General features: G+C 71.6%; 54 protein-coding genes and 4 pseudogenes (2 of these 58 running past the window's edge). 24 read left to right on the forward strand and 34 right to left on the reverse strand.

Annotated features, from left to right (window positions below; translation table 11 throughout):
* A protein-coding gene (locus tag ASC99_RS22495; protein ID WP_057234895.1) for an FAD-dependent monooxygenase crosses the window boundary here: on the forward strand, positions 1-318 show its final stretch. It extends 822 nt beyond the left edge of the window; only the last 318 of its 1,140 coding nucleotides appear in the window; its start codon lies beyond the left edge, outside the window; its stop codon occupies positions 316-318.
* Positions 319-342: 24 nt separating this feature from the next.
* Here the strand turns inward: ASC99_RS22495 and ASC99_RS22500 are convergent, their stop codons facing one another.
* Positions 343-789 carry a hypothetical protein gene (locus tag ASC99_RS22500; RefSeq protein WP_057234897.1) on the reverse strand — a complete coding sequence of 149 codons (447 nt, stop codon included), beginning with the start codon at positions 787-789 and terminating at the stop codon, positions 343-345.
* A 78-nt stretch (positions 790-867) separates the two neighbouring features.
* Between ASC99_RS22500 and ASC99_RS22505 the strand changes: the two genes are divergently transcribed.
* A complete protein-coding gene (locus ASC99_RS22505) occupies positions 868-1,239 on the forward strand; it encodes a hypothetical protein (RefSeq protein ID WP_057234899.1) in 372 nt (123 codons plus the stop codon).
* 30 nt (positions 1,240-1,269) lie between these two features.
* Here ASC99_RS22505 and ASC99_RS22510 read toward each other — a convergent pair whose 3' ends face one another.
* The 3 genes and pseudogenes from ASC99_RS22510 to ASC99_RS42175 form a co-directional block, all read right to left on the reverse strand.
* A complete protein-coding gene (locus ASC99_RS22510) occupies positions 1,270-2,055 on the reverse strand; it encodes a class I SAM-dependent methyltransferase (RefSeq protein WP_057234901.1) in 786 nt (261 codons plus the stop codon).
* Positions 2,056-2,113: 58 nt separating this feature from the next.
* Positions 2,114-3,329, reverse strand: a 1,216-nt coding sequence (locus tag ASC99_RS22515; protein WP_157531696.1) for a transposase, incomplete at its 5' end; no start/stop codon positions are given.
* A gap of 1 nt (position 3,330) precedes the next feature.
* A pseudogene (locus ASC99_RS42175) lies at positions 3,331-3,930 on the reverse strand (IS200/IS605 family accessory protein TnpB-related protein); the annotation flags it as partial.
* Positions 3,931-4,074: 144 nt separating this feature from the next.
* On the opposite strand from ASC99_RS42175, the gene ASC99_RS22525 reads away from it, so the two are divergent.
* The 3 genes from ASC99_RS22525 (at position 4,075) to ASC99_RS22535 (ending at position 5,991) form a co-directional block, all read left to right on the forward strand.
* On the forward strand, positions 4,075-4,737 hold the full coding sequence (locus ASC99_RS22525) for a class I SAM-dependent methyltransferase (RefSeq protein ID WP_057234903.1): 663 nt from the start codon (positions 4,075-4,077) through the stop codon (positions 4,735-4,737).
* A gap of 113 nt (positions 4,738-4,850) precedes the next feature.
* Positions 4,851-5,507 carry a hypothetical protein gene (locus ASC99_RS22530; protein ID WP_157531689.1) on the forward strand — a complete coding sequence of 219 codons (657 nt, stop codon included), beginning with the start codon at positions 4,851-4,853 and terminating at the stop codon, positions 5,505-5,507.
* Between the two features lies 1 nt (position 5,508).
* Complete coding sequence (locus ASC99_RS22535) at positions 5,509-5,991, forward strand: hypothetical protein (protein ID WP_057234906.1); 483 nt, start codon at positions 5,509-5,511, stop codon at positions 5,989-5,991.
* Between the two features lie 38 nt (positions 5,992-6,029).
* Here ASC99_RS22535 and ASC99_RS22540 read toward each other — a convergent pair whose 3' ends face one another.
* The 3 genes from ASC99_RS22540 to ASC99_RS22550 form a co-directional block, all read right to left on the reverse strand.
* Positions 6,030-6,593 (reverse strand): Uma2 family endonuclease, encoded by a 564-nt coding sequence (locus ASC99_RS22540; protein ID WP_057234908.1) that lies wholly within the window; start codon positions 6,591-6,593, stop codon positions 6,030-6,032.
* A 91-nt stretch (positions 6,594-6,684) separates the two neighbouring features.
* Entirely contained in the window at positions 6,685-7,074 is a 390-nt protein-coding gene (locus ASC99_RS22545; protein WP_057234910.1) for a VOC family protein, read from the reverse strand.
* A gap of 68 nt (positions 7,075-7,142) precedes the next feature.
* Entirely contained in the window at positions 7,143-7,952 is an 810-nt protein-coding gene (locus ASC99_RS22550; protein ID WP_057234912.1) for a spermidine synthase, read from the reverse strand.
* 166 nt (positions 7,953-8,118) lie between these two features.
* On the opposite strand from ASC99_RS22550, the gene ASC99_RS22555 reads away from it, so the two are divergent.
* Entirely contained in the window at positions 8,119-9,078 is a 960-nt protein-coding gene (locus tag ASC99_RS22555; RefSeq protein WP_235502704.1) for an alpha/beta hydrolase, read from the forward strand.
* Here ASC99_RS22555 and ASC99_RS22560 read toward each other — a convergent pair.
* The 5 genes from ASC99_RS22560 to ASC99_RS22580 all read right to left on the reverse strand — a co-directional run bounded on the left by ASC99_RS22560 (position 9,054) and on the right by ASC99_RS22580 (position 14,262).
* The gene (locus ASC99_RS22560) at positions 9,054-9,671 is read right to left on the reverse strand and encodes a TetR/AcrR family transcriptional regulator (protein WP_057234917.1); all 618 of its coding nucleotides are present in this window, start codon (positions 9,669-9,671) and stop codon (positions 9,054-9,056) included. The genes ASC99_RS22555 and ASC99_RS22560 overlap by 25 nt on opposite strands.
* 76 nt (positions 9,672-9,747) lie before the next feature.
* Positions 9,748-11,736, reverse strand: a complete 1,989-nt coding sequence (locus ASC99_RS22565) for a discoidin domain-containing protein (protein WP_369824260.1) — start codon at positions 11,734-11,736, stop codon at positions 9,748-9,750.
* A 210-nt stretch (positions 11,737-11,946) separates the two neighbouring features.
* Positions 11,947-13,065 (reverse strand): AI-2E family transporter, encoded by a 1,119-nt coding sequence (locus ASC99_RS22570; RefSeq protein WP_057234919.1) that lies wholly within the window; start codon positions 13,063-13,065, stop codon positions 11,947-11,949.
* 64 nt (positions 13,066-13,129) lie between these two features.
* Positions 13,130-13,843, reverse strand: a complete 714-nt coding sequence (locus tag ASC99_RS22575) for a glycerophosphodiester phosphodiesterase (RefSeq protein WP_057234921.1) — start codon at positions 13,841-13,843, stop codon at positions 13,130-13,132.
* 2 nt (positions 13,844-13,845) lie between these two features.
* A complete protein-coding gene (locus tag ASC99_RS22580; RefSeq protein ID WP_200948377.1) occupies positions 13,846-14,262 on the reverse strand; it encodes a molybdopterin-binding protein in 417 nt (138 codons plus the stop codon).
* 164 nt (positions 14,263-14,426) lie between these two features.
* On the opposite strand from ASC99_RS22580, the gene ASC99_RS22585 reads away from it, so the two are divergent.
* Positions 14,427-14,624, forward strand: coding sequence for a hypothetical protein (locus ASC99_RS22585; protein WP_057235161.1), 198 nt, complete (start codon positions 14,427-14,429; stop codon positions 14,622-14,624).
* 28 nt (positions 14,625-14,652) lie between these two features.
* Here the strand turns inward: ASC99_RS22585 and ASC99_RS22590 are convergent, their stop codons facing one another.
* Entirely contained in the window at positions 14,653-15,831 is a 1,179-nt protein-coding gene (locus ASC99_RS22590; RefSeq protein ID WP_057234923.1) for an ROK family transcriptional regulator, read from the reverse strand.
* Positions 15,832-15,916: 85 nt separating this feature from the next.
* Between ASC99_RS22590 and ASC99_RS22595 the strand changes: the two are divergent.
* Positions 15,917-17,104 (forward strand): annotated as a pseudogene (locus ASC99_RS22595) (MFS transporter); the annotation flags it as partial.
* A gap of 70 nt (positions 17,105-17,174) precedes the next feature.
* On the opposite strand, the gene ASC99_RS37550 reads toward ASC99_RS22595, so the two are convergent.
* Together ASC99_RS37550 and ASC99_RS22610 are read right to left on the reverse strand one after the other, a co-directional pair.
* On the reverse strand, positions 17,175-18,287 hold the full coding sequence (locus ASC99_RS37550) for an ABC transporter substrate-binding protein (protein WP_057241117.1): 1,113 nt from the start codon (positions 18,285-18,287) through the stop codon (positions 17,175-17,177).
* A 67-nt stretch (positions 18,288-18,354) separates the two neighbouring features.
* Positions 18,355-18,549, reverse strand: coding sequence for a hypothetical protein (locus tag ASC99_RS22610; protein WP_057234929.1), 195 nt, complete (start codon positions 18,547-18,549; stop codon positions 18,355-18,357).
* Positions 18,550-18,731: 182 nt separating this feature from the next.
* Between ASC99_RS22610 and ASC99_RS22615 the strand changes: the two genes are divergently transcribed.
* The 3 genes from ASC99_RS22615 (at position 18,732) to ASC99_RS22625 (ending at position 20,811) form a co-directional block, all read left to right on the forward strand.
* Positions 18,732-19,592, forward strand: coding sequence for a helix-turn-helix transcriptional regulator (locus ASC99_RS22615; protein ID WP_057234931.1), 861 nt, complete (start codon positions 18,732-18,734; stop codon positions 19,590-19,592).
* Positions 19,561-19,776 carry a DUF397 domain-containing protein gene (locus ASC99_RS22620; protein ID WP_057234938.1) on the forward strand — a complete coding sequence of 72 codons (216 nt, stop codon included), beginning with the start codon at positions 19,561-19,563 and terminating at the stop codon, positions 19,774-19,776. Before ASC99_RS22615 ends, ASC99_RS22620 begins: the two co-directional genes overlap by 32 nt.
* Positions 19,777-19,839: 63 nt before the next feature.
* Entirely contained in the window at positions 19,840-20,811 is a 972-nt protein-coding gene (locus tag ASC99_RS22625) for a deoxyribonuclease IV (RefSeq protein ID WP_057234939.1), read from the forward strand.
* Here the strand turns inward: ASC99_RS22625 and ASC99_RS22630 are convergent.
* Positions 20,768-21,130, reverse strand: coding sequence for a hypothetical protein (locus ASC99_RS22630; protein WP_200948378.1), 363 nt, complete (start codon positions 21,128-21,130; stop codon positions 20,768-20,770). The genes ASC99_RS22625 and ASC99_RS22630 overlap by 44 nt on opposite strands.
* A 35-nt stretch (positions 21,131-21,165) precedes the next feature.
* The gene (locus ASC99_RS22635; RefSeq protein ID WP_057234940.1) at positions 21,166-21,924 is read right to left on the reverse strand and encodes an SDR family NAD(P)-dependent oxidoreductase; all 759 of its coding nucleotides are present in this window, start codon (positions 21,922-21,924) and stop codon (positions 21,166-21,168) included.
* A gap of 164 nt (positions 21,925-22,088) precedes the next feature.
* Here ASC99_RS22635 and ASC99_RS22640 point away from each other — a divergent pair, with 164 nt between their 5' ends.
* The 4 genes from ASC99_RS22640 (at position 22,089) to ASC99_RS22655 (ending at position 24,937) form a co-directional block, all read left to right on the forward strand.
* Positions 22,089-22,598 (forward strand): DinB family protein, encoded by a 510-nt coding sequence (locus ASC99_RS22640; protein WP_057234941.1) that lies wholly within the window; start codon positions 22,089-22,091, stop codon positions 22,596-22,598.
* A gap of 59 nt (positions 22,599-22,657) precedes the next feature.
* On the forward strand, positions 22,658-23,446 hold the full coding sequence (locus ASC99_RS22645) for an alpha/beta fold hydrolase (protein ID WP_057234942.1): 789 nt from the start codon (positions 22,658-22,660) through the stop codon (positions 23,444-23,446).
* Positions 23,447-23,478: 32 nt separating this feature from the next.
* Entirely contained in the window at positions 23,479-24,198 is a 720-nt protein-coding gene (locus ASC99_RS22650) for a TVP38/TMEM64 family protein (RefSeq protein ID WP_082598541.1), read from the forward strand.
* Positions 24,199-24,544: 346 nt separating this feature from the next.
* A complete protein-coding gene (locus ASC99_RS22655; RefSeq protein ID WP_057234943.1) occupies positions 24,545-24,937 on the forward strand; it encodes a cell division protein SepF in 393 nt (130 codons plus the stop codon).
* Between the two features lie 73 nt (positions 24,938-25,010).
* Here the strand turns inward: ASC99_RS22655 and ASC99_RS22660 are convergent, their stop codons facing one another.
* Positions 25,011-25,637, reverse strand: coding sequence for a class I SAM-dependent methyltransferase (locus tag ASC99_RS22660; RefSeq protein ID WP_057234945.1), 627 nt, complete (start codon positions 25,635-25,637; stop codon positions 25,011-25,013).
* 99 nt (positions 25,638-25,736) lie between these two features.
* Between ASC99_RS22660 and ASC99_RS22665 the strand changes: the two genes are divergently transcribed.
* Both ASC99_RS22665 and ASC99_RS22670 read left to right on the forward strand, forming a co-directional pair.
* Positions 25,737-26,291 (forward strand): TetR/AcrR family transcriptional regulator, encoded by a 555-nt coding sequence (locus tag ASC99_RS22665; protein ID WP_057234947.1) that lies wholly within the window; start codon positions 25,737-25,739, stop codon positions 26,289-26,291.
* The gene (locus ASC99_RS22670) at positions 26,288-27,838 is read left to right on the forward strand and encodes an MFS transporter (RefSeq protein WP_057234948.1); all 1,551 of its coding nucleotides are present in this window, start codon (positions 26,288-26,290) and stop codon (positions 27,836-27,838) included. The genes ASC99_RS22665 and ASC99_RS22670 overlap by 4 nt, the downstream gene beginning before the upstream one ends.
* 18 nt (positions 27,839-27,856) lie before the next feature.
* Here ASC99_RS22670 and ASC99_RS22675 read toward each other — a convergent pair whose 3' ends face one another.
* The gene (locus tag ASC99_RS22675) at positions 27,857-29,071 is read right to left on the reverse strand and encodes a glycosyltransferase (protein ID WP_057234950.1); all 1,215 of its coding nucleotides are present in this window, start codon (positions 29,069-29,071) and stop codon (positions 27,857-27,859) included.
* A gap of 239 nt (positions 29,072-29,310) precedes the next feature.
* Here ASC99_RS22675 and ASC99_RS22680 point away from each other — a divergent pair, with 239 nt between their 5' ends.
* Together ASC99_RS22680 and ASC99_RS22685 are read left to right on the forward strand one after the other, a co-directional pair.
* Positions 29,311-30,150, forward strand: a complete 840-nt coding sequence (locus tag ASC99_RS22680) for an alpha/beta fold hydrolase (RefSeq protein WP_057234952.1) — start codon at positions 29,311-29,313, stop codon at positions 30,148-30,150.
* Positions 30,151-30,223: 73 nt separating this feature from the next.
* Positions 30,224-30,565 (forward strand): hypothetical protein, encoded by a 342-nt coding sequence (locus ASC99_RS22685; RefSeq protein WP_235502706.1) that lies wholly within the window; start codon positions 30,224-30,226, stop codon positions 30,563-30,565.
* Between the two features lie 56 nt (positions 30,566-30,621).
* On the opposite strand, the gene ASC99_RS22690 is transcribed toward ASC99_RS22685, so the two are convergent.
* The 6 genes and pseudogenes from ASC99_RS22690 to ASC99_RS22710 form a co-directional block, all read right to left on the reverse strand.
* Positions 30,622-31,194 (reverse strand): hypothetical protein, encoded by a 573-nt coding sequence (locus ASC99_RS22690; RefSeq protein ID WP_057234957.1) that lies wholly within the window; start codon positions 31,192-31,194, stop codon positions 30,622-30,624.
* A 79-nt stretch (positions 31,195-31,273) separates the two neighbouring features.
* Positions 31,274-31,702 (reverse strand): ATP-binding protein, encoded by a 429-nt coding sequence (locus tag ASC99_RS40920; RefSeq protein ID WP_235583102.1) that lies wholly within the window; start codon positions 31,700-31,702, stop codon positions 31,274-31,276.
* Positions 31,693-33,729 (reverse strand): annotated as a pseudogene (locus tag ASC99_RS22695) (SpoIIE family protein phosphatase); the annotation flags it as partial. The gene ASC99_RS40920 and the pseudogene ASC99_RS22695, both read right to left, overlap by 10 nt.
* 136 nt (positions 33,730-33,865) lie before the next feature.
* Complete coding sequence (locus tag ASC99_RS22700; RefSeq protein ID WP_057234961.1) at positions 33,866-34,474, reverse strand: TetR/AcrR family transcriptional regulator; 609 nt, start codon at positions 34,472-34,474, stop codon at positions 33,866-33,868.
* A gap of 123 nt (positions 34,475-34,597) precedes the next feature.
* Complete coding sequence (locus ASC99_RS22705; protein WP_057234963.1) at positions 34,598-36,175, reverse strand: AMP-binding protein; 1,578 nt, start codon at positions 36,173-36,175, stop codon at positions 34,598-34,600.
* An 81-nt stretch (positions 36,176-36,256) separates the two neighbouring features.
* On the reverse strand, positions 36,257-36,448 hold the full coding sequence (locus ASC99_RS22710; protein ID WP_057234964.1) for a hypothetical protein: 192 nt from the start codon (positions 36,446-36,448) through the stop codon (positions 36,257-36,259).
* 297 nt (positions 36,449-36,745) lie between these two features.
* Between ASC99_RS22710 and ASC99_RS22715 the strand changes: the two genes are divergently transcribed.
* The 3 genes and pseudogenes from ASC99_RS22715 to ASC99_RS22725 all read left to right on the forward strand — a co-directional run bounded on the left by ASC99_RS22715 (position 36,746) and on the right by ASC99_RS22725 (position 38,480).
* Positions 36,746-37,207 carry a hypothetical protein gene (locus ASC99_RS22715; RefSeq protein WP_057234966.1) on the forward strand — a complete coding sequence of 154 codons (462 nt, stop codon included), beginning with the start codon at positions 36,746-36,748 and terminating at the stop codon, positions 37,205-37,207.
* Between the two features lie 198 nt (positions 37,208-37,405).
* Positions 37,406-37,561: pseudogene (locus tag ASC99_RS22720) on the forward strand (transposase); the annotation flags it as partial.
* 49 nt (positions 37,562-37,610) lie between these two features.
* Positions 37,611-38,480: an SseB family protein gene (locus ASC99_RS22725; protein ID WP_057234970.1), complete on the forward strand. Its 870-nt coding sequence runs from the start codon at positions 37,611-37,613 to the stop codon at positions 38,478-38,480.
* Between the two features lie 7 nt (positions 38,481-38,487).
* On the opposite strand, the gene ASC99_RS22730 is transcribed toward ASC99_RS22725, so the two are convergent.
* The 7 genes from ASC99_RS22730 to ASC99_RS22760 all read right to left on the reverse strand — a co-directional run bounded on the left by ASC99_RS22730 (position 38,488) and on the right by ASC99_RS22760 (position 49,035).
* On the reverse strand, positions 38,488-39,660 hold the full coding sequence (locus ASC99_RS22730) for an acyl-CoA dehydrogenase family protein (RefSeq protein WP_057234972.1): 1,173 nt from the start codon (positions 39,658-39,660) through the stop codon (positions 38,488-38,490).
* Between the two features lie 33 nt (positions 39,661-39,693).
* Positions 39,694-41,616, reverse strand: coding sequence for a biotin carboxylase N-terminal domain-containing protein (locus ASC99_RS22735; protein WP_057234973.1), 1,923 nt, complete (start codon positions 41,614-41,616; stop codon positions 39,694-39,696).
* Between the two features lie 12 nt (positions 41,617-41,628).
* Positions 41,629-43,227, reverse strand: coding sequence for an acyl-CoA carboxylase subunit beta (locus ASC99_RS22740; protein WP_057234975.1), 1,599 nt, complete (start codon positions 43,225-43,227; stop codon positions 41,629-41,631).
* Positions 43,224-44,927: an acyclic terpene utilization AtuA family protein gene (locus ASC99_RS22745; RefSeq protein ID WP_057234977.1), complete on the reverse strand. Its 1,704-nt coding sequence runs from the start codon at positions 44,925-44,927 to the stop codon at positions 43,224-43,226. The genes ASC99_RS22740 and ASC99_RS22745 overlap by 4 nt, the downstream gene beginning before the upstream one ends.
* A gap of 321 nt (positions 44,928-45,248) precedes the next feature.
* Complete coding sequence (locus tag ASC99_RS22750; protein WP_157531690.1) at positions 45,249-46,694, reverse strand: non-reducing end alpha-L-arabinofuranosidase family hydrolase; 1,446 nt, start codon at positions 46,692-46,694, stop codon at positions 45,249-45,251.
* A 467-nt stretch (positions 46,695-47,161) separates the two neighbouring features.
* Positions 47,162-48,067, reverse strand: a complete 906-nt coding sequence (locus tag ASC99_RS22755) for an expansin EXLX1 family cellulose-binding protein (protein ID WP_057234981.1) — start codon at positions 48,065-48,067, stop codon at positions 47,162-47,164.
* A 185-nt stretch (positions 48,068-48,252) separates the two neighbouring features.
* The gene (locus ASC99_RS22760; RefSeq protein WP_057234983.1) at positions 48,253-49,035 is read right to left on the reverse strand and encodes a helix-turn-helix transcriptional regulator; all 783 of its coding nucleotides are present in this window, start codon (positions 49,033-49,035) and stop codon (positions 48,253-48,255) included.
* Positions 49,036-49,179: 144 nt separating this feature from the next.
* Here ASC99_RS22760 and ASC99_RS22765 point away from each other — a divergent pair, with 144 nt between their 5' ends.
* Positions 49,180-49,995, forward strand: a complete 816-nt coding sequence (locus ASC99_RS22765) for a phytanoyl-CoA dioxygenase family protein (RefSeq protein ID WP_200948381.1) — start codon at positions 49,180-49,182, stop codon at positions 49,993-49,995.
* On the forward strand, positions 49,992-50,288 hold the full coding sequence (locus ASC99_RS22770; RefSeq protein WP_057234985.1) for a hypothetical protein: 297 nt from the start codon (positions 49,992-49,994) through the stop codon (positions 50,286-50,288). The genes ASC99_RS22765 and ASC99_RS22770 overlap by 4 nt, the downstream gene beginning before the upstream one ends.
* Here the strand turns inward: ASC99_RS22770 and ASC99_RS22775 are convergent.
* Positions 50,277-52,706, reverse strand: coding sequence for a SpoIIE family protein phosphatase (locus ASC99_RS22775; RefSeq protein ID WP_057234987.1), 2,430 nt, complete (start codon positions 52,704-52,706; stop codon positions 50,277-50,279). The genes ASC99_RS22770 and ASC99_RS22775 overlap by 12 nt on opposite strands.
* Before the next feature lie 160 nt (positions 52,707-52,866).
* Positions 52,867-55,134 carry the 3' portion of a glycoside hydrolase family 9 protein gene (locus tag ASC99_RS22780; protein WP_057234989.1) on the reverse strand. It continues 207 nt past the right edge of the window, so only the last 2,268 of its 2,475 coding nucleotides appear in the window; its start codon lies off the right edge, out of view; it ends in the stop codon at positions 52,867-52,869.

Raw genomic sequence — 55,134 nt, forward strand, 5'->3', positions numbered from 1 at the left:
TGGCACGGCCGCCGGACCGTCCTGGTCGGCGACGCCGCCCACCCGGTCGGCGCGGGCCAGGGCGCCTCGATGGCCCTGGAGGACGCGGTGGTACTGGCCCAGGTGCTGAGCCGGGGCGGCTCACTCGCCGAGTACGAGCAGCTCCGCCGGGACCGGATCGGCCGGATGCTCAAGGCCGCGGCCGCCAACCGGGACGCCAAGACGGCGGGCCCGGTCGGACGCCGGGTCAACGACCTGGTGATGCCGCTGGTGTTCCGGCACTTCTACGGCCGGTCCACCTCCTGGCTCTACACCCACGAACTGGGCGCCCTGGCCTGACAGTTCGACGATCGGGCCCGAAAGTCAGAGGGTCTTTCGCCCTGCGGACGGGGTCGGGACTCCTCGGACAGACCCCAGGGCAGCGGTGAGCAGCGGCAGGTACTCGGGGGCGCAGGCGAAGAGCACGGTGTCCTCGCCGTCCCGGCATTCGGCCACCTTCGACCAGCGGCGGACGACGGCCGGATCGGTGCCTTCCCGGTCGCGGACGCGGACGAGTTCCACCTGCGGCAGCGGGATCGGCCGGCCGTTCAGCCCGGGCGCCTCGGTGGGCGAACTGGCCAGTGTGGTCCGGGAAGCGGTCAGGTAGCCGGGCACCGGGCGGCAGTACGGGGGACTGCCGACAACGCACCCCTCGAACGTCACCGTCTCCCCCGCCTCGAACGCCCGGCTCAGCTTTCGGGCCTTGCGCTTGCCTCCCCCGCCCCCCGGTACCAGCACGATGGCCAGGACCTCCAGCAGCACGTCCAGCATTCCGCCCCCATCACGTCGCTTCCCTTCCGCAGGGACGACGACCCACCCCGCTCCTTGGTTCCGGGCCATCATGTCCGGATGACCGAGGAACTGACAGCGGAACCCGACCCGGCACTTCTGGGGATCGGCATCACGGCCAACATCGTCCAGGTGACCGTGCAAGGCCACGACGGGCTGGAAGTCCGCCGTGGGACGAAGCACTTCACCCCGGGCGCCAAGGTGTGGGTGGTACCCCCGCACTGGGACTGGCACGACCGGCTGTACGTGGTGGGGCGTCACCGCGGCCGCTTCAACCGCTACATCGCGGTCGTGATGCGCCGGGACTTCCTGGAGAACCCGCGGGTGAAGGGCGTCTACAGCCCGGCCCTGGCACGAGCGCTCGCCGAGGTCGTCGGCCGCCCGTTCTGGGACAGTGCCGAGGACGCCCAGCTCATGCTGGACCGGTGGTGACGCGGATCCATCGGATCGTCCTCACTCCTCTCAGCCCCGCCGCAGTGCCTCCGCCAGGCCGACCGTGCCGACGATCCTGGCCCGCTGGTCCGGCAGATCCAGCGCCAGCACCCGGAACAGCCACCCGTGCCGGGCCGTCAGCGGCACGGTCCGGGCGTCCCGCAGCAGCTCGTGCGAGCGGACACCCCAGGGCATCGGCGGCACCTGGTAACCGCGCCGGGCGGCCCGGCCGGACTTGGTCATGCTGCTGAACCAGCGCGGTACGACATCGAAGAGCAGCGTTCCGCCCGGGAACCTCTCGCCGCAGCGGGTGAACAGCTCGCGCACCTCGGCGGGCTGAAGGTACATCAGCAGACCCTGCGCGACGATCAGCACGCCGAGCGCCGGGTCCACCTCGTCCAGCCAGGCCGGATCGGTCGCCGAGCAGGCCAGCAGGCGCTGGCGCGGCTCGGGCGGCAGCAGCCGTTCGCGCAGCGCGACGGCCTCCGGCAGATCGACGGTCAGCCAGCGGGCCCGGCCGTTGTCCACCCGCCAGTACTGGGTCTCCAGGCCGTCGCCGAGCGAGACCACGGTGCCGCGCGGGCAGCGCAACAGGAAGTCCGCCACCTCCTGGTCGAACAGGCCGCAGCGCGCGCCCTGCAACCGGCTCGCGAAGCCCTGCCCGCTGCCGAACCGCTCGGTGAACGGGTAGTCCAGCCGCTCGACCAGCTCCACCGCCTTCGGGTCGGGGTACGGCGTCCCGGGCCGCCTGGCCTCCGCCGCCCGGTGGTAGAGCGTCCACAGCGCCGTCTCGGGAATCGCCGACAGCTCCTCCACACCAGGTCCCTTCACCGAGCTGGCCCCCACCGCATTCTGACACCGCGTCGGACCGTTCCTAGTCAGTGGGCAGGAGTGAGTCTTGGACCCACGTCTTGGCACTGCGCGCAGCCCGAACGGTTTTGGGTGCGCTGGTCGCCCGCGTTCTCGTTGGCCCCGTTCGGGCGCGCGGCTCGTGGCTGCGGTCCGTGACGGGGCGGCGGGTTTCCTCGCGCCCTCGGCCACCTGGTGCGGCCTGGACGGTCCGATGCCCACGACGATCGCTCTGGTCGTGGTGGGGCGGTGTCGTCCGTCGCCGGATCGGGTGTCCGAGGGCGCGTCGTCCGATAGCGATGCTCGCCGCATCGTGTCGGGTGGTCTTACGTCGCGGCGTGGCGAGCGGCTTCTGCCAGTGCTGCGCGCCCCACATGCTCGTGTAGGCCGGGTCGACCGCGACGATCGCCAGACCGCTCTCGGCGGCCATCGAGACGAGCCGGGCCTTGAGCTTTCCGGTCGGCATGCCGGAGATCAGCTGCCGGAAGCGCTTCTTGCGGCCGTGCTTCTCGCGGGTGGTCTCGGCGGTGAAGTCGAGGTTCTCCAAGCCGATGGCGTGGACGCTGTGGCGCTTGGCCCAGTGGAGGAGGCGGGTGATGGCGTGTCGGATCTGCGCGTCGCGGTGATCGGCCGACCCGGTCAGGTCGTAGGAGAAGCGGCGCGGGTTGCCGACGGGGTTGCCGTGGACGTCCAACTGCCAGGCGGCGAAGTGGTCGGCGTTGGTGTCCACGCCGACCATGCCCTGGGCGCGGGCGGTGGCCAGCGGCATGGTCTGGACAACGGGCCGGGTCCAGGAGGCGTCGAGGTACCAGCGGCCGCGGGACACGTCCAGGTGGATGCGGTAGGCGACCGCCCGGTTGCCCTCGATCCGGTCGGCCCACTCGGTGCCCCGGTGCGGGAACGACACCTTCGCGGCGAGGACGTACCGGCCGCTCCTGGCGTTGGCGTACTCCGCCAGCGGGGCGGGCAGCCTGATGCTCACCTCGCCGTCCGGCGTGACCCGGATCGTCTCGTTGCCAAAGCGCTTGCCCGACTCCCCATCAGCGGACACGAACCAACGGGACGCCTCCCAGCGCTGGCGCCACCCGGCTTCGGTCAGGTTCGCGGCGGCCAAGTTGTGGCGGCTGTTGAGCAACTTCCGTCCGCCGCGCACCACATGCACGGCACCGTTCTCACGGTCGGCGGCGACCTGAGCGCGCCGTTCCTCCGGTGCCGCGAGCCGACGGGACTTGACGAACCACNGGCCAAGTTGTGGCGGCTGTTGAGCAACTTCCGTCCGCCGCGCACCACATGCACGGCACCGTTCTCACGGTCGGCGGCGACCTGAGCGCGCCGTTCCTCCAGTGCCGCGAGCCGACGGGACTTGACGAACCACTCGTGCCTGGAGCGGTAACCGCCCGGGGACCGCCTGGTGCCCTTCTGCCCGACCGGCAGCGACAGGCGGTGCCGCAGCATCCGGATGCCCGCATCCAACGAGTCCAGGTGCGCGGCCTGGCCGCGGCGCGACAGCGCCCACTGGTCGTGCGTGGCCTTGGTGACACTCCCCGCCCACCGCGACGACGACCGCACCGTCAGGTCACGCTTGCGCGCGGCCCACGTCCCGTTGTTGTGGTCCAGGCCGTCCGCGCAGCGCGCCTTCAGGTCCTTCGACGCCAGAGCCCCCATATGCGCGCCGACCAGCCGCAACACCTTCTCATCCTCGGGAGTCAGATCCTTGAGCCTGTCGCGGACCGTCACACCCGACGGGCCAAGAGAAACGAACGGCACGTCGATCCGCCGCAGCTTCCTCTTCGGCCCAGTCACGCCCTTCCCCTCCCAGTCGGTGCCACCACCCTCACACATGCCACCGACAGTCGACCCATCCACCCAACAAGCCGTGATCGAAAACAGACTCACGGACACCTGTGTCCACCAAAACGCCCTCAATCTCTAGCAGTTCATAACCCCGGGCGCCGAGGCGCAACGGCCGTTTGCCATCCTGAGCCGATGACAGATCTCCCTCACCACACCCGGGTCCGGCAGAGCTACGACACGGTGGCCGAGGAGTACCGGACCCGGATCGGCGACGAGCTGGCCCACAAGCCGCTCGACCGGGCCCTGCTCACCGCCCTGCTGGAGCAGACCGAACCCGGCACCCCGGTCGCCGACCTCGGCTGCGGGCCCGGCCATGTCGCGGGCTGGCTGGCCGCGCTCGGCTCCCGCCCGGTCGGCATCGACCTCTCCCCCGCGATGGTGGCGATCGCCCGCCGCGACCACCCTGAGGTGGAGTTCCGCGAGGGCGACCTGCTCCATCTCCCGGCGGCGGACGGCGAGTTCGGCGCAGCGGTCGCGCTCTACTCGGTCATCCACCTGGAGCCGGCCGAACTGCGGCCTGCCTTCACCGAGATCCGCCGCACCCTCCGCCCGGGCGGCCTGCTGCTGCTCGCCTTCCACCTCGGCACCGAGGTCAGGCACCTGACCGAGTGGTGGGGCCACCAGGTCGAGGTCGACTTCCACTTCCTCGACCTCAGGACCGTCGAGGACCTCCTCACCACCACCGGCTTCACCGTCGAAGCCCGCCTGGAGCGCACCAACTACCCCCAGGAGGCCGAAACCCGCCGCGGCTACCTGCTCGCCCGCCGAGCGGACAACGGCGTTTCGTCCCTGTGAGTCGGCGGATGTGAGTGCCGAGCCTGCGGGCGGCGGGCCGGCTGCTCAGGCCGACTGCTGTAATTCTCCTGAGCGCGGCCAGTCCCAGGGCCCGCCGCGGGGGAGGAACACGCATGCGACACAGACTTGGCCCTGCCGTCGGGGCGGCGATACTGCTGGTCACGGCCTCGGCAGGCTGCTCGAGCGACGATGGGAGCGCCACGGTGCCGACCGTCTCCCCCGCCCCTTCCTCGGTCGCGGCGTCCTCTCCCGTGCCTCAGGATCTGACCGAGGTGATCGACCGGACCCGTACCACCCTGATCGCGTCGGGAGCTGTCGGAGCCGAAACTCCCGGCCCACAGGGGCTGCTGCTGGTCCAAGCGTGGGCGGGCAGCGCCGCGTACGTCTGGGAGACCCGTGACCAACGGCTGTGCTCGGCCAAGGTCACCGCGGCCGTAGTGACAGAACGGGCCTGCGCCGTCCATCCGCTGGATCCGCCTGTCGCATCGCCCGGAGGAGTTCAACAGATCGACACCTTCTTCACCGACGGCTGGGTACGCCTCTTCGGCGCCGACCACCAGGAGGTGACCTCCGCGACCTGTGGCGGTACACCCTTGGAAGTCCGCCGGGTCGGCACCGTCGCAGGTGGGGTCCGGACGCTGTACGCCGTGTGGTTCACGGACTACACGAAGGGCAGCATCGTGGTTTCGCTGAGCCACGACGGCACGACGTCCGAGGCCTCGCTCGCACTCGGCGATCTCGGCGACCGAACCTGCGTCCCGGCACTCTGAGATGAACATCGACATGGTGCGAGCGGCGATCGGGCCGCAGAGCCCGGACCGGGTGACCGGATCGGGCATCTACGTCTGGGTCGATGCGGGGGTGGCCGAGCAGCCGGTGCTGTACATCGGCAAATCGGGCAACCTGGCGAGGCGAACGAGCAACGAGCGGACGTGGACCGAGCAGTTCAAGGACGCACGCCGCCGCGGGAACACGCTCTGGTACGCAGCCGGCTGCGCGCTCTCCCCCGTCCTGGCAGCCGCCGAGGACCCGCAGGTGCTCATGTGGGCCCTTGCCCCTCCGGACGCTGCCGCCACCGAGACGGCACTGATCCGGCTGGCCGCGCTGACCGGCGGCACGCCGCCCGCCCAAGGCGGCGGCTGGGGCTGGGGTCGCGGGGACCAGGCCGCGAGCCCGGACCCGGTACACGTGCTGTTGAACCACTGGTTCCAGGACGACCACATGGTGCGTCAGTTCAGCGAACCCGGCACCTGATCGACCATCGACCTGCAGGCCACGCGCGGCCGCCGAGGTCACATCCCGGCGGTGTCGATCTCCACGTCGAACGGTGCGGGCAGTCGCACCGGCGTCCCGAACGGGTGCGGGCCGTCCACGCTCTCGTAGCCCAAGCGCCCGGGCTCGGTGAACAGCGTGCACTCACGCAGTTGACGGTCCACCAGCAGGTACACCGGAGCCCCGTACTGCCCGTACCTGCGCCGCTTGACCGTCCGGTCCGTCTCCCCGTTCGACGGCGACGTCACCTCCACCACCAGGAGCGTCTGGTCCGGCAGCAGCGCGCCCTCGGTCTTCGCGAGCTCCACCGGCACCACCGCCAGATCCGGGATGTACCAGTTCTCGGACCCCGGAAGATCGAGGTTTCCCGACCCCGCCACCAGGTTGATCGCCTGCAGTCGCGCCGTAATCTGACGGCGCACCAGGTCCGCCGCGCTCTCGTGCGCCCAGGAGAGCGACATCGGGGTGATGACTCCCTCGATGATCTCGGCGCGGTCCCCCGCAACGTGCTGGATCGCGTACTTCAACGCGCGCTCCGGGTCGCTGACGCTGTAGTCCCCTGGGACGTGAGCTGCCGTACTCATGGGCGTGCCTCCTCCGCTCCCGCCCGATTCTCCACCAGGGCCACCGCTCATCCCAAGCACAGCCACTCGATCGAGCGACCGCGCCGGGTCCCTACTTGCTGTGCACGAGCTGGATCAGGTTGCCGCAGGTGTCGTCCAGGACGGCGGTCGTGACCGGGCCCATCTCCCGTGGCTCCTGGGTGAAGTGCACCCCGAGCTCGCGCAGCCGCCTGAACTCCGCCGGTACGTCGTCCACGGCGAAGGAGGTGGCCGGGATGCCGTCCTCGACCAGTGCCCTCTTGTAGGGCCCGACAGCCCGGTGGTCTGAGGGCTCCAGCAGCAGTTCGGTCCCCTCGGGGTCCTCCGGCGAGACGACGGTCAGCCACCGGTCCTCCCCGCCGAGCGGGACGTCGTGCTTCTTCACGAAGCCCAGCACCTCGGTGTAGAAGTGCAGGGCCTTGCTCTGGTCGTCGACGAAGACACTGGCCAGGTGGATCCTCATGTAACGGCGCTCCAGGATGTCGGTGCTCGGAACGTGGAAGCTGATCGCCTGGCGGCGACAGTACCTCCCTAACCGATGCTGAACGCACCCTCCGGCGGTGGCGGCGAGTCGGTGGCGGTCGCGTCGGTGACCGGAGCGGTGCGGCCGACCAGGCGGGTGAGTTCGGCCTCGTCGCAGAGCCGGGCCGGGAAGACGTCGGCGGCCAGACGGCGGGTCAGTTCCGCCACCGGGAGCGGCCGGTCGGAGCCGACCAGCAGGACGTTGCCGTAACGGCGGCCCCGCAGCACCGAGGGTTCGGCGGCCAGACAGACGTACGGGAAGACCGCCCGGACCGTGGCGGCCTGGGCCTTCGCGAAGGCGAGCGGCGGGCCGTCCGCCAGGTTGGCGGCGTAGCACCCGCCCGGGCGCAGGGCGGCGGCCGCAAGTCGGAGGAACTCCACCGAGGTGAGCCGAGAAGGCGTACGGGAGCCGTGGAAGACGTCGGCGACCACCGCGTCCACCGAACCGGGGGCAGCGGAGGCCAGCGCCTCCCGGGCGTCGCCGACCTGCACCGCGATGCCGTCCGGCCACGGCAGCTGATCGGCGATCAGCTCGACCAGCGGCCCGTCCACTTCGACCACCCGCTGCCCGGAGCCGGGCCGGGTGGCGGCCAGGTAGCGCGGCAGCGTGAGCGCCCCGCCGCCCAGGTGCAGCACGTCCAGCGGCTGCCCGGCGGGGGCGGCGACGTCCAGGTGGGTCGGATCGTCGAGGTCGACGTACGACTGCGGGGTGCCGTCCAGGGTCAGCAGCCAGCCGCCGTCGCAGTCCAGATCGGGCATCAGCTTCGCCGTGCCGAGCCCGACCGCCCGCTCGACCGGCAGCCGGTCCTCGGGGCTCATACGGTTCCTCGGGTCAGGGTGTCAGTCGGCATGACCGCAGCATAAGCCGGTCGGGAGGTCGGTCGGCCCGCCCCACGCTACCGGCCGGTAGAGTCGGTGCTCGCGGACGGTGCCCGCGGATCGTTGGTCCTGTCACGGCAGGCCGGAGCAGAGATTGGGTGCGGCAGTGGAGTTCCGAGAAGACATCCTGGGTGCGCCGTACGAGGCGGCCGAGCTGCCGCTGACGCCCGACGAGGAGGGCCCGGTCAGCGCGACCCTGGTCCGGCGGCTGGTCCCGGGCTCCCACCGGGCCGTGCTCTACCTGCACGGCTACACGGACTACTTCTTCCAGACCAACCTGGCCGACCACTTCGTCGCGGCCGGCTTCTCCTTCTACGCGCTGGACCTGCGTAAGTACGGCCGCTCGCTGAGGCCCCATCAGTCCCCGAACTTCGTCCGCGACCTGACCGCCTACGACGAGGAGCTGGACGCGGCGGTCCGGATCATCCGCGAACAGGACGGCCACACCCGGCTGCTGGTGAACGGCCACTCCACCGGCGGCCTGGTCGCCGCCCTCTGGGCCTCCCGGCGGGCCGAACGGAACCTGGTCGACGGCCTCTTCCTCAACAGCCCGTTCCTCGCCATGCCCACCGCCCCCGCACTGCGTACCCTCGGCGCGCCCGCCATCGAGGCGCTCGGCCGGTTCGCCGCGCTGCGCAAGCTGCCCGCGCCGCTCAACCCGCACTACGTGCACAGCCTGCACCGCGACCACCGCGGCAGCTGGGACTTCGACCTCGCGCTCAAGCCCGCCGAGGGCTTCCCGCTGTACGCCGGCTGGCTGGCCGCGATCCAGCGCGGCCACCGCCAGGTCCGGCAGGGTCTGCAGGTGGACTGCCCCGCGCTGCTGATGGCGTCGACCGCCTCCACCGTCACCGGCAAGTGGGACCCGGCGCTGCTGCGCACCGACGCGGTGCTGCGCGCGGACGACATCGCCGCGCTCGCCCCCCGGCTCGGCCGCCACGTCACCACCGTTCGGATCGACGGCGGCATGCACGACCTGGTGCTGTCCGGGGAGACCGCCCGGGCCCAGGTCTTCAGCGAGCTGGACCGCTGGATCGACGCCTACTTCCCCTCACTGCCCGGCTGAGGCGTCCGGACCAGCCCGGCGACGTGGTCAGTGACCAGATCGAGCACCTCCGCCGCCGCGCCCTTGTCCCCGAGCACCAGGTAGTTGACGGTCAGTCCGTCCGTCATGGCGGCCAGGTAGCTCGCCAACACCCCGACCGGGACCAGGAGTTCGGCGCCGGTACGCTTCCCGAGCTCCTCGATCAGCTCGCGGTAGGTCTCGGTGTACAGCTCGTACTGCCGCCGGGCCAGGTGCTCGAACCCGGGCTGGCGCAGCGCGTACTGGGTGAGCTCGTAGGTCAGCATGTGCTCGGCCGGGTTGGCCGCCACGTGCTCCCAGTAGGCCCGGAATCCGGCCCGGACGGTCTCCCGCAGGGTGGCCTGCGGCCGGATCGCGTCCCGCACCATGGTGACCGAGTGCTCGGTGATGGTCGTGATGACGGACTCCAGCAGTGCCTGCTTGGAGTCGAAGCAGTAGTGGAAGACACTCAGCGACAGACCCGCCTCGGCGGCGATCGAGCGGGTCGTGGTCCGGGCCACGCCGTCCCGGGTCATCGCCCGGATCGCGGCCTCGGTGAGCTGCCGACGCCGGTCGGCGGACGGCATCCGTGCCATGGGTGGTGCTCCCTCCGTACTGGGAAAGGTGCAGCCGGACCGGAGGGTACCGGTCCGGCCGCACCAACGGCGGCTGTCACGTGCTGTAGACGCCGACCTCGTGCAGGGAGTAGCCCCACTGGGTGCCGCGCTGCACCCCGTGCACCCGGATCTGACGGGCCGGCACCCCGGCGAACTGCGCGGTGTCCAGACCGCCGTCACCAGTGGTGGTGGACCAGACGGACTTCCAGGTGGCGCCGTCGGTGGAGACCTCGATCCGGTACGCCTTCCCGTACGCCCGCTCCCAGGCCAGCGTGACGCGCTTGACCAGGTGCTCGGAGCCCAGGTCGATCTGCAGCCACTGGTCGTCGCTCCAGTCACTGGCCCAGCGGCTGCCCGCGTCACCGTCCACGGCCCGGCCGGGCGCGTAGCTGGTGAACGGGTTCCACTCGGCCGAGCTGGCCGAGGCGGCCGAGCCGGCGGCCAGGTTCACCCCGGCCCGGTGCTGCTCGGCGGCGCCCCAGGTGCGCAGGTAGGACTCGGCGCCCTTGAACAGGTCGTCCACCACGCCCTGGCCGCCGACCAGCCTGATGTCCTCGATCCAGTCCGGCACCAGGCCGTAGTGCGCGGCGCCGTCGGTGTTGATGTCCCAGGTGCGCTGACCGGCCGTCTGACGGTCGATCACCGAGCCGCCGTCGGCGCTGCGGAACGGGTACTGCACCGGGTTGGCGGTGTTGGCCCCGCGCGGGCCTGGCCAGCCGCCGACGCCGTTCATGTCGGTGCCGTAGCCGTAGCCGACGTTGTACTTGTCCCGCAGCGCGTCGGTCCGCTTGGCCTCCGCGCTGAACGCCTCGGCGCCGTTCATGTACTGGGCGACGAACCCGCCGAGCTTGTAGACCCGCTCGATCCAGTCCAGGTCCATCCAGCTGTGCGAGGAGAGCGCGCCCGGGTACGACTGGGACTCCATGATGTCGAAGGCCTGGCCGGCCGCCTTGACGCTCATGTGGTCGAGCTCCAGCATCATCTTGCGTTTCATCATGCCGCGCACCGCGTACTCACCGAGCTCGGTCAGGCCACGGGTGTTGCACTGCGCGTCGCCCGCGTAGGAGGGGACGGCCACTCCGGCCGGCAGCTCCTGCTGGGCGGTCGGCGCCGGGACCAGGCCGATCGGGTTGTCGTGCTGCGGTCCGGCGCACTTCTCGGTCTGCCAGAAGGTGCCGGTGGACAGGAACTGGCCGACGTTGATCGCCGTACCGAGCGCGCCCTCGTCGAACCGGACCCCGCACAGCGCGTTGTCGAGCTTGTGGCAGAGGAACATGCTCCGCACCCCGAGCCCGTACAGCTCGTCCAGGCCCCGGTCGATGTCCGCCTTGCTGCACTGCCCGACGTCCAGGATCTGCTTGCAGCCGAACGGCTCGGAGGTCTCGACCCCGAGCACCACCGCCAACTTGCCCTGCTGGACCACCTGCCGGGCCTGCGCGGTGTCGGTGACGATCCGGAACCAGCCCTTGCCCGGGCCGCCGTACATGGTGTCGATGTACGCCTGCATCTCGTACGTCTTCTGTGCCTGCAGCCGGATCGAGGTCATCTCGTCGCAGCTGCGGTCCTTGAAGAAGTACACCGAGCAGATCACGCCGTTGGTGACCAGGTCGTTGACCAGCACCCGCTCGCCGCCGCGCCAGGCGCGCTCGACCCAGGCGTAGTAGTTCTGCTGGTGGGTCATCGAGTCGTGCGCGGGCCAGTCCTTGAAGGTCGGCCAGCCGTCCGGGTCGTGCCGGCCGTCGCCGCCCTTGGTGATGTAGTCGAACACCGCCAGTGAGCCGTCGGGGTAGTGCTCGGGACAGTCCTTCAGCGCGTCGGCGACGCCGAGTTGGGAGAACGGCTTGCCGCAGATCAGCCGGCCGCCGAACGCCTCGTTGGACATCAGGTGGTCGTGCGCGTCGACGAATCCCCGGACCTGTCCGTTGGCGTCCGTCCCCTGGAAGGGCGCGCCCGTCACGTTGATCCCGGAGTCGGGTGTCGGACGGGCGGTCGGCGTCCACCAGTCGGTCTGGGCCGCCGCCCCGGGCATCGGGACCAGCGCCATCGCCACCAGGGCGAGGAGCAGCGAGAGAACCGCGAGGAGTCTGTGCCTGCTGTGCGCGTGTCTAGTCATGATCACCACTCAGTCGGGATCCGCGTTCACGGTGTGACGAGAATCCCGGCTGTTGGACTCCGAGTCAACAGTCCGGGACAACTGACCTGATAACTCGTCACCGCCGCCAACTCGGGTGCAGGCCACCCGAGATGGGGACCCCTACTGCTCGGCCCGGCCGCGGTGGGGTCGGCCGTCGGTGCCCCGGAGCACCGACACGATGCCGAGACCTGCGGCGCAGAGCGGCACGGCCAGCAGGGCTCCGAGGATGCCCGCGACCCCCGCACCCGCCACCACGGCGAACATGATGGTGGCCGGGTGCAGTTCGACCGTCCGGCTCTGGATCACCGGCTGCAGGACGTTGCCCTCGATCATCTGCACGGCGAGCACGACGCCCAGCGTCCAGAGCGCGGTGCCCAGACCACCGTCGGCCAGTGCGACCAGCACCGCGACGGTGCCGGAGAGGAAGGCCCCGACGAACGGGATGTACGCGCCCATGAACACCAGCGCGCCCAGTCCTGGTGCCCCGGGCACCCCGAGGATCAGCAGGCCGATGGTGATGAAGGTGGCGTCGATCAGGGCGATCAGCGTGGTGCCGCGCATGAAGCCGGCCGTCGCCTTGAACGCCTGCTGCCCGCAGGCCACCACCGTCTCGGCCTGCGGCTGCGGCACGACCGAGCGGACCAGGTCACCCGTGCGGTGACCGTCCCGGAGGAAGAAGAACGCCAGGGCCAGCCCCAGCACCGCGCCGGTGATCATCTGGGTGGCCAGGCCGAGCCCGGAGAGCACCCCGTTGGCCACCGAGGTGACCAGCGAACTCCCGCTCCCCGCCGACTGGGAGAGCGCGAACTGGATCTTCTCCCCGATCGGGCCGAGCCAGTCGGCCAGCTTGTCGCCCGCGTCACGCAGCGCCGCCGCGATCTGCGGGGCGCTGTGCACCAGGGAGTTGGTCAGGATCGCCAGCACCCCGCAGACCACCAGTACCAGCACCGCGCAGGTCAGCCCGGCCGCCAGGGCCCGCTTGACGCCGTGCCGGACCAGCCAGGGCATCACCGGGTAGAGCAGCGCGGTGGCCAGCAGCGAGAGGATCATCGGGATGGTGGCGGCGCGCAGCGCGACGAAGGCGTACACCACCAGGGTCGCCACCCCGATGAACAGGATCACCGCGAGCGACCAGGCGGCCGTCGCCCGGACCACTGGGGGGAGCATCTGCTGCGCCGACCGGCGGTCCTCGGGGCGGACCTCCGGTGCCTGCTCCACCTGCCCGGGCTCCGCTGGCATGCCTGCTCCTGTGCTAGCGCTGTTGATCATCCCATCTCAGCACAGGATCTGATGAAATGTCCGTTTAGGCGCGGCCCCTGCGGCCCGTACTGTCCAGAACCCGGCGCAGCAGCGCGATCCGATTGCTGGTCACCGAGGCCACCCCGGCCCGCAGCAGCCGGGTCATGGTCCGCCGCCGGTCCGCCGTCCAGGCGCTGACGGCCAGTCCGGCCCCGGCGGCCTCGGCCACGTACTCGGCGTCCACCAGACCGAACGGCGGGTTGAGGTAACGCGGCCGGACGTCGGCCAGCAGGGCCGGGACGGGCAGCCGGGGCAGCTTCCAGGTGAGCGACAGCTCGGCCGCCGGGTCCAGCGCCCGGACCGCCAGCATCGCCCCGACCGGGCCGCAGTAGCCGACCAGGTCCTCGGCGCCGAGCCCGGCCACCACGGCGTGGGCGGCGGCGGCCGGGCCGGGGTCGTCCAGGTCCACCAGCAGGCGGGCGCCGGGCCGTTCGGCCACCGCCTTGACCGCCTCGGCCAGCGTCGGCACCCGCAGGCCGGGCCCGCCGACCTGCTCCAGCTCGGCCAGGGTGACCCGGCCGACCGGGCGCGGGTCGTCCCAGAGCCGCTCCAGGGTGAGGTCGTGCAGCAGCACCGGGACGCCGTCCCGGGTGAGCTGGACGTCCACCTCGACGACGTCGGCCCCGGCGGCGAGCGCGGACTCGACCGAGGGCAGCGTGTTCTCCCGGTGGCGGTACGGGTCGCCCCGGTGGGCGACGGCGAGCACGTGCTGAGGCATGGTCAGCTCCGCTCGACCACGACGTTGGTGGACTTGATCACGGCGGTGGCCGGGGCCCCCGGCACCAGGTTCAGCTCCTCGGCCGACTCCCGGCTGATCAGCGAGACCACCCGGAACGGTCCGGCCTGGATCTCCACCTGGGCGGCGACGTCGCCGAGCACCACGTTCGTGACGATGCCGGGGAACCGGTTCCTGGCCGACGAGGGACGGCCCTCCACCTCGGCGTTCTCCGGCTTGGCCAACTCCCGCGCGAAGGCGGCCAGCTCGGCCCCGGCGACGATCCGGTGCCCGTGCTCGTCCCGCTCGGCGACCAGCCGCCCGGCGTCCACCCAGCGGCGCACGGTGTCGGCGCTGACGCCCAGCATCGCGGCGGCCTCGCCGATTCGGTACGGATTGACCGGCCGGTCCGCCTGCCCCATGCGCTGCTCCCGTGCTGTGACTGTGCACTGCTGCTGTCGCCGCCATCCTGCCGTATCGGGGGGCTGGTCAGCTAACGGTCAGTCAGCCATTTTTCGGCATTAAACTGAATGAATCGGGCACGATGGAATCCATCGGCCCGTCGCAGATCCAGGAGGAGCAGTTCATGGCACCCGAGCCCGTCCCGTTCTCGTTCATCGCCGAGGCGGACCGGCACCAGAGCAACATCGCGCCGCCGCGGCGCGAGCGTCGCTCGGCCCGGGCGGTCTGCAGCGGGGTGCTCATCACCGCGGTCCTGATCGCCGGGCTGGTGGCCGCCGTGGCGCTCGGCATGCCCGCCCTGCGCCCGCCCAGCGCCAGCTGACCCGGCGTCACCACCTCCACCACTACGGCTACGGCTCGCCGAACAGGTCCCGCCGCACCGCGTCACCCGCCGTCAGCACCGCACCCGCGAGCACCGCGCCGCCCCCGGCCGACCCGGCCCGCACCTCGGTCCGGAACGGCGAGAGACCGGCCAGCCGCCGCTCCACCAACTCGGCCAGCGCGGCGCCACCGGCCCGGCCGATCTCGCCGCCGAGCACCACGCAGCCGGGGTCGATCACCACGCAGACGGCGGACACCCCGACCGCGATCCGCTCGGCCAACTCCGCCAGGAAGGCGGACTCGCCCTTCTCCAGGGCGGACCGCAGCACCCCTACGGCCTGCTCGACCGGCCCGCCCGGCGGGACCTCCAGGCCGTACTCCCGGGCCAGCGCACAGATCGCCGCGCTGGAGACCGTCGAGTGGAATCCACCGTCGCAGCCGGTCGCGCTCGGCAGCACCTCGGTACCGGGCACCGGCAGGAAGCCGATCTCCCCGGTACCGCCGGAGGCGCCCCGGCGCAGCCGGCCGTTCAGCACCACCGAGGCGCCGACGCCGTGGCCGAGCCAGAGCAGCACGAAGTCCTCCCGGCCCTGCGCGGCGCCGATCCGGTGCTCCGCGATCCCAGCCAGGTTGACCTCGTTCTCCAGGATCACCTCGGTCTCCGGCTGGGCGCGCAGGGCCTCCAGCAACTCGGCGTGCCAGCGCGGCAGTCTGCCGGAGTTGTTCAGCACGCCGGTGGCCGGGTCGACCACCCCGGGGGCGCCGACCGCCACGGTGTGCAGGTGCCCCACCCCGACCTCCGCCGCGGTGCTCAGCAGCGTCCGTACGGTGCGCTCGGCCAGATCCTCGCCGTACTCGGAGCCCGCCGGGATCTCGGCGGTGGCCAGCGTACGGCCGGTCAGGTCGGCGATCACCAGGGACACCCCGGTGGAGCGGACGTCGATGGCTCCCAGGTGCGCCCGGTCGGCCACCAGGGCGTACAGCCGGGCGTTCGGGCCCCGCCGCTGTTCGCTGCTCTCGCCGACCACCGCCACCAGGCCGCCGCGCTGGAGCCGCTCCAGCAGGTCCGCCACGGTGGGACGGGACAGGCCGGTCAGGTCCCGCAGTCCGGGTGCGGTGAGCGGGCCGTGGGCGAGCAGCAGATCGAGCGCCAGTCGATCATTGATGGCGCGGGCGGTGCTCGGTGTGGCCGTGCGCGCGATGGTCATGAAGAGGCATCCTTCCAGAGCTATCTATCAGGGTACCTGCCTGATAGTTTGTCGAACAGTCATCCAGAAGGGGGAGCCCGAGGTCATGGACAGTCACCAGGAGGCCCGGCGGGCCAGAGTGCGGATCGCCCTGGTCTTCGCCGTGCACGGCGCGGTCACCGGCACCTTCGTCACCCGGATCCCCTGGATCCAGGACCACCTGGGCCTGAGCCCGGGTCAGCTCGGTCTGGCCCTGGTCGCGCCGGCCATCGGTGCCTCGCTGGCCATGCCGCTGGCCGGGCGGGTGGTCCACCGCTACGGCGCGCGGGCCGCCGTCCGGGGGCTGCTCGCGCTCTGGTGCCTGGCTCTCGCGCTGCCCGCGCTCGCCCCCAACCTGGCAGCGCTGTGGATCATCCTGTTCCTGTACGGCGGCGCCGCCGGGATGGCCGACGTCGCGATGAACGCCCAGGGCGTCGAGGTGGAGCGGCGGCTCGACCGCTCGATCATGTCCGGCCTGCACGGCATGTGGAGCGCGGGCGGGCTGATCGCGTCCGGCTTCGGCGTACTGGCGGCGCATCAGCAGTTCGACGCCCGGGCGCAGTTGGCCGTCACCGCGCTGGTGCTCACCGCGCTCGGCGTCTCGGTCTGCAGCGGGCTGATCGACGTCCGCCCCGCCGAGGACGAGGACGCGCCGCCGCGCTTCGCCCTGCCGCCGCGCTCGGCGCTGGCGATCGGCCTGGTCGGCTTCTGCGCGGTCTTCGCCGAGGGCGCCAGCATGGACTGGGGCGGGGTCTACCTGCGGGACGTCACCGGCGCCTCGCCCAGCATCGCGGCGGCCAGCTTCACCGCCTTCGCCGCCACCATGACGGCGGCCCGGCTGGCGGGCGACCTGGTGGTCCGCCGGCTCGGCCCGGTCCGCGCGGTCCGGGTCAGCGGCTGCGTCGCCACCTTGGGCGGCCTGCTGGTGATCGGCTCCGACTCGCCCTACCTGGCCATCCCCGGATTCGCGCTGATCGGCATCGGCATCGCCGTGGTCGTCCCGCTCGCCTTCGCGGCCGCCGGGCGCAGCGGCGGCAACCCGAGCCAGGCCATCGCGGGGGTGGCCACCATCACCTACACCTCCGGCCTGATCGCCCCGGCCGTGATCGGCCTGATCGCCCAGACCACCTCGCTCACCGTCTCCTTCGGCGTGGTCACCGCGCTGACCGCCGCCCTGGTGCTCAGCGCGGGTGCCCTCCGGCAGAACGCCTCCTCCCGCACCGAGCCCAGCGCCGAGCCCAGCGCGGATCCCGCCGCCCTGGGCGTCACCGACGTGGCGGAGAACCGCGACCAGGACGCCGCCCCCAAGGCCGAGCTGTGCCCCCTCAGTCGGCGTGCAGGATCCGGAACCGCCCCGGCTCCGCCGGATCACGGTCGACGACCTGGATCGGCGTCGACGCCCACTGCCGGACGCCGATGCCCGGCACCCGGGAGAACCGGATCGTGCCACGGGTGCCTTCGACTGCGACGAGCGGCCAGGCCGCGGCAGTGCTCGCCCGGTCCGTGCCGTGGGAGCGCAGCACGTCGGCGAGGACGGTGATCGTGTCGTAGCCCTCGAAGGCGACGAACGAGGGTGCTGCGGACAGCCGCTCACCGAGGGCCGTCCCGACGCGCTCGCCGAGCGGGGTGAGGCGCTCGGGCAGGTAGCGCAGGAACGGGATCGCGGCGCCGTCGGCGCCCAGCGCGGTCGCCCACTCGGCGAACTCCGGCTGCCCGGCCGGCGCACCGATCACGGTCTCGGCGAGGCGCGGGTCCCGGCGGACGGCCCTGACGATCGGCACGGCCGGATCAGGCTGGCCGACCAGCAGGAGGAGGGCGGTCGCGCGCTCCTCGACGAGTGCGTCGCACACGGCCGCGGGGGTGAGTTCGCGCATGTCGAGTTCGATCACGGTGCCGCCGCGTGCGCCGAGGTGCTCCCGCAGGATGCCGGTCCCGGCGGCCCAGTAGACGCTCGGCTGGGTTGCCACGGCGATCCGACGGTGGCCCGCGCCGTGCAGGAAGTCCGCGTAGACCCGCCAGCCGCGGGACTGCGGCGGGGAGAGCCGGGCGACCCATTCCGTCGGCTGGTCGGTGAGCGCGTCGAGCACGGCTGACGAGCACAGGTACGGCAGGCCGAGGGCGTCCGCCCTGGTGGCGGCGGCACGGGCGACCACGCTGTGGTACTCCCCCGCCAGGGCGACCACACCCAGCCGGGCCAGTTCGTCCACGGCCGTCGAGGCCCGCTCCGGATCAGCCGCGGTGTCCCTGACCACCAGCTCGACCGGCCTGCCACCGATCCCACCGGTGTCGTTGACGTCGCGAACGGCCAGCTCGAGGCCGGCGAGCAGGTGCCGGCCCGCCTCGACCCAGCCGGGCCGCGTCAGCGGAACGAGAGCACCGATCCGGACTGACGGCCCGTCGGTCCGCGCCGCTCCGGCCGGCGGTGGTGAGGCGTTCATGTGGTGGTGTCTCCCCGGTGGAACCTGAGCGTGTCGTCCATCCGGTGATCATCGGCGGCGGTCCCGGTTACCGCAACCCCCGGTCCAGCCGAAGCCGTTCGCCGTCACCGGCCCGGATCGGGCAGTCCGGCATCGGGCAGCCGCACTCGCCGAAGGAGAGCGCCGAGCCCGAGACGTACTCGGCCCGGTCGAACCCCCGCCGCTCGGCCGAGCTCCGCCCCTGCCGCACCCGCTCCTGAATCCGCTCCGCCGTCTCGCTCATGGCCGACCTCCGCTGTCGCGCTTTGCCTCGTTGCCCCGCCGACCGTGATCCCGATCGACTAGCTTGGTAACAGGATCGACACGGAGAGCGACCGCGAACAGAGTTGACGGTCCAACAGTCGAGCCGACAGATCCGGCCGCCCTCCCCGGCCGGGCCCGCCGACCCGGGAGAACCAACGACAGATGCCCAGCCCACGCGAACTCGACCCGTCCGAATCCATGCTGGCCCTGTTCGGCTGCGAGCTGCGCGAACACCGCTCCCGGGCCCGGCTCAGCCAGGAGAACCTGGGCGAGGTCCTCGGCTACACCGGATCACTGGTCGGCCAGATAGAGACCGGCCGCCGTACCCCCACCCGGGAGTTCGCCGAGCGGCTCGACGGGGCGCTGGAGACCGGCGGGATCTTCTCCAAACTCTGGCCGCACATCACCCGTGGCCAGTTCCCCGGCTTCTTCAAGTCGTACGCCGAACTGGAGCCCCGGGCCTGCCAGATGCTGGAGTACGGCGGCGAGCTGATCCCCGGCCTCGGGCAGACCGAGGGGTACATGCGGGCGGTCTTCGAGGCCGGGCTGCCACTGGCCCCGCCGGAGACCATCGAGGAGAAGGTGGCCGCCCGGCTGGGCCGCCAGGAGCTGCTCCGTGGTCCAACACGTCCGTTGTTGTGGTGGCTTCTGGCGGAAAATGCTATTCGTCGCCCGGTGGGCGGATTTGGCACGATGGCTGATCAGTTGGGGCACCTGGTTGATCTCGTCCGGTCGCGGATGGTTGTGATCCAGGTGCTGGAGACCTCCAGAGGTGCACACGCGTTGCTGGAGGGGTCAATGACGCTAATGTCCTTCGCAGACGGGATCCCCGACACGGGGTACGTCGAGGCGCCGCACGCCGGTGTGCTGATCGAACACCCGGACACGGTACGAGAGTTGAGGCTCTCCTACGACCTGGCACGGGCTGACGCCCTGTCACCGGAAGCGTCGCTGAACCTCGTTGAAAAGGTAGCGAAGGAGCACCAACACCATGCTGACGAGCACCGAGCTGAACCGGGCTGACTGGCAGTCGTCCAGCTACAGCGGGGCCTCCGGTGGCAACTGCGTCCAGCCGGCCCTGAATCTCGCCGCCGCGCACGGCGTCGTCCCGGTCCGCGACTCCAAGAACCCGGTCGGCCCGCACCTGGAGTTCCCGGTCGGCGCCTGGGCCGCGTTCGCGAGCTGGGCCGCCACCCAGCCGGTCTGACGGACCCCGCAGGTCCGACCTCCGCCGGATGGCCACGACGGTGCCCCCGCTACCCTCGTGGCCATGAACACCGCAGCTCAGCCGCCCGTTCCCGGCACCCGCAACCCCGTCGGCGCCCATGTGCCGGTGGCCGGTCGCGGGCTGGTCGGCACCGGGCTGGCGTACGCGGAGCGGGTCGGCGCGGAGGCCGTCCAGGTCTTCGTCGCCAACCCGCGCGGCTGGGCCACCCCCGCCGGGACACCTGCCCGGGACGCGGAGTTCCGGGCAGCCTGCGCGACCGCCGGCATCCCGGCGTACGTCCACGCGCCCTACCTGATCAACTTCGGCTCCGACTCGACCGCCACCCGGGAGCGCTCCGCCGAATCGCTGTGGCACTCCCTGGTGCGCGGGCACCGGATCGGCGCGCTCGGCGTGGTGGTGCACACCGGTTCGGCCGTCGGCCGGGCCGCCGACGGCGGCTCCCGCTACGCCGAGGCGATGGCGCAGGTCCGGGCGGACGTCCGGCCGCTGCTGGACCAGCTGGACGCGCTCGGCGAGGACGCCCCCTGGCTGCTGCTGGAACCCACCGCCGGGCAGGGCAGTTCGCTCTGCTCCCGGATGGAGGACCTGGCCGCCTACTTCGACGCCCTCGACCACCACCCCAGGGTCGGCGTCTGCCTCGACACCTGCCACGCCTTCGCCGCCGGGCACGACCTGGCCGACCCCGAGGGCGTCACCGAACTCCTCGACACCCTGCACGCCGCCGTCGGCCCCGGCCGGCTCCGGCTGATCCACGCCAACGACTCGATGGACGTGGTCGGCGCCCGCAAGGACCGCCACGCCAACATCGGCGCGGGCCACATCGGCTCCCCCGCCTTCGCCCGCCTGCTCGCCCACCCCGCCACCGACGGCGTCCCGCTGATCATCGAGACCCCCGACGGCCGCCACGACCCGGCCCGCATCGAGGGCGCCCGGCACGCGGCGGACATCGCCCTGCTCAAGCAGCTCCGGATCAGCGAGTCTCCAACGGGTCTGCCCGGCCGAGCAGTTCCGTGAGCGGAGTGCCGGTCCGAGCGGCGATGATGCGGCGGGCCCGCAGCTGGGCGCGGGTGCGGGGGCGGAACTTCGGCTCCCGCCCGCACCCACACGGCTCGAAGCCCTCGTAGCGCAGCCCGGCGTCGAGAACCGCCGCCACCACCGACCACGCCTTCCGGTTGCTACGGCGCGGTGCCGCGAAGTCGTGCCCCGCACACAGCAGTTGCCCGGCGCAGCGCGGGCAGGTGGCCCCGGCCTCACCGGGATGCCGTTTGAAGCTGATCCGGCACGACACGCACGCGTAGTGCAGCTTGTAGTGGACGAACGCGTAGGTGCACATGAGCCGACCGTATCGGCAGCGCTCCGTCGTCCCGGCTACCGGGCGAGGTAGCCGCCGTCCACCGGCAGGATCGCGCCGGTGACGAACGAGGCCCGCTCCCCCGCCAGGAAGGCGATCGCCGCCGCCACCTCGGCCGGTTCGCCGAGCCGCCCCATCGGATGGGCGAGCTTCATCGTGGCCAAGTACTCGGCACCGCCCGGCTGTTCGGCGACCGCCTCGACCGCCTCGGTCCTGATCGTGCCCGGCGCCACCGCGTTGACCCGGATGCCGTGCCCGGCCCACTCCACCGCCAGATGCTTCGTCAGCCCGGACGCCACGAACTTGGCCGGCCCGTAGGCCGCCTGCCTGGCCTGCCCGGCCACTCCCGAGATCGACGAGACGCAGACGATCGAGCCGCCCGCCTCGTCCGCGAGCATCGCCTCGATCGCGTACTTGCAGGTCAGGAACATCCCCCGCCCGTCCACCGCCAGCACGTGGTCCCAGTCCTCGACCGTGGTCTCCAGCGCACTGCCCAGCGGGATCACCCCCGCGTTGGCCACCAGCACGTCCAGCCGCCCGAACCGCTCCACCGCCGCCCGCACCATCCGCTCCGCGTCCGCCGGGCTCGACACGTCACCGACCACCGTGCCGACCTCCGGCAGCTCCTCCCGGAGCGTGGCCAGCCCGATCTCGTTCACGTCGTTCGCCAGCACCCGGGCCCCGTCGGCCACCAGCACCCGCACGGTGGCCCGCCCGATCCCGCTGGCCGCTCCGGTCACCAGACACGCCTTGCCGGTCACCCCGTACTCGCCCACCGCCGCACTCCTCGCCTCGGACCGGCCTGACGCCTCGTCACACCCGCTCAACGAGCCCGGCCCGGACTGGATGTGCGGCCTTCCGGGGGCCGGGTCCCGAGCCTGACCGCCGACCGTCGATACTGGCGCCACCCCACCCTCCAGTACGGACGAGGAGCACGACAGTGACCGACGACACCCGGATCGGCCCGCCGAACTTCGGCAGCGAGCGCGAGATGCTGCGCACCTTCCTCGAGTACCAGCGGGCGACCCTCGCGATGAAGTGCGCGGGGCTGACCGACGAGGAGCTGCGGCAGCAGTCCAGTCCACCCTCCACCCTCTCGTTGCTCGGCCTGGTCCGGCACCTGGCGGAGGTGGAACGCGCCTGGTTCCGCCGGGTGTTCGAGGACCACGAGGCGCCGATGGTCTGGTCCGAGAAGATCGACTTCCAGGCCGCCTACGACGCGAGCAACTCCACCCGGGAGGAGGCGTTCGGCGCCTGGGAGGCCGAGGTGGCGAACTCCCGCCGGATCGAGCAGGCCGCCGACTCCCTCGACCTGGCCGGGTACCAGCCGAGGTGGGAGGAGGAGGTCTCGCTGCGGATGGTGATGGTGCACGTGCTGCTGGAGTACGGCCGCCACAACGGCCACGCGGACTTCCTCCGCGAGGGCATCGACGGCACCGTGGGCGCCTGACCTGGCCTGACCTGCAGAAATCACTGGCGCTGCACCAGGAGCGATGCGATCATCTGCGGATGATCACCCTCGCCGACGACCTCGGCCACCTCTCGTACACCGTCACCGGAGAGGGCTCACCCGTCCTCCTGGTGCACGCCGGTGTCACCGACCACCAGCTCTGGGACCCGATCGTGCCCGCCCTCGCCGAGCGGCACACCGTCATCCGGTACGACCTGCGCGGCTTCGGCGAGTCCGCTCCCCCGTCGGGCCCGTTCAGCATGGCCGACGACCTGCGCCGGATCCTTGACCACCTCGGTCACGACCGCGTCCAGCTCGTCGGCGCGTCCTGGGGCGGCCTGCTCTCGCTCGCCTTCTCCCTCGCCCACCCCGAGCGCGTACGGTCGCTGACCATGCTGGCCGCGATGTGGCCCGGATATGACTGGTCGGCAGAGATGCACGCGTACGACGAGGCCGAGACGGCCGCGCTGGAGGCGGGCGATCTGGAGGCCGCCGTCTCGGTGAACCTGGACATGTGGCTGCGCGGCCCGTCCCGCAGCTGGGCGGAGGTCGCCCCGGGCCTGGCCGAGCAGCTCCGGGCCCCGGTGCGGATGTCCCTCGTGCACCAGGACGTCCGGGGCGAGTACACCGAGGACCTTCCGGCGCGTGACCTGAGCGCCGTCGCCGTGCCCACCATGGTCGGGATCGGTCTCCTGGACGTCGCCGACTTCCAGGACATCTCCCGCCGGTACGCCGCCGCGATCCCCGGCGCCACCCTGGTCGAGTTCCCCACCGCCGCCCACCTGATCCCGCTCGACGCACCCGCCGAGCTGACCGCGGCCCTGCTCCCCTTCCTGGACAGGGTGTGAGCCGGCCGCGGACCGGACCGTAGACTCGCCGGGTGCCTGTCGTGTCGCGCGTGATCCGGTCGCCGTGGTTCCGGTTGGGGGCGTTGCTCGCGGTGCTCGCGGCGGCGGCCGGCTCGCTGCTGCTCTGGAGCCCGACCGACCTGCTGCGGGACGGCGTCCCGATCCCGGTCTTCGTGCTGGTCTACGCCGTGGCCACGCTCGCCTTCGTGCCCAAGCCCGCTCTGAACGGCGCTGCGGGCATGGTGCTCGGCAGCGCCCAGGGTGTGCCGGTGGCCGTCGCGGCGACCACGCTCGGCGCGCTGCTGGGGTTCTGGCTCGGGCGGGCCCTCGGCCGGGACGCGGTCCGGCCGCTGCTGCGCGGGAAGGTCGCGACCGCGCTGGACCGGCGGCTCAGCGAGCACGGCTTCCGCAGCATGCTGCTGGTCCGGGTGATCCCTGGTGTGCCGTTCCAGGCCGCGAACTACGCCGCCGCGTTCTCCGGTGTCCGGGTCCTGCCGTACACCCTCGCCACCGCGTTGGGCGTGGCGCCCGGCACGGCCGCGTACGTGATCGCGGGGGCCAGCGCCGGCCACCCGGGCTCACCGGCCTTCCTGATCTCGGCCGCCCTGATCGTGCTGATGTGTCTCTACACCGTGGTGGCCGGCTGGCGCGCGTACCGCCGTTCCCGGCGCCGCCCCGCCGTCGCCGTTGCCGCCGCCGTCGCCCCCGAGAGCGCACCGGAACTCTCCGCCGTTCCCTCGCACAGCCGCTGACGCACCGTCGAATTCACTGTCCCCTGTCGGTGTGATCCGCAAGAATGAACTGATCGGCGACACGACCGGCGGGTAAATCCGTTACAGGACTGTTGACGAACAGTCAACTGTGGCCTGACGCACACGGATATGGTCTACGCGCGGAACCGTACGGCGAGCTGCGGCGTCGCAGGAGATGCCCGGAAAATCCGGGTTGTCCCGCGAGCCACGCCCCGCACGGCGGTCGCGAACGGGCACCGAAGCGGTGATCAGTGCGATACTCGGACAGTTCCGACGGATGGATGACGCGTCAGCTGACGTGGTCACCCGGGGGGACGAGTACGGGACGAGAAAGGGAGGCGCGGCAATGGGAGCACTTCGCGACGAGCACCACAACGGGTGGCTGATGCCCTCCGGTAACTACCCCGCCGCGGTCTACGAGGATTCGTGGGCCACCCAGGAGTCGGCCGTGGCCGTCCCCGCCCCGGCGAAGATCGTCTCCCTGAAGCCGACCGGCTTCGAGGCGGCCCGCACCGTCGGCGAGCACATCCGCGCGGGCATCCCGGTGGTGATGGACGTGACCGAGATGACCGACGCCGAGGCCAAGCGGATGGTCGACTTCGCCTCCGGCCTGGTCTTCGGCACCCAGGGCGGGATCGAGCGGATCGCCCGCCGGGTCTTCCTGCTCACCCCGGCCGATGTCGAGGTGATGGTGATCGACCGCCCGCTCGACGAGACCGGCTTCTACAACCAGAGCTGACCGCCGACCCACAGCAGCCCGAGCCCGGAACGACCCCGAGGGTCGCTCCGGGCTCGTTGCCGTCCCGGCCCGGCTACTGACTCTGCATCAGCAGATGCCCCCGACGGAAAGCCCGCTCCCCCGCACGGGGCTCCCGCAGCATCCGGCCGACCTCGGTGAACCCGGCCGCGCCCGCCAGCTCCACAAGCTCGTCGACCGGCCACCGCCAGGCCGGTGCCACCTTGTGGTCGAACACCGTCAGCGGCCCGCCCTCGAAGAAGGCCAGCAGCAGGTACCCACCCGGGGCCAGCACCCGCCGGAACTCCGCGAAGTACGAGGGAAGTTCGGCCGGTTCGGCGTGGATGACGGAGTACCAGGACAGGATCCCGGCCAGCTCGCCGTCGGCCAGCTCCAGGGCCGTCATCGTCCCGAGCTCGAAGCGCAGCTCCGGGTACTCCCGGCGGGCCAGCTCGATCATCACCGGCGACAGGTCGACCCCGAAGGCGTCCAGACCCAGCTCCCGCAGGTGCGCCGTCACCCGCCCGGGCCCGCACCCGAGGTCGCCGACCGGCCCACCCCCGGCCGCCCGGACGGAGTCGGCGAACGCGGCGAGCACCGAGCGGTCGAGCGGCAGCCCGTCCAGCTCGTCCCGGAAGAGGTCGGCGTACAGGACGGCGACGGCGTCGTAGGCCGCCGCGGTGGCGTCTTGGGGTTCGGTCACAGCGGACGACCCTAGCGCGGCGGGCACCCAGCAGGCTCCTGGTTGCACCTCCCTGGCGCAGATGAGACATCCGTGTCTCATCTGATCTATACTCGCCTCATGGCCACCGACCGTGACTCCGTCCTCGAAGCCGCCGTCGGCGTGCTCTCCCGCCGCCCCACCGCCCACCTGGACGAGATCGCCCGGGCGGCCGGGATCAGCCGGGCCACCCTGCACCGGATATTTCCGGGCCGCGAGGCCCTGATCCGCGAGGTCGGCGCGCTCAGCCTGCGCAAGTTCGCCACCGCGCTGGACACCGCCGCGATCGACACCGGCGACCCCCAGGCCGCGCTGCGCCGACTGGTCGACGCGGTCGTCCCGGACGCGGCGCTCTGTGCCTTCCTGGCGGGCGAGAACCAGCTCTTCGACGACCCGGAGATCAACGAACTCTGGGAGATCCAGGACGAACGGGTCCGCTCCCTCTTCCTCCGCGGCCAGCAGGAGGGGGTGTTCCGGATCGAACTCTCGGCCGGCTGGCTCAGCGAAGCCTTCTTCGACCTGGTGGCCGGCGTCGGCTGGGCCGTTCAGGACGGCCGCCTCGCCCCCCGTGACAGTGCCTACTCGCTCGCCGAGCTCTTCCTCGGCGGCGCCCTCAGGAGCCCTGACCGATCATGAGCACCACCCCCGGCCGCACCGTCTCCAGGCAGCGCTGGGTCGGCCTCGCCGTCCTGGTGCTGGCGGTGACCCTGGTCGCGCTCGACGCCACCGTCCTCTCCCTCGCCCTGCCGTCGATCAGCGAGACCCTCCACCCCAGCGGCACCCAGCTGCTCTGGATCGGCGACAGCTACTCCTTCGTCCTGGCCGGCCTGCTGGTCAGCATGGGCGCGCTCAGCGACCGGATCGGCCGCAAGAAACTGCTGCTGCTCGGCTCCAGCGCCTTCGGAGCCGCCTCCCTGCTGGCCGCGTACGCCCCGAGCGCCGGCTGGCTGATCGTGGCCCGGGCACTGCTCGGCGTCGCGGGCGCCACCATCATGCCCTCCACCCTCTCGCTGATCCGCAGCCTCTTCCCGGACGCCCGGGAGCGCGCCACTGCGATCGGCATCTGGGGCGCGGGCGCCACCGCCGGTGCCGCGCTCGGCCCGGTGGTCGGCGGTGTCCTGCTGGAGCACTTCTGGTGGGGCTCGGTCTTCCTGCTCAACCTGCCGATCCTGGCTCTGCTGCTGGTGCTCGGCGCCTGGCTGCTGCCGGAGTCCAAGGACCCGAATCCGGGCCGCTGGGACGTGCTCAGCGTGCTGCTCTCGATGGCCGGTGTGATCGGCGTGGTCTACGCGATCAAGGAGGCCGCAGCGGGCGGGCTCGGCCACTGGCCGGTGCCGGTCACCTTCGTGCTCGGCACCACCGCGCTGGCCGTCTTCGTCCGTCGCCAACTCCGCCTGCCCACCCCACTGCTGGACGTCCGGCTGTTCAGGAACCCCCGGTTCACGGCGGCGGTGCTCGGCTCGCTCGCCTCGCTGATCGGCCTGTCCGGCGTGATCTTCTTCATGTCGCAGTACCTCCAACTGGTACGCGGGTACTCCCCGCTGACGGCCGGCCTGGCCGAACTCCCGGCCTTCCTCGGCGCGGTGGTCGGCGGACTGCTGACCGCCCAGCTGGCCCGCCGCACCGGCGCCCGGGCCACCCTGGTGGGCGGCCTGCTGATGATGGGCCTGGGCATCGCGGTCCTCGGCTGGGTCCAGCAGGACAGCAGCTACCTGGTGCTCGGCAGCTCCTTCCTGGCCATCGGCACCGCCGAGGGCATCGTCTACACCCTCTCCGCCGACCTGGTCCTCACCGCCGCCCCCGCCGACCGGGCCGGCGCCGCCTCGGCCGTCTCCGAGACGGCGTACGAGCTCGGCACCGCCCTCGGCATCGCCCTGGTCGGCTCGGTGGTCACCGCCATCTACGCCGCCACCCTGGCCGCCCCGGCCGGGACCGATCCGGCCGTGGCGGCCCAGGCCGAGGAGTCGATCGGCAACGCGGTCGAGGCCGCCGGCACCCTCCCCGCCCCGCTCGGCGGCCAGCTGCTCGACGCGAGCCGCACCGCCTTCGTCCACGGGATGAACATCGCCGCCTTCATCGCGGCGGCGCTGCTCCTCTCCTCGGCTGCCTTCTCCTGGTACCTGCTCCGCCGCCGGGCCGCAGACCACGCCACCGCGAGGCAGCCGTCCGAACTGGTCCACTGACCCTGCCCTGACAGTCCCTTAGCCAGCTGCGTCGAGCAGCAGCCGGGCAGCCACCGTGGTCCCGTCGGTACGGATCGTGCCGGCCACGGCCCGCGCCCGTGCGCGGGTCCCGGAGGTCAGGGCCGTCCCGAGCGCGACTGCCAGGGACTCGGCGGTCGGGACCGGACCGTCGTGCGCGAGGCCGATGCCCAGGTCGCCCACCCGCTCGGCCCAGTACGGCTGGTCCGCCCCCTGGGCCACCACCACCTGAGGCGCGCCGGCCCGGGCGGCCGTCGTGGTGGTGCCCGCGCTGCCGTGGTGCACGACGGCCGCCACCCGGGCGAACAGGGCCGACTGGTTGACCTCACCGACCGCGATGCAGTCGTCCTGATCGTCGATCAGCTCCAGCTCGGCCCAGCCCCGGGCGACCACCACCCGGCGACCCTGCGCCCGGACGGCCTCGACGGCCACCCGGGCGAGCTGCTTCGGATCGCTGACGGGCGTGCTGCCGAAGCCCACGTACACCGGCGCCGTACCGGCCTCCAGAAACGCCACCAGCTCGGGCGGGAGCGGGCGTTCGTCCAGCCGGCTCCACGCACCGGTCTGTACGACGCCGAGCTCCGTCGGCCGCCAAGGACTCAGCACCGGGTCCGTCGCCAGCCACGGCCGGTCGGTGAAGGCGTAGTCGCGGACGTTGTCCACCGGTGCCAGGCCGGCCGCCGCCCGGTAGGTGTTGAGCATCTCGCCGAACATCTCGTTGGCGTTCCGGGCATCCAAGTCCCACAGCGCCCGGTTGTCGGCCACCCCCGGTGGCAACGGCCGCCCTCGCCGCGCGGGCGGCGGCTGGTACGGCGACGGCAGGCTGACCGGCTGATGGCTCGCGTGCACGAAGCGGATGCCCAACTTCTCGGCCACCGACCGGGCACCGCCCGTGACCGGCAACGGTCCGGTCGCCACCAGCGCATCGCAGCCCTCGGCCACCGCGCCCACCGTCTCGAACTGAGCGGCCATCAACTCCGACGCCCGCTGCGCCAGTCCCACCGCCGACCCCGGCACCACCGAGGTCACCACCGGCCGCACCGGCCGCCCGGTCGGCACCAACTCCACCCCGACACCGGCCAGCAGCTCCGCGAACTCCTCGTCCGGCGGCGCACACACCCGCACCTCCGCACCCAACTCCCGTAGCCGCACCGCGAGTCCCACCATCGGCTCGACGCTCCCGCGCGCTCCGTACGTCGACAACACCACACGCATCTTCGTGATTCTCATTTCCGCAGGTTCCGGGCCTAGGCCGACGATTCTGCGGCACCACCCGGGTCTTGTCGCAAGCCCCCTGGTGCGCTATAAGTTGAGAGTGGCAAGGAGTGAGTTCCCCTCCTGCCCTTCCCTGCGGGTGCGTAGTCCCCGTAGTCAGGCTCTCCGTCAGGTGCGTTACGGTGCTGGGGTATTGAGCCTCAGTCAGTGCACCGTACCGACCGCAGGAGGGGACCTTCATGCCCGAGCTGGAACTCTCGGCGGGAATCATCGACTACCAGGACACCGGCGGCGACGGCCCGGTCGTCGTCCTGCTGCACGGCGTCGCGATGGACGGTTCGCTCTGGCGCCACGTCGTCGCCGGGCTCCGGGACGACTTCCGCTGCGTCGTCCCCACCCTCCCGCTCGGCGGCCACCGCCGGCCGATGCACCCGGACGCCGACCTGTCGATCCTCGGCGTCGCCCGGCTGGTGGCCGAGTTCCTCGACCGACTCGACCTGCACGACGTCACGCTGGTGCTCAACGACTGGGGCGGCGCCCAGAGCCTGGTCGCCAACGGCCGCACGGCCCGCATCGGACGGCTCGTCCTCACCTCCTGCGAAGCCTTCGACAACTACCCGCCCGGTCTCCCCGGCCGCAACCTGGTCGCCTCCGCCAGGCTGCCCGGCGGACTGGCCCTCGCCTTCAACCTGCTCCGCCTCAAGCCCCTCCGCCGACTCCCGATGACCTGGGGCCGGATGACCAAGCGACCGGTCCCACCCGGCGTCATGGACGCCTGGTTCCGGCCTCTCCTCAGCTCCCCCGCGATCCGCCGCGACCTGCGCAAGTACGTCCTCAGCACCCCACCCCGGGCCGACCTGCTCGCCTGGTCCGAAGCCCTCCGCACCTTCGACCGCCCCACCCTGGTCGCCTGGGCCACCGAAGACCGCGTCATGCCCCTCTCCCACGCCCACCGCCTGGCCGAAATCCTGCCCCACGCCGAACTCGTCGAGATCCCCGACAGCTACACCCTCATCCCCGAGGACCAGCCCGCCGCCCTCACCGCCCACCTGCGGGACTTCCTCTCCGCCGGGCGGTGAGCCGCCTCCTCCCAGTCGCAGCACGTTCAGCCACGCCTGACGGACAGTCCGCAGAGTTCGGCATGCGGCGGCCGTGCTGCTCGCCACCGTAAACGAATGGCTGCGGGACACACCTCGCTGCGATCATGCAGCGGTGAACGATGGACTGCCCGACGGCTGGACGATCGAACGAGTGCGCTCCGTTTCAGGGGACGCCGAAGCAGTCCCCCTGTCCCTCGAACGCCTCGTCGTGCTCGAAGAACACGGCCGCGCGGACTACACCCCACTCCGACCCGACGTCATCCTCTCCTTCCACGGCCTGTGCCTCGTCCAGGCTGACGACGACTGGTTCATGGGGGACCTCGGCACCGACGGTTCCATCATCTGCTGGTCCTCCTACGGCACCGACCTGGGTGAAGCCATCCAAGGATTGTGACGTCCGCCAAGAACGCCACCGCTCCGGCACCTCTGTTGCGATGACCTGAGCCGAAGTCACCAGGCCGTGACGTCGGGGCTGACGGTGGGCAGGGCCCACGGTTCCACCCTGCCCCCGACCAGGTCGGCCAGGAACTGAACGGCTCCGCCCGTGTAGTGCCACCATGCGGAACTCCGCGAGGCGACCGTGACAGTCCACTCCGCCGGCCCGGCCTCACTGGTGGTCCACAGGAAGAGGTCCCCACTGTTCGAGCTGGCCCAGGGAAGCAGACCGCCCGGGGCGGGGTAGGGGTGGAGCGGCACGGCCAGGTCGGCGTCCGTGCACCACTCCTCGATGATCTCCAACATGTCGCGCAGGCCCTGCATCCAGGAGTGCTCACCGCCGGGATCTGGGCCACCGAGGCCAAGGAAGTCCCCGATAACCAAGGCCGGGTAGCGCTCACAGAGGAGCTTGTAGTCCTCGGGCAGGGCGATGCCCAACTCGGCTTCCACGACCTGCCAGTTGAGGCTCCTGGCCTCCTGCAACCGCAACGATGCCAGGTTCGGGACAGAATTCTCCAGCTCCGCGATCGCCTCTTCAGGGTCGGTCAGCCGACGAACCGGAGCTTGCGTACCAGCGAAGTCATCCATGCGAGCAGAGTGTCAGGGTGGTACGACAAGGTCGGCTCAGCCCCTACCCCGAACGTCCGACCACCCGTCGACCGCCATCTCAGCGGTAGCGGTAGTCCAGCTCCATCTCCGCCCAGACCACCTTGCCGTCCTTCGTCTGCCGGGTCCCCCACCGGTGGGCCAGTTCGCTCACCAGGTGCATGCCCCGCCCGCCCTCGTCCTCCTCCGCCGAGGGCCGCAGTCGCGGTGCCTGGCCGCCGGAGTCGGCCACCTCGACCGTGAGCGTACGGTCGCGGAACAGCCGCAGCCGCCGCGGTGCGTCGGCGTGCAGCAGCGCGTTCGTGACGAGCTCACTGACCAGCAGCTCGGCGAACTCGGAGAGGGCGGTGAGGCCCCACTCCTCGAGCGTCCGGCGGGTGAAGCGGCGGGCCCGGCTAGGGGCCGGGGGATCGGCAGCGCCCGGGCCATGATCATGGCGATGTCGTCCTCGGTCCCGTCCACGACCAGTGCGGCGAGCGCCGCGTCGCAGCTCTCCTCCAGCGTCCGGCCGTGGCCGGCCAGGGTCTGGGCCAGTATGCCGATGCCGTGGTCGATGTCCTCGCCGCGGCGCTCCACCAGGCCGTCGGTGTAGAGGGCCAGCAGGCTGCCCTCGCGCAGCGTGAACTCGGTGCTCTCGAAGGCCACTCCGCCCACCCCGAGCGGGACGCCCGGCGGCAGGGTGAGCGCCCGGGAGGTGCCGTCCGGGGCGACCCGGACCGGCGGGAGGTGGCCGGCCGAGGCGATCGTGCAGGTGCCGTCCACGGGGTCGTAGACCGCGCAGATGCAGGTGGCGAACTGGCCCTCGCCGATGCCCATCGCGGTCTCGTCCAGCCGGGTCAGCACCTGGTCCGGTGGCATGTCCAGGGTGGCCAGCGTCCGGGCCACCGTACGGAGTTGACCCATCGTCGCCGCGGCCCGGATGCCGTGGCCCATCACGTCGCCGACCACCAGCGCGACCCGTCCGCAGGACAGCGGCACCACGTCGAACCAGTCSCCGCCCACCTCGCTCACCACGCTGCTCGGCAGGTACCGGTACGCGATCTCCAGGCCGATCGTGCGGTGGATCTCCTGCGGCAGCAGGCTGCGCTGCAGGGTGAGCGCGGTCTCCCGCTCGCGCCGGTAGAGCCGGGCGTTGTCGAGGGCGATCGCGGTCCTGGCGACCAACTCCTCGGCCAGCGCCACGTCGGCCGCGGTGAACGGCTCGGGGTTGCGCATCCGGACGAACTCCGAGCCGCCGAGCACCATGCCGCGGGCCAGGATCGGCACCATCAGGTAGGAGTGGATGCCCGCCCTGACCCCGGGCCCGACCCGGGACTGCTCGTTCACCAGCGCCGACAGCACCTGCTCGTCCACGTGCGGCCGCAGCAGCGGGCGCCCGCTGCGCAGGCACTCGGTGTAGACCCGCTTGGAGTCGTACTCCGAGGTGGCCCCGACCGCGTCCGCCGCGATGGTCATGCCCGACTCGTACGCCTCGCCGACCGCCACCGCCCGCAGCTGGACGCCCCGGTCCGGCTGCAGATATGACGGTTCCTCACCTCGGAGCACCGGCTCCAGCAGGTCCACCGTGGCGAAGTCGGCGAATCTCGGGATCACCGCCTCGATCAGCTCCTCGGCGGTGCGCTGGAGGTCCAGCGTGGTGCCGATCCTGGCGGTGGCCTCGGCCAGCAGGGCCAGCCGCTCCTGGGCCCGGGAGGCCCGGGCCTCGGCCTGGAACCGTTCGGTCACGTCGATGATCGAGGAGCTCACTCCGAGCACCCGCCCGGTGGAGTCCTCCAGCCGGAAGTAGGACGCGGACCAGGCCCGCTCCCGGCGCGGGTCGCCGGGGGTGCGGCCGTGCGAGCGGGCGTCCACCACCGGCTGGCCGGTGGCCAGCACCTGGCGCATCACCCCCTCGATCTCCGCGCTGTTGATGCCGGGCAGGATGGCGCTGATCCGCCGTCCGAGGTGTTCGTCGACGGTCAGGCCGTTGATCCGGGCCAGTGCGTCGTTCAGCCGGACGTAGCGCAGCTCGGTGTCGTAGACCGCCATGCCGATCGGCGACTGGGTGAAGATGCCGTCCAGCACCGCGAGGTCGCCCTCGACCTGGCGCAGCGAGCCGACGTCGGAGGCGGTCGCCAGCAGCAGCCGGACGCCGCCGGGGCCGACGATGGGATAGGTGTGGAACTCCAGTTCCACCAGATGGCCGTCCCGGTGCCGGATCGGGAAGACCCCGGACCAGCCCTTGCCCGCCATGATCTGCTCGAACAGCTCGAAGGCCCGTCGGCGGGACTCCTCGGGGACCAGCAGCTGGGCGGCGTAGCGGCCGACCGCCTCCCCCGCCGGGTAGCCGGTGAGTGCCTCGGCGTCCTCGCTCCAGTGCAGGATCCGGCCGTCGCCCTCGACCAGGGCGGTCGCCAGCGGGACCAGCCGGTGGCCCTCCAGCCGGTGGTCCAGTGCCGGGTGCCCCTCCGGACGCGGCGAAGCGGCACCTGCCGCGGGGCCGGTGCCGTCCGGTACGTTGCGCTCGCTGCCTTGCATGATCAGGGGATCACCTGTCAGATACCTTCCCCGGTGTGGCCAGGGCGAATCGGCTTCCACCAGACTGCACGGCGGTGGAGAGTGCGGCTACTGCTGGTCCGTCAGGTGGGGTACACCGTCAAGACGGCTGAGCTTTTCAGGTGATCAGCACGGCGTCCAGAGTTCTGGCCCACTGACGTACCACTCCGGCCCGGCGCGGGCCGTCGTCGGTGAGCAGATTGGCCAGTCCGAGCCCCCGGGCGAGGTCCAATGTGGCCTGAACGGTCTCCCGGGCACCGGGATGCGACTCGTCGGCGCCGAGGAACTCGACCGCCGCCCGGTGCGCCTCCCGGCCGAGGTGGTTCTCCAGCGCGACGATCCGCTCCCGCAGCGCCTGCTCGGTGGCCGCCGCCACCCACAGGTGCAGCGCGGCCCGGAACAGCGGCCCGGTGTACAGCCGGACGATCAGCTCGACCACCGCCTCGGTCCGCCCCTCGCCCGGCGGCGGCAGCTCCTCGGTGTCGGCCCTGACGGCCGCCAACCGCTGCTCGGTGACGTACTCGACGGCGGCGGTGAAGAGGTCCTCCCGGGTCGGGAAGTGGTGCTGGGCCGCACCCCGGGTGACCCCGGCCCGCTCGGCCACCACCGCGACCGTGCTGCCGTTCCAGCCCAGCTCGGCCAGGCACTCCACGGCGGCCTCCAGCAGCCGGCGCCGGGTGGCCCGGCTGCGGTCCTGCTGCGGGGTACGAGCGGCTTGGGTCGTCATCCCGGCCTTCCTCCGTTGCCTGCGGTCCGTACTGCCTGCGGGCTTCACTGCCTACCGCCAGTACCGGCCGCCAAGGTCGTGCGATCCCGCCGATCCTGCCAGACCGGCGGGACCGCACACCGCTCAGGTGCGGTCGCGCAGCTGACGGCGGAGGATCTTCCCGGCCGCCGACTTGGGCACCTGGTCGATGAACTCGACCGCCCTGACCTTCTTGTACGGCGCCACCTGGCCGGCCACGAAGTCGTTGACCTGTTGCTCCGTCAGTTCGCTGCCGGGGGTGCGGACCACGAACGCCTTCGGCCGTTCCTCGCCGTCCGTCCCGGTCACCCCGATCACGGCGGCGTCGGCCACCTCGGGATGGGTGAGCAGCAGGGCCTCCAGTTCGGCGGGAGCGACCTGGTAGCCCTTGTACTTGATCAGCTCCTTCACCCGGTCCACCACGAACAGGTACCCCTGTTCGTCCACCACGCCGACGTCCCCGGTGTGCAGCCAGCCCTCCGGGTCGATCATCGCGTCGGTCTCGCTCTTCCGGCCGAAGTACCCCTGCATCACCTGCGGCCCCCGGAACAGGAGTTCGCCACGCTCGCCGACCCCGAGCTCGGTGCCGGAGCCGTCCAGCGCGGTGACCCGCAGCTCGGTGGAGGCGACCAGCCGGCCGACCGTCCCGGCCGGCGGGTTCGGGTCGTCCAGGGGCACCACGTGGGTGACGGGCGAGAGCTCGGTCATCCCGTACCCCTGGTGGATCCGCTCCAGGCCGAGCCTGCGGGCGGCGGCCGCGGCCAGGTCGGCGTCCAACGGGGCGGCGGCGCTCAGCACGTACCGGATCGAGGAGAGGTCGTACTGGTCGACCAGCGGGTGCTTGGCCAGGGCCAGCACGATCGGCGGGGCGACGAACACCCCTTCGATCCGCTGGTCCTGGATGGTGCGCAGGAACTGCTCGAGGTCGAAGCGCGGCAGCACCACCACGGTCGAACCGCACCGGAGCGGGTGGTTCAGCAGCGAGGTCAGCCCGTAGATGTGGAAGAAGGGCAGCACGGCCAGGATGCGTTCGCCCTGCCCCGTGGCGTGCACCGCGTCGGTCTGCAGCAGGTTGCTGCTGATGTTGCGGTGACTGAGCATCACGCCCTTGGGCAGGCCGGTGGTGCCGCTCGAGTACGGCAGTACGGCGATGTCGGTGGCCGGGTCGATCTCGGGGCTGGGCTCGGGCCCGGTGCAGGCCAGCAGGTCGGTCAGCGAACGGCGGCCCTCGGCCTGGTCGCAGACGAAGATCTCCTCGATCGGGCTGCCCTCGGCCGCCAGCGCGTAGGCGGCCTCGGTGGCGACCGGGAGGAAGAGCGAGATGGTGATGATCCAGCGGGCCCCGCTGTCCCGGAGCTGCCCGGCCAGTTCGGCGGCCGTGCTGAGCGAGCTGACCGTGGTGACGATCGCGCCCGCCCGGGTGGCGCCGTAGAAGGCGACGGGGTAGGCGATGGTGTTCGGGCTGAACAGTGCGATCCGGTCGCCCTTGCGCACCCCGGCCTCGGCCAGGCCCGCCGCGCAGCGCCGGCTGGCGCCGTCCAGCTGGGCGTAGCTGACGGACTGTCCGGTGAGACCGTCGATCAGGGCCGGTACGTCCGCGTGGGCGGCGAAGTCGCCGAACACCGCGTCGTGGATCGGCAGGTCGAGCGGCTCGATGTCGGGGTAGTCGCTGCGGAACGCCATAGGTGCCTCCTGAGCGGGCGGTGGGGCGGGCCCTCCTAGAGTGGCGGCTGACGGCCGGGGCGGACAGGGTGCCGACATCGCTCAGGCGGGGTCGAACGCCTGCGGGTAGACGAACTCGCCGCGCAGCGTGGACCGGTAGGCCGCCGGCGGGCGCACCTGGAAGAACCGGCCCCAGGTCGGGTCCGGTGCTGTGATGCCGTACTCGGTGCTGGGCCGAAAGCCGTACGTCTGATCAGCACCGGCACAGTGTGGGTTCAGCGCCCTGCGGCGCAACGGATTTACAGTGGGATCGCCGCACCAGGTCCTACCGGCCCTCCGCAGGCGTGCAGGCGCCGCTTCTGGACCCGGCCGGGGCAGCCACCGGCCGCCGGACCGGCTCCGCTCATCAACTCCGGCGGCGACTGCTCCGCGTCGCCCTCGACAGGTCGTCAAGTTCGGCGACGCGTGCCCCCGAGCACGGCCGGCCCGTCCGGGGGTACCCGAACCGCCGAAGCCCGTGCGGACGGCACAGGAAACTGACAGGCTGTCAGCTCCCTGTGAGTCTGAGCTTCTAGGCGAAGGATGTACTCCATGCCCGTCCACACCCACCCCCGTCCCACCGTGCGCGGAGTGTTCGTGCTGGCCACCGCAGCCTTGCTGTCCGTCGGGCTGGCCGGGTGCTCCGGTGGGGACGACGACACCTACAAGACCTGGGTCGCCGAGGGAGGCAGGGAGCACACCTTGGCAATCGGCAAGGACATCATCACGCTGATATCGCTTTCCGGGGAGGGCCGCAGCAGCACCGCCCACCGCTGCCAGGAGGTGCTCGACCACGTGAAGGCGGCGAAGGCGTACCGGAAGCTGCCCGACGAGACCGCCCGGGGCTACTGGGAGACGGCGCTCGACAAGGTGGAGAGCACCGCCACGCACTGCGTGCAGAACAAGAACGAGGGCATGACCGGTGGCACGGTCCTCTCCGAGGCGGCCGAGGCGCAGAGTGCGTTCAGCTCGCTGACCATCAGCATCCACCGGCTCACCAAGTCCAACTCCTGAGGTCCGGACCAGACGGCGGTACAGGCCGGCCCGCGCTTGCGCGGCCACCGACAGGTCAGGGGCCGCTCCGAGCTAGCTGGGCCAGCGGGGGCCGCCGGAGCTTCCTGACTGCTGGCTAGGCGCAACGGTGAACGCTCACCGATACGCGCGGCGGGCGGAGGGGATCCGATGGCCGGGTGAAGACCCGCTGCGCCGGGCGGCAAGACACGCTGGGTGGTCGAGCGGACCTTCGCCTGGCTCCACCAGTTCAGGCGCTTGCGCATCCGCTACGAGATACGTCCCGACCTCCACCTCGGCCTGCTCCAACTCACCTGCAGCATCATCTGCTTGAGACGACTCCGAACCTCATTCTGAACGATCAGAAAAACCGGGGGTATCCATGGAGGTCCCCTATGATCGCCCGATGACACTCGACGCGGCCTTGGCCGAGCTCATCGAACAGAGCGACTCCGCGGCCGCCATGGAGCGGGTCGTCCGCACCCTGGTGGCCGAGGGCGTGTTCGTACCGGTCCATCCAGACGGCACGCTGTACTACCTGACGCACAAGGACGGCACTGCGGCACTCCAGATCTGCACCACCGCAGCGGCGGTGCAGCACGTGGAGGGCGCCGCGGACACCTTCTACGCCGATGCGCTGCGGTTGCTGGAGGTTGTCCGCGAGATCGGGGCCAGGCGTCTGCTGGTCACCAGCTCGGACGGCTGGCGGATCGAGGTCCCGGCCTCCCGCCTTTTCGGGACGGTCTCCGAGCACGGCATACCGGGCAAGGGACAGATGATCAGGCTGACCTGGTCCACCCACCCGCTGGCCGTGGCCCTGCGGGACTCCGTCTTCCGCCGCCTGCGCGAGTTTCCGGACATCCACTGTGTCTGGGTGTCCTGGGCCCGCTGGCTCGACACCGGCCACGAGCAGCTGATGGTGCACATGGCCGTCAGCGACGAGCTTCCGTCGCTCGCCGCCAAGCGGCTGATGGACGTCCTGCTCACGCAGGAGATCACCCTCGGCGATGCCGACCCGTCGCTCACCATGCTCGCGCTCCACCGGGTGACCCACGCGGACAGCATCGCCGGCCTGGACCGGAACGGGCTCGACACCATCCGGATCGACCACTCCACCGGGCGGATCGAGCTGATCTCGCGCGAGTACGACGACCCGGCGGCAGCCGAAGCCGCCCGCCGGGCCCTCGCCGATCAGCAACAGCGTGACGCCTGGCCGGACGCGGAGCAGGCGCAGCAGGTGGGACAGCGCCCGCGCCGCTGGTGGCAACGGTCCTGACGGTCCGTCAGTACGAGCGTGGCAGCCCCAGGGTGTGCTGGGCCACGTAGTTGAGGATCATCTCCCGGCTGACCGGGGCGATCCGGCTGACCCGGGTCGCGGTCAGCAGTGCGGCCAGCCCGTACTCCTGGGTGAGCCCGTTGCCGCCCAGCGTGTGCACCGCCTGGTCCACGGTGTGGCAAGCCGCCTCGGCGGCCGCGTACTTGGCCATGTTGGCGGCCTCACCGGCCTCCACGTAGTGGCCCTGATCATAGAGTCCGGCGGCCTTGAGCATCATCAGCCGGGCGAGTTCGATCTCGATCGCACACTGGGCCAGCGGGTGCGCGATCGCCTGGTGGGCGCCGATCGGGGTGTCCCAGACGGTACGGGTGCGGGCGTAGTCGGTGGCGGTGGCGAGCGCCTGGCGGGCCAGGCCAAGAGCGAACGCGGCGGTCATCACCCGCTCCGGGTTGAGCCCGGCGAACAGCTGCTCGAGACCGGCGTCCTCGGCCCCGACCAGGGCCTCGGCGGGCAGCCGTGCGTCGTCCAGGAAGACCTCGAACTGCTTCTCTGCGGTGACCAGTTCCATCGGTATCGCCCGGTACTCGAAGCCCGGCGTCTCGCGCGGCACCACGAACAGCGCGGGCTTCAGCCGCCCGGTGCGGGCGTCCTCGGTGCGGGCCACGAAGAGCACCGCGTCGGCGTGGTCGATGCCCGAGATGAACACCTTGCGGCCGGTGAGCAGCCAGTCGTCGCCGTCCCGGCGGGCGGTGGTGGTCAGCCGGTGCGAGTTGGAGCCCGCGTCCGGCTCGGTGATGCCGAAGGCCATCCGGCGGCTGCCGTCGGCGAGTCCGGGCAGCCAGGCCAGCTTCTGCTGCTCGGTGCCGTAGCGTGCGATCACCGTGCCGCAGATCGCGGGCGAGACGATCATCATCAGCAGTGGGCAGCCTGCGGTGCCGAACTCCTCCAGGACGATGGCCAGTTCGGTGATTCCGGCGCCCCCGCCGCCGTACTCGACGGGCAGGCTGACCCCGAGGTAGCCGGCCTTCCCCGCCTCCGCCCAGAGCTCGTCGACGGGCTCCCCCGCGCGGGCCTTGCGGCGGAAGTACTCGGGGCCGTAGCGACGGGCGAGGTCGCCGACGGCTCGGCGCAAGGCCTGGTGCTCCTCGGGTTCGACCGGGTTGAGCAGCGGTGCGGACATGGCGAAGGTCCCTTCCGTGCGTTGGGGTTCTGATCAGAGGTGGTCGTGCGGTCGGACGACGGCCAACAGGGTTCCGGGCTCGACCTGTTGGCCGACGCCCACCCGTAGTTCGGTGAGTACGCCGTCGGTGGGCGCGCTGACCCGGTGTTCCATCTTCATCGCCTCCAGCCAGAGCAGCGGCTGCCCGGCGGTGACGTGGTCGCCGGGCGCGGCGGCCGTCCGGGTGACGGTGCCGGGCATCGGTGCGAGCAGTGCGCCGGGGGTAGGTTCGGCCTGTGGTTCGGGCAGGCGCGGCAGTGCGGTCAGGGTGACGGCACCGGTGGGTCCGTCCAGGTGCAGGGTGCTGCCGTACCGGGCGATCCGGTAGGTGTGGGTCCGGCCCTCGGCCCGCAGGGTGACCAAGTCGGGCCGGGCGTCGACCAGTTCGACACCGGGATGACCCTGCAGTCCGTCCCGGGTCAGGCGGTGGCGCACCTCGTACTCGGTGCCGTCGCCCGCCCGGTAGTGCCTGATCTCCGGCTGCGAGGGCAGGTTGCGCCAGCCCGGGGGGAACGGCGAGGTGCCCGCCTCCGACAGTGCGGCCGCGAGCGCGGGCAGCGCGAGGCTCTCGCCCTTGCTGCCGAGGTCGTGCTCGTGCTCGGCCAGGAAGCCGGTGTGCAACTCCCCCGCCAGGAAGGCAGGGTGGCGCAGCGCCGCGACCAGCAGTGCCCGGTTGCTGCCGGGGCCGTGGATCCGGGCCCGGCTCAGCGCGGTGGCCAGCAGCCGGGCGGCAGCGGGCCGGGTGGGCGCCCAGGCGATCAGCTTGGCGAGCATCGGGTCGTAGTGCGGGCCGATCTCGGTGCCGTCGGTCACCCCGGAGTCCAGCCGCAGGCCGGTGTCCCGCTCTCCGGTGCCGAACTCGACCGAGACGCCCGCCACTTCGAGCAGGTGCAGGGTGCCGGTCCTGGGCTGCCAGTCCTGTTCCGGGTCCTCGGCATACAGCCGGGCCTCGATCGCGTGGCCCCTGGTGGGCGGCGGCTCGGCGGGCAGCGCCTCGCCCTCGGCGATCCGGAGCTGGAGGGCGACAAGGTCGAGGCCGGTGACGCACTCGGTGACCGGGTGTTCGACCTGGAGGCGGGTGTTCATCTCCAGGAACCAGCACCGGCCTTCGGGGGTTACCAGGAACTCGGCCGTCCCGGCCCCTCGGTAGCCGATCGCCCGGGCGGCGGCGGTCGCGGCCCGGTGCAGCTCGGTCCGGAGCGCCTCGCCGAGCCCGGGCGCCGGGGCCTCCTCGATCACCTTCTGATGCCGTCGCTGGAGCGAGCAGTCCCGGTCGCCGACCACCCAGACCGTGCCGTGGGCGTCCGCGAGCAGCTGGACCTCGACGTGCCGCCCGTTCGGCAGGTAGGGCTCGCAGAACACCTCGTCGTCCCCGAAGGCTCCCGCCGCCTCCGCCCGAGCTGCGGCCAACGCGGCAGGCAGCTCGGCGAGTTCGTGGACGATCCGCATGCCCCGGCCGCCTCCTCCCGCCGCCGCCTTCACCAGCAGCGGCAGGTCGGCGGCGGTCGGTTCGGCCGGGACCGAGAGCACCGGTACCCCGGCCGCCGCCATCAGCCGTTTCGCCTCGGTCTTCGATCCCATCGCGGCGATCGCCTCGGCGGGCGGGCCGATCCAGGTCAGCCCGGCGGCCTGCACCGCCGAGGCGAACTCGGCGTTCTCCGACAGGAATCCGTAGCCCGGGTGGACCGCGTCCGCCCCGGCGGTGAGTGCTGCGGCGATCAGCAGGTCGGCCCGCAGGTAGGTCTCGGCGGGCGCGGCTCCCGGCAGCCGGACGGCGGTGCCGGCCTCCCGGACGTGCGGGGCGTCGGCGTCCGGGTCGGAGTGCACGGCCACCGTGGCGATGCCCAGGTCCCGGCAGGTCCGGAAGACCCGGCGGGCGATCTCGCCCCGGTTGGCGACCAGTACGGAGGTGATCATGGGTCAGGTCCCTTACATCCGGAAGACGCCGTAGCCGCGCGCGCCCTCGACCGGGGCGCTGTGGATCGCGGACAGGCAGATACCGAGCACGGTGCGGGTGTCGCGGGGGTCGATGACCCCGTCGTCGTAGAGCCGGCCGGAGAGGAAGACCGGCAGCGACTCGGCCTCGATCTGCTGCTCGACCATGGCCCGGATGGTGGCGTCGGCCTCCTCGTCGTACGGCATCCCCTTCGCCGCCGCCGACTGCCGGGCCACGATCGACAGCACCCCGGCCAGTTGCTGAGGCCCCATCACCGCCGACTTGGCGCTCGGCCAGGCGAACAGGAAGCGCGGCTCGTACGCCCGCCCGCACATCCCGTAGTGCCCGGCCCCGTACGAGGCCCCGACCAGCACCGAGAGGTGCGGCACCTTGCTGTTGGAGACCGCGTTGATCATCATCGCGCCGTGCTTGATGATGCCGCCCTGCTCGTACGCCTGGCCGACCATGTAGCCGGTGGTGTTGTGCAGGAAGAGCAGCGGCCGGTCGCGCTGGTTGGCGAGCTGGATGAACTGGGCGGCCTTCTGTGACTCCTCGCTGAACAGCACGCCCTGGGCGTTGGCCAGGATGCCGACCGGGTAGCCGTGCAGCTCGGCCCAGCCGGTCACCAGGCTCGGCCCGTAGCGCGGCTTGAACTCGTCGAAGTCCGAGCCGTCGACGATCCGGGCGATCACCTCGCGCGGGTCGAACGGCACCTTGAGGTCGCCCGGCACCAGACCGAGCAGCTCCTCCTCGGCGTACTTGGGCGGCGCGGCGGTCGGGTCCGGATCGGGGCCCGTCTTGCGCCAGTGCAGGCGGTGCACGATCCGGCGGGTGATCCGCAGCGCGTCGTGCTCGTCCTCGGCCAGGTGGTCGGCCAGGCCGGACACCCGGGCGTGCATCTCGGCACCGCCGAGCGACTCGTCGTCGGCGTCCTCGCCGGTGGCCATCTTCACCAGCGGCGGGCCACCGAGGAAGACCTTGGCCCGCTCGCGCACCAGCACGGTGTGGTCGGACATCCCCGGCACGTACGCGCCGCCCGCCGTCGAGTTCCCGAACACCACCGCCACCGTCGGCACACCGGCGGCGGAGAGCCGGGTGAGGTCGCGGAACAGCGCCCCGCCGGGGATGAAGATCTCCTTCTGGCTGGGCAGATCGGCCCCGCCGGACTCCACCAGACTGACCAGCGGAAGCCGGTTGTGCAGCGCGATCTCGTTGGCCCGCAGCGCCTTGCGCAGCGTCCAGGGGTTGCTGGCCCCGCCGCGTACCGTCGGGTCGTTGGCGGTGATCACGCACTCGGTGCCCTCGATCACGCCGATCCCGGTGACCAGCGCGGCACCGACCGGGTAGTCGCTGCCCCAGGCCGCCAGCGGGGACAGCTCCAGGAATGGCGAACCAGGATCGACCAGCAGCTCGATCCGCTCCCGGGCCGGCAGCTTGCCCCGACTGCGGTGGCGCTCCAGGTACTTGGGGCCGCCCCCGGCCAGCGCCTTGGCGTGCTCGGCGTCCAGCGCGGTCAGCTTGTCCAGCATCGCGGCCCGGTTGGCGTGGTACTCAGGACCGGCCGGATCGAGGTGGGTCGGCAGCGTGGTCACAACAGTTCCTCCGGGAGGTCGACGTGCCGGGAGCGGAGCCACTCGCCGAGCGCCTTCGCCTGCGGGTCGAAGCGGTGCTGGGCGGCGACGCCCTCGCCGAGCAGTCCGGTGATCACGAAGTTGACCGCGCGCAGCTCCGGGAGCAGCTGCCGGTCGATCGGCAACTCGGCGGTCTCCGGCAGGAGTTCGCGCAGCCTCTGCACCGTCAGGTGGTGCGCCAGCCAACGCCAGCCGGGGTCGGTACGGGCCCAGACGCCGAGATTGGCGTCGCCGCCCTTGTCGCCGCTGCGGGCGCCGAAGGCATGGCCGAGCGGCACCCGCCGGGTCGGGCCCTCGGGCGGCGGGGGTGGCAGCGGCGGGTCCTCAACCCGCTCGATCGGGCGGGTGAGCGGGGCCTCCGGGATCTCCCGGTGGGTGCCGTCGGGGAGCAGCGCCCGGTGCGGGACGCTCGCCGCGTCGACGTAGGTCGTCTCGAAGACGCCGTACGGGGCGGCCGGTCCGGGCGGCGCGGTGAGGTGGAAGCCCGGGTAGCCTGCCAGACCGAGCTCGACGACGGCTGTGGTAAACGCTCTACCCACCGCCTCCTGGTCGCGGTCCTTGACGGCGAGCCGGAGCAGCGCGGAGGCGGTCTCCTCGGTGGCGGCGTCCTGGTGGTCGGTACGGGCCAGCGTCCAGCGCACCTCGGCCGCCTGGACAGAACGTTCCAGTTGACGCCGGATCAGCTCCGCCTTGCGCTCGATGTCCAGCCCCGTGAGCACGAACACCACCTCGTTCCGCCAGCCGCCCAGCCGGTTCAGCCCGACCTTGAGGGTCGGCGGCGGCGCCTCCCCGCGCACCCCGCTGATCCGCACCCGGTCGGGCCCGTCCGCGGTCAGCCGGACGGTGTCCAGCCGGGCCGTCACGTCCGGGCCCGGGTAGCGGGCACCCGAAGTCTCGTACAGCAGCTGGGCGGTGACCGTCCCGACCGTGACGGCACCGCCGGTGCCCGGGTGCTTGGTGATCACGCTGGATCCGTCGGCGTGCAGCTCGGCGAGCGGGAAGCCGGGGTGGGTCACGTCGTGCTCGTGGAAGAACGCGTAGTTCCCGCCGGTCGCCTGTGCCCCGCACTCCAGCACATGGCCCGCCACCACCGCCCCCGCCAGCGCGTCGAAGTCCTGTGCGCCCCAGCCGAAGTGCGCGGCCGCCGCCCCGGAGACCAGCGCCGCGTCCGTGACCCGTCCGGTCACCACCAGGTCGGCCCCGGCCCGCAGGCACTCGGCGATACCCTGACCCCCGAGGTAGGCATTGGCCGCCAACAGCCCCCCGGGCAGCCCCGGCCGGCCGATCAGGTCGTCCCCCTCGACCACCCCCAGCCGGACCGGCACCCCCTGCTTGGCCGCCAACTCCCCGATCGCCTCGGCGAGTCGGCCCGGGTTCAGCCCACCCGCGTTGACCACGATCCGCACGCCCCGATCCGCCGCCAGCCCGAGACACTCCTCCAACTGCCGAAGAAAGGTCCGGGCATACCCCAGGCCGGGATCCTTCAGCCGGTCCCGGGCCAGGATCAGCATGGTCAGCTCGGCCAGATAGTCCCCGGTGAGCACGTCCAACGGCCCACCGGTCAGCATCTCCCGCATCGCCTCGAAGCGATCCCCGTAGAACCCCGAGGCATTCCCGATCCGCAGCACCTTGGCCTCCCCAGCCGGCTCCGCTCCACCCACGGGCAGCAGCGTGACAGGACGTCAGGAACAAATCAAGCACGCATGCTTGTTCTGTTTCCGACTACGGGCCGCAGCCTGTGACTCAGCAGGCCACCTGTCGTGTCAGGGCGGAATCTGTCGACTGTGGCTGCGGGGACTGCACGGCGCCGGTGAGCCGTGACACGCTGGTTGGAACCCGCGCCGACGTCCTGACCGCCGTCTACCACGTGCAAGGGCGGCAACTCCCCCCGTTCCTGATCGCTCGCTGTGACGCTCACCCGGTTCGGAGTACGTCGTTGCCCGCGAACGTCAGGAACACCAGGACCTGCGTCACGCCACCGGCTAGCGCTGCAGCGTCAGCACGCCCGGCCGGTACGGCAGGAGGCCGTAGTCCGTGCCGTCGGTGCCGGGGTCGCGCCCCTGGTAGAGGAACTGCAAATTGCAGGGGTCGATGGTCTTGGTCTGGTCGGGGTTGGTGCGAACCAGGTCGCCGTGGCTGATGTCCCTGGTCCAGGTGGTGCCACTGTTGGCACTGCCGGCGAAGGGGTTGGTCACGGTGTCGGCCTGCGGTGTCCAGGTGCCGTCGAGGCTGGTGGCCGTGAACGAGCGGAAGTAGCGACCGTACCCCGTATAGTTCTGGGCCTCGACGATCATGAGGTACTGGTTCTGACCCTGGACCTTGTAGACCTCCGGCGCCTCGAACAGGTTGAGCGCCGTGTCGCTCATGATCTTCGTGGACGACGAACCGAAGCTGCCCGGGAAGCTGCCGATGGGCATGCTGGACCGGTAGATGTCGCCCTCATCGTTGGCGAAGAACATGTACATGTTCGTGTCGTCGCCGATGAGGGTCACGTCGAGGGGGCCCCCCTTCGGGAGGGTGCCCGTGAACAGCTCCTGCTGCGCGGACCAGCCGTTGGGGTTGGTGGGGTCGCTCGAGGTCCGGTAGGAGAAGGCGTATGGCCAACCCCCGTTGTAGGCGAGCACCCAGAGGTTCTTCGGGGCGAAGTAGAACAGCGTCGGCGCGATGCCATCGAAGGGAATCGTGCTCTGGGTGGCCGTGGCCATGTCGGACCAGTTCGTGAAGGGGCTGAAGGTCGTCAATCCCCACCTCCCGTCGTTACCGGCGAGGGTGTTGTGCGTCGTGGCATAGACGATGTGCTTGCCGTTGTGGACGACGCTGGTGAAGTCCTTGAGCGAGGCCCACCCCGACTTCGGCTGCGCCAGCGGGCCGGTCGAGGTCCAGCGGTAGGTCGACGGAAGAGCGCACGCGCCGGTGCTCCCAACCTGGACGAGTTGCCACTGCTGGTTGCTGCCACCCCAGTCGGCGTACTGGACGATCTTGCCGCCGTCGGCGGTGGAGGCGCCCTGGACCTCGAGGGCCTTGCTGCTGTGRCGGTTCAGCAGGCGGACGTAGCCGTCGGCGGAGTCGGCGAGGCGGAACTGCTGGTTGGTCGCGTTGAGGTCGCTCCACTGGAGGACGTCGGTGCCGTCGGCCGAGGACCAGYYGTAGTCGTCCAGCACCTTGCCGGAGTTACGGTTCTGCAGCCGGTAGTAGCCGCTGCCGGAGTCCAGGAAKCGCCACTGCTGGGCTTCGTTGCTGGACCGGGTCCACTGGACGACGGGCGAACCGTCGGCGGTGGCGAAGTTGTAGTCGTCGAGGGCCTTGCCGCTGTTGCGGTTGACCAGCACGTACCACTTGCCGGTGTCGACCGAGGCCGCCGAGGCCGACGACGGGTTCACCATGGCCAGGAAGCCGGCCACGAAGACCATCGAGAGCAGGGCGGCCATCCGCGGCCGCCATCCTCGCCGTGTCGAGCTTCGTGGGGCTGTACCGAGAGCGTTCATCTGCACCCTCCTAGGGGCGACTTGGGCAGGGGTCGGTCCTTCTCGGTGCGTGCGGACCGGGCACGGCACGTCCGAGGCGGCGGCAGGACGTGACCCCTGCGGGGGTGGGGGAGACCGGATGTCCGACACTTTGTTAGCGCTAACAACTTGAAAGTCGAACATCCGGCGTGTTGCAGGGAGAAAACCATGGGACCCGAGAGGCCGTCAAGTACCGTGCCGCAACCTGTCCGTTACTGAGGCGTCATCAGAATCTCGTCCTGTCAGAGTTGTTGACGNGAGAAAACCATGGGACCCGAGAGGCCGTCAAGTACCGTGCCGCAACCTGTCCGTTACTGAGGCGTCATCAGAATCTCGTCCTGTCAGAGTTGTTGACGAGACAGATGTGAGCGCTCACACTCTTGGGCACCAGCTCAGTGCGCGGCGAACTGGACCCGGGTCGGCTGGACGACATCCGCCTTCAGCGCGATCCCGTCGATCGTCAACTGCTCCCCGTAGATGTCGGTGATCCTGATCGAGCCGCCGCAACCGCCGCCGTCGGCCGCCAGGAAGTAGTTGTAGGCGGTGCGGGGCAGTTGCCGCCAGCCACTGGCGGCACGGACCTCCAGCCGCGCCACCGGATTGCGGTGGTTGATCACCTGGATGCCGCACCAGTAGGGGCTGGACCCGTCCTTGTACCGGATGGAGAGCGTGCCGGACGTGCCGGGGCTCAGCAGGCTCCAGGTGATCGGGATCCGGCCGACCTTGAGATCGGCGAGCTTGGCGAACGCCTGCTGGCTGAGGTCGAGTTGACCCGGTGCGCAGGGCAGCGGGCATACGTTGGTGATCCGGACCGTGATCGAGGCACCGTTCGCGGCACGGACGAGAACGTACGCGCCGCATGCCCTGGACGACTCGTAGTCGGTGGCGTTCATCGCGGCGATCATGAGGTCGTCGCTCGGCCCGAAGAGGCAGGCACCGTTGCCGTCACCGGCCTCGTACGCGGTGGCAACCCCCTTGTAGCTGGCCTTGGGCTGGATGCGTCCTGCCGAGGGCACGGTGGCGGCCGAGCTCTGCGCCGTTGCCGTCGGCGAGGGGCGGACGGTGGCGGTGGTCACGCCGGCGGTCGGGGTCGGGGTCGCCGCCGGGGTCACAGCCGAGCCGGCAACATCGGTCGGCGGAAGGGAACTTGGCGGGGACGGGGTCGTCGCTGCTGCCTCGATGCCGGCGACGGGGGCAGCGGCTGTGGCGACATCGGTTCCGGGGGCGGGGCGCAGCGCCGTCACCGCCAGGCAGACCAGCAGGCCCACCGCGCTCAGCACCGCCGTGGTGCCCAACATCAACCTGCGTGAGCGCCTGCGCTGTCGCGCGGTCTGCCGTGCTGGCTGCTCTGCTGTCTGCCCTGCTGTCTGCATGTCCGTCCGTCCGGAAGATCGAGTCGATGGTCCACTGCCCGGTTGCCGCCGGAGGCGGAAAGGTTGCCGCGAGATTTGCGGATCTGGGAGCGTCCCACGGGGACCGGCGCCTACCGGACGGGCCGGGCGGCACGGATGCCGCGTGGGGACGCCCCGAGTTCGCGACGACAGGTCTTGTTGAACGCCTGGAGATCGGGAATGCCGACCGAGGCGGCGACGGCGGGGATGGAGAGCGTGGTGGCGCGCAGAAAGTGCCGGGCCCGCTCCATCCGCCGGGCCCGGATGTAGCCGACCACCGTCTCCCCCGTGGCGGCCCGGAACAGCCGGGTCAGGTGGTTGTGGGAGATGCCGACCGCCTTCGCGATCTCCGGCACCGTCAGGGGTTCCGTCAGCCGCGCCTCGATCAGGGCCACTGCGGCTGCCACCGCAGGATGGACGGCCTGCGCGCTCCGCTCCCGTGGCGGGGTGAGCCGGGCGACCCGCCACAGGGCGCCCCACACCTCGGCCACGGCCCGCGGCGGCGTGTGCGGCCAGGCAGCCAGCGCCTGCTGCAACTGCTCGGTGAGCAACGGCAGTTCGGGACCGGCTGACTGGATCACCGGGATACTCGCGGGTGCTCCCCCGGAGCCGAGGCGGAGGTGGACGTAGAGGTGTTCGGAGTGCCCCCGGTAGCGGTAGCGGACCTCGGTCCCGGGCGGTACGAGGCTGACCCGCCCGGGACGGATCGAGTGCTCGGTGCCCCCCACCGTCAAGTCGGCGTCGTAGCCGTACAGATGGAGCTGCCAAAGGTCGGGCAGCAAGAACGTGTCCACCCGGCCGGCCGGCCCGTGCACGCCGATGCCGACGGCGGCGAGAGTCGGAGGTCCGTCGAGACGGGCGAGGGCCGTGTGCATGGTCACGTGTTCTACCACGGTGTCCGCAGCCCGATCCAGAGCCTGATCCTCGATTCACCTGTGCAGGCGGGATGGTGAGAATCGACCACCACTGGGTGAACGCGGCCCACCCGGCAGGGCAGCGGCGGACCTAGCGTGGCCGCCATGGAGAAAAGCCAGGAGCTGCTCAACTCGGTGCAGATGGCGCGCTTCGTCGCGCGCGGAGCCCTGCGACTGGACGCGGTGGTCCCGGCGGAGCTCAACGCCGAGGGCCTGAGGGTACTGGCGGACGACGTGCCGCCGGTGCCGTACGGGACGCCGCTGTCCACGGCCTATCCCGAAGGCACCTTCGTCCGCAGGCTGCTCGAACTGCCGCAGGTCGCAGGGGCGCTGCGCAGCCTGGTGGGGCCCGAGCCGTCGGTGGACCACCACTTCGTGCACACCCGCGAGCCGCACGGCGGCAACGCCCAGGCGCTGCACGGGGACGCCATCATCGACGTCCGGCCGGACGCCTTCGACGTGCAGCTGATGTACTACCCGCAGGCGGTGACGCTGGAGATGGGTGGCACCCTCAGCGTGCCTGGCAGCCACCTGCGCCGGACCAACGAGTCGGACACCGGCCGCTACCAGAACCTGCGCGGCCAGGACCGGCTGGTCTGCCCGGCCGGGACGGTGGTGTTTCTGCACCACGGCATCTGGCACGGGGGCCGGCGCAACGACAGCGACAGGCTGCGCTACATGTTCAAGATTCGCTTCAATCCGACGGTGCGTCAACAGCGCCTGTGGGACACCTCGGATCTCCACGACCCGCAGGTGAACGCTGAGTTGGACACGATGTTCCCGTGGTACGAGGGGGCGACCGGTCGCCTGGAGCGGTACAACCGCATCCTGCTCTGGCGGGCGCTGACCGGCGACGACGGCTACGACCTCGACCACTGGGTGACCCGGGTCTCCAACCGTCCGAAGGAGCGAGCGGTATGACGACCGACTCGGCACGACAGCAGGTGCTGGTGCTCTACCTGTCCGACTCGGCGTTGGACTCGTACGTCGTCGGCTGGGCGCAGTACGACGGCACCGGACGCACCACACCCACCACGGGCGACAGCGACGAGCCGCCGTACGACACGGGGTTGGCGGCGCTCCGGGACGGCTGGCGGCTGTTCCAGGCCGCTCAGCTGATCCCGCCGTACCCGGGCCACGAGTACGACGTCTCCTTCCTCAAACACGAGTTCTTCTTCGAACGGATCGTCGACACACAGGCGCTACCCGCCTGACGGCTCCTCAGGAAGGGGTTGTTCGGCCCAGATCGTCTTGCCCACGGAGCTCTGGCGGCAGCCCCAGCGCTCGGAGACCTGGGCGACGAGCAGCAGTCCGCGGCCGCCCTCGTCGAAGATCCGGGCGCGCCGCAGGTGCGGGGCGGTGTTGCTGCCGTCGGAGACCTCGCAGATCAGCGCGTCGGCGCGGATCAGCCGCAGCTGGATGGGCAGGCTGCCGTAGCGGATGGCGTTGGTGACCAGCTCACTTACGATCAGCTCGGTGGCGAACTCGAGGTCGGACAGCCCCCAGGCGGCCAGCTGTTCGCTCGCTGCCCGGCGGACCCCGGCGACGGCCGCCGGGTCCGCCGGGATCTGCCAGGTACGGACCCGGTCGGCGCCGAGGGTGGAGACGCGGGCCAGCAGCAGGACGATGTCGTCGGCCGGCGGGTCGGTCCGGACCTTGCGCAGCACTTCGTCGCAGATCTCCTCCAGGTCGGCGGCCGGGCGGCGCAGCGCTTCGGTCAGCAGCTCCAGGCCGACATCGATGTCGCGGCCGGGGCCCTCGATCAGGCCGTCGGTGTAGAAGGCGAGCAGGCTGCCCTCGGGCAGGTCGATCCGAGCGGCCTCGAAGGGCAGCCCGCCCAGGCCGAGCGGTGGCCCGGCGGGCAGGTCCACGACCTGTGCCGTTTCGTCCGGGGTCACCAGGATGGGTGGCGGATGCCCGGCCCGTGCCAGGTCGCACCGGCCGGCGACGGGATCGTAGACGGCGTAGAGGCAGGTGGCCCCGACTTCTCCGGAGGTAGCGTCCGCTTCGCTCCCCCGCTCCCGGTCGAGGCGGAGGACCAGGTCGTCCAGGCGGGTGAGCAGTTCGTCGGGCGTGAAGTCCACGTCGGCCAGGGTCCGTACGGCGGTGCGCAGGCGGCCCATCGTGGCCGAGGCGTGCACCCCGTGGCCCACGACGTCACCCACCACCAGCGCGACCCGTCCACCGGAGAGGGCGATGACATCGAACCAGTCGCCGCCGATCTCCTCCCCACCGCCGGCGGGCAGGTAGCGGTAGGCGAGGTCCAGCGCCTGCACTTGCGGCAGCCGTGCGGGCAGCAGACTGCGCTGGAGGGTGAGCGCGGTGTGCCGCTCGCGGGTGTAGCGGCGGGCGTTGTCGATGCTCACCGCCGCCCGGGCGGCGATCTCCTCCGCGAGCAGCAGGTCGTCCTGGCCGAACGGGTCGGCGGTCCGGTGCCGCAGGAGGTGCATCACGCCGAGGGTCACGCCCCGCGCGCGCAGCGGCACCATCATCATCGAGTGGATCTTGAACCGTCTCATGCTCTCCGCGCGGGCCGGTGAGGCCGTCAACCAGGCGCGCATGCCCGGGTCGCCCATGCGGTAGTGGGCGCCCTCACCGGTGGTCAGCGCCTGGGCCGGCGGGGAGCCGGCCGGGTAGACGTCGGTCTCCCCCACCGCGAGCACCGACTCCGGACACCCCGGAACCACCGACAGCTGCGCGGTACGGCGGAAGGCGACCGGCGCGTCGGGGGGTACCGGTTGCGGCTCCTGCCCCTGGACGACCGACTCCAGCAGATCGACGGTCACGTAGTCGCTGAACCCCTCCACCGCCACCTCGGCCAGCTCCTCGGCGGTCCGGGTCACGTCGAGGGAGCGGCCGATCCGCAGGCTCGCGTCGTTCAGCACCGCCAGGCGGCGCCGGGCCCAGTACTGCTCGGTGATGTCGATCACCAGCGCCGACAGCCCCAGCACCTCCCCCGCCCGGTCCTTCAGCGGGGAGAGGAAGAGCGACCACGCGTGATCGCGGACCTCGCCGGAGGCCCGGAACGGCTGCTCCTCACGGAAGATCATCTCGCCGGTGCGCAGCACCTCCCGTTGCAGACGGTCGATCTCGTCCAGGGGCGGAGCGGGATAGATCTCCCACAGCGTCCGCCCTCGCATCTTCTCCTGCGTCAGCCCCATGGCCCGGCTCATCACCTGGTTGCAGGTCACGAACCTGGCCTCCCGGTCGTACACGGCGACCGGCAGCGGGAGCTGGGCGAGCGCGAGGTCCCACAGCTCCGCCGGCGCCGGGTCGGTCGGCCCGGCGGGGTACAGCACCGCAGCCGGGGTGACGACCCAGGGGGTCCGGCCCCGGGAACCCGCCAGCGGCGTGCCCCGGAGCTGGACGGTGACCCGGTCCCCGTCCCGGGTGCGCAGCGCCAGATCACTGGTCCAGGGCTCACCGGCGGCAAGGTGGCGCCGCAGGGCCGGGGGCAGCTCTGCGGCGAGCAACCGGCCGACCGGCCGGCCCACCGCCTCCTCGGGCCCGTACCCGAGCAGTCGCGCCGCTCCGGCACTCCACACCATGACGGCCCCGCGATCGTCGACGACCACCGCGAAGTCCTCGGGAGCCGCTGCGCCCCTCGTGGTCGCGCCGGGCTCGTTCTCCATGGTGGGCCTCGTTCCTGCCACGCCCCGGCCTTGCGCCGCGCCACCCGTCACCGGTGCTCCCTCCAGCATCCCGCCACGGCACCCGCTGCTCAACCGACCACCCCGAACGGGCCCTGCCCACCGCACCCGATCGGCGCAGCGGGCAGGGCATGATGAGCGCTCAGGAGCAGAGCGCGCCGTTGACCGTGAAGCGCGCCGGGACCGCGTTGGTACCCGAGTACGTCGCCTGGAAGCCGAAGCTCGCGCTGCCACCCGGCGCCAGCGGGCCGTTCCATCCGGCGTCCCGGGCGGTGACCGTACTGCCCGACTGGGTCACCGTGGCGTTCCAGCCGTTGCTGATCCGCTGGTCACCCGCGAAGCTCCAGCCGAGGGTCCACCCGGAGATCGCCGAGGCTCCGGTGTTCTTCACGGTCACCGTCGCCGTGAAGCCGTTGCCCCACGAGTTGTCGAGGCGGTACGCGACCGAGCAGGACGCCCCTGACGGAGTGTCATCGTCCACCTCCGTCGCCGTGAACGTCGCCGCCTGCACGCCCGACCCGCCGACCGTGAAAGTGGCGCTGCCCGAGAGAGCGTCGGCGTCCTGCGCGGCGGAGACCGAAACCTGCTGCGCCGTCGCCCAGTTGGCCGGGGTGAACACCAGGGTCGCGGCCGCCGACAGGTCCAGGTCGCCGGAGCTCCGGGCCACCGTCACCGTGACGTTCTGCGCGGGCGCGACCGAGAGCCGCACGGCCACCGGCGCCGAACCGCCCTCGGCCACCGTCACGGCCGACGGTGTCACCTGGACCACCGGCACGGCCGGAGTGCTGCGCCGCTCCGCCGCGAAGGCCGCGAGCCAGGCCAGCGAGGAGTTCCAGTTGATCGCCACCTCGTTGGTGGAGTACGAGCCGATGTCGTCCACGTAGCACGCCGCCGGGGCGCAGCCCGTGAGCTTCTCCTTGGCCACCGGGTCCTCCAGCCCGGCGTTCGGCCCGCCCGCGAAGGAACCGGCCGGCGGGTGCGGCAGCGAGGCGTCGTTCTGGTGCGCCCAGAACCGGTGGTGCTGGTTCTCGGAGTAGCGTTCGCCGTAGCCGGTGACGTAGGAGAGGTCGAGCGCGTTGCGGCCGAGCAGGTAGTCCATGGACTCCAACGCCCCGGCCCGGTAACGCTGTTGGCCGGTGAGCTCGTACGCGACGGCCAGCACCATGGCGTTGTTGGTGACGGCGCTGTTGGAGCCCCACACGTACCCGGTGGCGGGCAGCGACACCGCGTAGCCCTGGCCGGCCATGGTGGACAGGTGGCCGTCGGCGGCCGCAGTCAGCAGTCCGCGCACCCGGGCCACGTCGTCGGCGGGCAGGGCAACCCCGGGGACGGTGGCGAGGGTGATCCGGCCGAGCGTCGCGGTGCCGCCCCACCAGGGCCCGTCGACGGGCTTGGCGTGGTGCGGGGAGGAGGTGACGGCGTCCCGGTACTGCGACTCGCCGGTGGTGGCGAGGAGTTCGGCCGCCGCCCAGTAGAACTCGTCGGAGACGTCGGCGTCCTCGTACGCACCGCCGCCGGTGTTGTCGGTCGCCAGGGCGAGCGCGTTCGGGTTGGCCTTGGCAGCCGTCCAGGCGCGGCGGGCCGCGTCCAGGCAGCGCGCGGCGAAGGCGGCGTCGTACGGCGCGTACACCCGGGCACACTGCGCGGCCGAGGCCGCCAGGTTCAGCGTCGCGGCGGTCGACGGCTTGTGCAACTCGCGTTGCTCGGAGTCGAGTTCGGGGCGGGTGGGCAGAGCTGTCCACTTGGTGTCGTGCATCTTGTGGAAGGCCATCCCGGCCATCGGCTTCCCCGCCGGGACCTGCATCCGCAGCAGGAAGTCCAGCTCCCAACGGGCCTCGTCGAGCACGTCCGGCGTCCCGTTGCCACGCTCCGGCACCCGCAGCGTCGAGTCACCGACCGCCGCGTCGCCGCCCGAACGGCGAGCCCGGTCGAAGGAGTTGACCATCTGCCAGACGGAGATGCCGCCGTTGACCACGTACTTGCCCTGGTCGCCCGCGTCGTACCAGCCGCCGCGCACGTCCAGCTGGTAGTCGCAGACCCCGGCCTGGCAGGGGACGTTGGTGTCGCCCTTGTTCGGGGCGACGCCCAGGTGCCCGGCTGGGTGGGCGTAGGCACTGCCGCCCGCCAGGGCGGCGTCGATCGCGATACCGCTGCGCTGTTGGTAGAAGAACGACATGCTGTCGGCGCGCAGTCCGTCGTACAGCGAGGCGGAGATGTCGAAGGGGTGGCTGCTCTGGCCGCCGACGACCAGGGTGTAACCGGTACCGGTGCCGGTGTACGTGCCGAAGTCCACCAGGTGCGTGGACTGGCCGGACGCCTGGTCTGCGCCGTGCACCGTGGTGGCGCCCGAGGCGGCCACCGATCCGGTGCCGTCGCGCAGTTGCCAGGCGAGCGGGGCGGTCGCGGAGCT

The sequence above is a fragment of the Kitasatospora sp. Root107 genome (assembly GCF_001424875.1).
GTDB lineage: Bacteria > Actinomycetota > Actinomycetes > Streptomycetales > Streptomycetaceae > Kitasatospora.

Excerpts from the sequence above, each read along its gene's own strand:
- ASC99_RS22500 (WP_057234897.1), bottom strand. The coding sequence starts at position 789 with ATGCTGGACGTGCTGCTGGAGGTCCTGGCCATCGTGCTGGTACCGGGG.
- ASC99_RS22505 (WP_057234899.1), top strand. The coding sequence starts at position 868 with ATGACCGAGGAACTGACAGCGGAACCCGACCCGGCACTTCTGGGGATC.
- ASC99_RS22525 (WP_057234903.1), top strand. The coding sequence starts at position 4,075 with ATGACAGATCTCCCTCACCACACCCGGGTCCGGCAGAGCTACGACACG.
- ASC99_RS22530 (WP_157531689.1), top strand. The coding sequence starts at position 4,851 with ATGCGACACAGACTTGGCCCTGCCGTCGGGGCGGCGATACTGCTGGTC.
- ASC99_RS22535 (WP_057234906.1), top strand. The coding sequence starts at position 5,509 with ATGAACATCGACATGGTGCGAGCGGCGATCGGGCCGCAGAGCCCGGAC.
- ASC99_RS22540 (WP_057234908.1), bottom strand. The coding sequence starts at position 6,593 with ATGAGTACGGCAGCTCACGTCCCAGGGGACTACAGCGTCAGCGACCCG.
- ASC99_RS22545 (WP_057234910.1), bottom strand. The coding sequence starts at position 7,074 with ATGAGGATCCACCTGGCCAGTGTCTTCGTCGACGACCAGAGCAAGGCC.
- ASC99_RS22550 (WP_057234912.1), bottom strand. The coding sequence starts at position 7,952 with ATGAGCCCCGAGGACCGGCTGCCGGTCGAGCGGGCGGTCGGGCTCGGC.
- ASC99_RS22560 (WP_057234917.1), bottom strand. The coding sequence starts at position 9,671 with ATGGCACGGATGCCGTCCGCCGACCGGCGTCGGCAGCTCACCGAGGCC.
- ASC99_RS22565 (WP_369824260.1), bottom strand. The coding sequence starts at position 11,736 with ATGGCGCTGGTCCCGATGCCCGGGGCGGCGGCCCAGACCGACTGGTGG.
- ASC99_RS22570 (WP_057234919.1), bottom strand. The coding sequence starts at position 13,065 with ATGCCAGCGGAGCCCGGGCAGGTGGAGCAGGCACCGGAGGTCCGCCCC.
- ASC99_RS22575 (WP_057234921.1), bottom strand. The coding sequence starts at position 13,843 with ATGCCTCAGCACGTGCTCGCCGTCGCCCACCGGGGCGACCCGTACCGC.
- ASC99_RS22580 (WP_200948377.1), bottom strand. The coding sequence starts at position 14,262 with ATGGGGCAGGCGGACCGGCCGGTCAATCCGTACCGAATCGGCGAGGCC.
- ASC99_RS22585 (WP_057235161.1), top strand. The coding sequence starts at position 14,427 with ATGGCACCCGAGCCCGTCCCGTTCTCGTTCATCGCCGAGGCGGACCGG.
- ASC99_RS22590 (WP_057234923.1), bottom strand. The coding sequence starts at position 15,831 with ATGACCATCGCGCGCACGGCCACACCGAGCACCGCCCGCGCCATCAAT.
- ASC99_RS37550 (WP_057241117.1), bottom strand. The coding sequence starts at position 18,287 with ATGAACGCCTCACCACCGCCGGCCGGAGCGGCGCGGACCGACGGGCCG.
- ASC99_RS22610 (WP_057234929.1), bottom strand. The coding sequence starts at position 18,549 with ATGAGCGAGACGGCGGAGCGGATTCAGGAGCGGGTGCGGCAGGGGCGG.
- ASC99_RS22615 (WP_057234931.1), top strand. The coding sequence starts at position 18,732 with ATGCCCAGCCCACGCGAACTCGACCCGTCCGAATCCATGCTGGCCCTG.
- ASC99_RS22620 (WP_057234938.1), top strand. The coding sequence starts at position 19,561 with ATGCTGACGAGCACCGAGCTGAACCGGGCTGACTGGCAGTCGTCCAGC.
- ASC99_RS22625 (WP_057234939.1), top strand. The coding sequence starts at position 19,840 with ATGAACACCGCAGCTCAGCCGCCCGTTCCCGGCACCCGCAACCCCGTC.
- ASC99_RS22630 (WP_200948378.1), bottom strand. The coding sequence starts at position 21,130 with ATGTGCACCTACGCGTTCGTCCACTACAAGCTGCACTACGCGTGCGTG.
- ASC99_RS22645 (WP_057234942.1), top strand. The coding sequence starts at position 22,658 with ATGATCACCCTCGCCGACGACCTCGGCCACCTCTCGTACACCGTCACC.
- ASC99_RS22655 (WP_057234943.1), top strand. The coding sequence starts at position 24,545 with ATGGGAGCACTTCGCGACGAGCACCACAACGGGTGGCTGATGCCCTCC.
- ASC99_RS22665 (WP_057234947.1), top strand. The coding sequence starts at position 25,737 with ATGGCCACCGACCGTGACTCCGTCCTCGAAGCCGCCGTCGGCGTGCTC.
- ASC99_RS22670 (WP_057234948.1), top strand. The coding sequence starts at position 26,288 with ATGAGCACCACCCCCGGCCGCACCGTCTCCAGGCAGCGCTGGGTCGGC.
- ASC99_RS22675 (WP_057234950.1), bottom strand. The coding sequence starts at position 29,071 with ATGCGTGTGGTGTTGTCGACGTACGGAGCGCGCGGGAGCGTCGAGCCG.
- ASC99_RS22680 (WP_057234952.1), top strand. The coding sequence starts at position 29,311 with ATGCCCGAGCTGGAACTCTCGGCGGGAATCATCGACTACCAGGACACC.
- ASC99_RS22690 (WP_057234957.1), bottom strand. The coding sequence starts at position 31,194 with ATGGATGACTTCGCTGGTACGCAAGCTCCGGTTCGTCGGCTGACCGAC.
- ASC99_RS22700 (WP_057234961.1), bottom strand. The coding sequence starts at position 34,474 with ATGACGACCCAAGCCGCTCGTACCCCGCAGCAGGACCGCAGCCGGGCC.
- ASC99_RS22705 (WP_057234963.1), bottom strand. The coding sequence starts at position 36,175 with ATGGCGTTCCGCAGCGACTACCCCGACATCGAGCCGCTCGACCTGCCG.
- ASC99_RS22715 (WP_057234966.1), top strand. The coding sequence starts at position 36,746 with ATGCCCGTCCACACCCACCCCCGTCCCACCGTGCGCGGAGTGTTCGTG.
- ASC99_RS22725 (WP_057234970.1), top strand. The coding sequence starts at position 37,611 with ATGACACTCGACGCGGCCTTGGCCGAGCTCATCGAACAGAGCGACTCC.
- ASC99_RS22730 (WP_057234972.1), bottom strand. The coding sequence starts at position 39,660 with ATGTCCGCACCGCTGCTCAACCCGGTCGAACCCGAGGAGCACCAGGCC.
- ASC99_RS22735 (WP_057234973.1), bottom strand. The coding sequence starts at position 41,616 with ATGATCACCTCCGTACTGGTCGCCAACCGGGGCGAGATCGCCCGCCGG.
- ASC99_RS22755 (WP_057234981.1), bottom strand. The coding sequence starts at position 48,067 with ATGTTGGGCACCACGGCGGTGCTGAGCGCGGTGGGCCTGCTGGTCTGC.
- ASC99_RS22760 (WP_057234983.1), bottom strand. The coding sequence starts at position 49,035 with ATGCACACGGCCCTCGCCCGTCTCGACGGACCTCCGACTCTCGCCGCC.
- ASC99_RS22765 (WP_200948381.1), top strand. The coding sequence starts at position 49,180 with ATGGAGAAAAGCCAGGAGCTGCTCAACTCGGTGCAGATGGCGCGCTTC.
- ASC99_RS22770 (WP_057234985.1), top strand. The coding sequence starts at position 49,992 with ATGACGACCGACTCGGCACGACAGCAGGTGCTGGTGCTCTACCTGTCC.
- ASC99_RS22775 (WP_057234987.1), bottom strand. The coding sequence starts at position 52,706 with ATGGAGAACGAGCCCGGCGCGACCACGAGGGGCGCAGCGGCTCCCGAG.